This window comes from uncultured Shimia sp., from assembly GCF_947493595.1.
In the GTDB taxonomy this organism is placed as follows: Bacteria; Pseudomonadota; Alphaproteobacteria; order Rhodobacterales; family Rhodobacteraceae; genus Shimia.
The window spans coordinates 1-56,102 of record NZ_CANLRL010000010.1 but is presented as its reverse complement, the minus strand read 5'-3'; the positions used below and the strand labels follow the sequence as shown (position 1 = coordinate 56,102).

The window sequence follows — 56,102 nt, the reverse complement described above, 5'->3', positions numbered from 1 at the left end:
CATCGGAGGGAAGGCTCCTGCCGCGCCACCAATCACGATGTTCTGCGGCGTCCAGCGCTTGAGCCACATGGTGTAGATCACCACGTAGAAGAAAATGGTGAAGGCCAGCAGCGCCGCCGCGACCCAATTGGCCGCAAGGCCCAGCATCACCACCGCAAAACCGGACAGCGCCACGCCCACTGCCAGCGCCTCGCCTTCGGTGACCTTGCCAGCCGGAATCGGGCGACTTTGGGTGCGCTTCATCAAGCGGTCGATGTCCGCGTCATACCACATGTTCAATGCGCCGGAGGCACCGCCGCCCACTGCAATGAACAGAATGGCGCAGAACGCCACAAACGGATGCACAGAGCCCGGTGCCGCCAACAGGCCCACGGCAGCTGTGAACACCACAAGCGACATCACCCGTGGTTTCAGCAGGGCGAAATAGTCGCCAAATTCTGCGTCACCATGGCTGGCTCTGGCTTGCGTATTGATGCTTGCGTCGCTCATGTCTTCTCCAATTAAGGTGCGCGCACGGCGCACACCCTACAGGCGTTGTAGGATGCGCGGTCTCCGCGCACCCAAATTTGTCGCTTAGTCAGCGGAGGCCAGTGCCACACCTGGAAGGGTGGACATGTCGCCCGCATATTCTTCGATCGCGCCTTTCAACCACGCGTCATAGGCCTCTTGGGACACAACTTCGACGGTGATTGGCATATAAGCGTGGTCTTTGCCGCACAGCTCGGAACACTGACCAAAGAAGATGCCTTCTTTTTCGGCCTCAAACCAAAGCTGCGCGATACGGCCAGGTACGGCATCCTGCTTCACACCGAAGGAAGGGATGGTCCAGCTGTGGATCACGTCCGCGCCGGTCACGTCCATCACAACGGTCTTGCCAACGGGCACAACAACCTTGGTGTCAGTCGCCAGCAGATACTCATCGTCGTTGTAGCCGTTTGCCGCCAGCTCTTCTTTTGGCAGCAGGAAGCTGTCAAAGGCAAACTCGTGGTCGGTGTACTCATAGCCCCAGTACCACTGGTAGCCGGTGACTTTGATGTGCACTTCACCTTCTGGGATTTCTTGCTGGTTAAACAGCACTGGCAGCGAGAAGGAGCCAATCAGCACCAGGATCAGGATCGGACCAAGGGTCCAGGCAATTTCCAGCGGTGTGTTGTGGGTAAAGGTACCCGGCGTTGGGTTGGCACGACGGTTGAAGCGCACCATGCAGTAAATCAACAAACCGGTCACAAACAGCGTGATGATGGTGATGATTGCCAGGATCAGACCATCAAGGGACTGAATCTGACGGGCCAGTTCGGTGGCCGCTGGCTGAAAGCCAAGGCCTTTGGGCTCAGGCTTACCAATGATTTCGGCGGACTGCGCGATGGCAGGCGCCGCAAGTGTTGCTGCCATAAGGCCCAGGAATGTCGAGAGAATTCGCATATGTCACCCTGATCGGTTGCGGTGTTGTTCTTATCGGTGGAACAGAATCCCTGGTGCCTTTCGGCGGAATCCCGCTGTTGTTTCGCGCCTAAAAACCATATTCTCTCCCGTAGATAAAGATCGAAGCTTGCGTCAAACGGACGCTTTTTTGATTTAGATCAAATTTAGAGGCTAACCGCACATGACCCAATCCCGCTTCCAACCCTTTGAAAACACACTAGATGAGGGCACCGCGCTGCGGCATTTGCGCGCTGCGACCACGGGTGCAGATGATGGCGAGTTGTTTTTTGAACGCCGCAGTTCGGAAGCTTTGGTGTTTGATGACGGCCGGATCAAGACCGCAAGCTACGACGCCGCCGAAGGATTCGGCCTGCGCGCGGTCAATGGCGAGGTCGCCGGATACGCCCATTCTTCTGAGATCAGCGAAGCCGCCATCAAACGTGCGGTGGACACCGCCCGCCTTGCGGTTGGCAACGGCGGAGGCACACTTGCGGACGGCCCAAAGCCAACCAACCGCAAACTCTACACTGACGCGGACCCCATCGGAGGCATCGACTTCCCAGTAAAGATCGAAACCCTGCGCGACATCGACACCTTTGCCCGCGATATTGATCCACGCGTGGTGCAGGTCTCCGCCACATTGGCCGCTTCTCATCAAGAGGTGGTGATCCTGCGCCCCGATGGTCAGGTCATCACCGACACCCGTCCCATGACCCGCGTCAATGTCTCGGTGATTGTCGAAGAAAACGGCCGCCGTGAAAGCGGCTCGGCTGGCGGCGGTGGTCGTGTTGGTCTCGATGGGCTGCTTGATCCTGCTGACTGGCAAGCCAAGACCCGCGAAGCCCTGCGTGTCGCCACAGTGAACCTTTCCGCCGTGCCTGCCCCGGCTGGTCCGATGGAAGTGGTGCTTGGGCCTGGTTGGCCGGGTATTCTGCTGCACGAAGCGGTGGGCCACGGCCTCGAAGGCGACTTCAACCGCAAAGGCAGCTCCAAATTTGCAGGAATGATCGGGCAGCAAGTCGCCTCCAAAGGCGTGACCGTGATCGACGACGGCACCATTGCGGACCGTCGCGGGTCGATCACCGTGGACGACGAAGGCACGCCGTCCGGCAAAACCACCCTGATCGAAGACGGTGTATTGGTCGGCTACATGCAGGACCGGCAAAACGCCCGCCTGATGGGAGTCGCCCCTACCGGCAACGGCCGCCGTGAAAGCTACGCCCACGCCCCCATGCCGCGCATGACCAACACCTATATGGAAGGTGGTGACGCGAATCCCGCAGATCTGGTCGCCTCCCTCAAGGATGGCATCTACGCCGTGGGCTTTGGCGGCGGACAGGTCGATATTACTAACGGCAAGTTCGTGTTTTCCTGCACCGAGGCCTACCGAGTAGAGAACGGAAAGGTCGGCGCGCCCGTTAAAGGCGCCACATTAATAGGCGATGGCGCCACCGCCATGACCCAAATTAAAGGTCTGGGTAATGATATGGCGCTTGATCCGGGCATGGGAAACTGCGGCAAGGCAGGCCAATGGGTGCCGGTTGGCGTGGGCCAACCCACTGTTTTGATGGACGGATTGACGGTTGGCGGCGCGGCCACTTAAGGCAAAGCTACCTAAAATGTGAGGGGAATTCGTTTTATTTGGTCAATTCTCAATTTTTTCCTGTTTGGTTTACGTGCTGTTAACCACTGAAAGATTAATACTTGTCTTGCAAGCAGGCGGAGTTGCGGATGACCGAAGATCGAATTTCTTCCACTCACCCCCAAATCCCACCCACCACGGAGGAAGCGCGATTGACGCGGCTTCGCCTCTTGCGATCCCGACGTGTCGGGCCAACAACATATCATAAATTGATGCGGGAGCATGGATCGGCGGAGGCGGCCCTAAACGCCCTGCCCGAGATAGCAAGAACTGCTGGCGTGCCCCGGTACACCCCAACATCAATCGACGACGCAAAACGCGAACTGAATGACGGCCGTGCTCTTGGAGCACGGCCTCTTTTCTTTGAAGACGCGGACTATCCGGCGCTTCTCAAAGAAATTCCCGACGCACCGCCCATGCTGTGGTGCCTTGGAAACACCGATCTCTTCAACACACCAACAGTTGCCTTAATCGGCGCCCGCAATGCCTCCTCTTTGGGTATGCGCATGGCCAAACGCCTGGCATCCGATCTTGGCGACGCGGGGCTCACCGTGGTCTCTGGCCTCGCCCGTGGTATCGACGCCACCGCCCATGAGACCTCGTTGGACACCGGCACCATTGCTGTCTACGCCGGAGGTCTTGCCCGCCCCTACCCCTCCCAAAACATCGGTCTGGCAGAGCAGATCGCCGCCCAAGGCCTCTGCCTGTCTGAGCAACGCCCCAATATGGAACCCCGCGCCCGCCACTTCCCGGCCCGCAATCGGATTATCTCCGGCCTTGTGCGCGCTGTGGTGGTGGTCGAAGCCGCTTCCAAGTCCGGCAGCCTGCTCACCGCGCGCATTGCGTTGGATCAGGGCCGCGACGTGCTGGCGGTGCCCGGCCACCCGTTTGACGCCCGTGCCGCTGGCGCCAACATCCTGATCCGTGATGGGGCAAGCCTTGTGCGCGGCGCCGAAGATGTGCTGGAAGTGCTCAACACACTCCCCTTGCGCACGCTGCGCACAGATGAGCCTCCGGAAGAGCCTTTACCACGCCGCCCCAAGCGCAGCCTGCGCGACACCGCTGCCTTACACAGCGAGATCCTGCAGCGCCTCGGCCCCTCCCCCGTCAGCGAAGACCAGCTTGTGCGCGACATGGTGATGTCCTCATCTGAGGTCACTCCAGTGCTTCTGGACCTCGAAATGGACGGCAAGATCACCCGCCTGGCGGGCGGGCTGCTCTCAAAAACCTAAAATGCAGGAAATTTAGTGGCACCACTCCGTCAGAACAGGCCCATACGCGGCACAATACTCCGGCGCGGCCCACCAGGCCTCGCTGGACGACAGAGTATACTCCACCGCCACCCAGACGTTGCCGGACTTCTGATACATCACATCAATGTAAGGTTCTTCCCATTCTTCAAAGTAGTCGCCGCCCATGCGCATCGAAATCGGCGTCGCGTTCAGCTCAATCTTTGCGCCGCCTGGGCGTTGCGCATAAAGCCGACCATAGCCTACGTCCCCCGCAACCCGCAGGTCTTTGACCACAAATTGCACCGGCGCGCCCAGCCGCCATTCCACAATTGGGCGGATCGCACTCATCATATCTTTACGCACCTGCGTGCCCCGCGCCGGCTCTTTCCAGCTTTGCGCAATCGCGCCACTTGCCGCTGTCACCATCAAAACCCCGGCCAAAATTAAATGCTTCATTCGTTAAATACTCCCTCTGTGTCGCGCACTCTGACACGTGAAATTCCGCTATGCATTGACAATCCCCCCTTTCGCCCCACATTTTTCGCCGCCATAAGGCTCGCGCCGAGTCGAGAGGAAAATGAATGCCAGTAGTTGTCGTAGAATCCCCAGCCAAAGCCAAAACAATTAATAAATACCTTGGCTCGGACTACACGGTATTGGCCTCTTATGGCCACATCCGGGACCTGCCCGCCAAAAATGGCTCGGTGGATCCGGACGAAGATTTTGCGATGACCTGGGAGATCGGCAATTCCTCTCGCCCCCACGTCAAAGCCATTGCGGATGCACTCAAAACCGACAACGAACTGATCCTCGCGACCGACCCCGATCGTGAAGGCGAAGCGATCAGCTGGCACCTCGAAGAAGCCCTGCGCAAACGCCGCGCCATCAAGAAAGACACCAATGTGTCGCGTGTGGTGTTCAACGCCATCACCAAAGCCGCAATCACCGAGGCAATGCAGAACCCACGCCAGGTAGACCAACCTTTGGTCGACGCCTATTTGGCCCGCCGTGCGCTCGACTACCTCGTTGGCTTCAACCTGTCTCCCGTGCTGTGGCGCAAACTGCCCGGCGCGCGCTCTGCAGGACGTGTGCAATCTGTATGCCTGCGCCTGATCGTGGAACGCGAAACCGAGATCGAGGCGTTTAACGCCCGCGAATACTGGTCCGTGAAAGCCCAGCTCTCCACCCCGCGCAACCAACAGTTTGAGGCCCGCCTCACTGTGCTGGGCGGCGAAAAGCTCGACAAGTTTTCACTGGAGAACTCCACTGCTGCAGAACTGGCCGTCCAAGCCATCCAAAGCCGCGATTTGTCGGTCGCCCGCGTCGAGGCCAAACCCGCGTCGCGCAACCCGTCCGCGCCGTTCATGACCTCAACCCTGCAGCAAGAAGCCAGCCGCAAGTTTGGCATGGGCGCGAAACACTGCATGAGCACTGCGCAGCGTCTCTATGAGGCGGGTTACATCACCTATATGCGAACCGATGGCATCGACATGGCGCCGGAAGCCGTAGACAGTGCGCGCGACGCCATCGAGGCGCTTTACGGCAAGGACTACGTACCGACCAAACCGCGGATATATAAGAATAAAGCCAAGAACGCGCAGGAAGCGCACGAATGTATCCGCCCGACGGATATGATGCGCAAACCGGCCGACCTGAAGGTGTCTGAGGACGATCAACGCAAGCTTTATGATCTGATCTGGAAACGCACCCTGGCCTGTCAAATGGAAGGCGCCCGCATGGAGCGCACCACCGTAGACATCGCCTCCAGCGACCAGCAAATCGAGCTGCGCGCCACCGGTCAGGTGGTGATGTTTGACGGCTTTATGCGCGTCTACGAAGAGGGTCGCGACGATCAGGTTGTGGATGATGAGGACGGCAAGCGCCTGCCACAAATCATGCAGGGTGAGGCCATGGCCAAAAACGCCGTCTCGCCGGAACAACACTTCACCCAGCCGCCGCCCCGCTACACCGAGGCCACCTTGGTGAAACGTATGGAAGAGCTTGGCATCGGTCGCCCCTCCACCTACGCGTCGGTGATCACAACTATCCAAGACCGCGACTACGTCCGCAAAGAGAAAAACCGCCTGTTCCCAGAGGACAAAGGCCGGATCGTGACAATCTTCCTGGTGAACTTCTTCCGCAAATATGTCGGCTATGAGTTCACCGCCAACCTCGAAGAAGAACTCGATGACGTCTCCGCAGGCGACCGCAACTATAAAAACGTGCTGTCGCGCTTCTGGAAAGACTTCCACGCCGCAATTGCCGAAACCAGCGACCTGCGCATTTCCGAAGTGCTCGACATCCTTGATGACGCGCTGGCACCGCAGCTTTATCCAGCCCGTGAAGACGGCACAGATCCGCGCGTCTGCCCCAAATGCGGCGCAGGCCAGCTGCACCTCAAAACCTCCCGCACCGGCGGCTTTGTTGGCTGCGGCAACTATCCGGAATGCAATTACACCCGCCCGATCTCCGGCGAGGGCGCAGAAGGCTACGAGAAGGTCCTGGGCGAGGACGATGGCGACGAAATTCACCTGAAATCCGGCCGCTTTGGCCCATACGTCCAGCGCGGCGAAGCCACACCAGAGAACAAAAAACCGCCTCGCTCCTCCCTGCCCAAACAGGGCAAAGAGTTCCTGCCGGGCTGGGGCCCTGAAGAAGTGACTTTGGAGCAGGCTGTGACCCTGCTGACCCTGCCGCGCGAAATTGGCATACACCCCGAAGGCGGCGCGATTGCCTCCAACCTGGGACGGTTTGGCCCCTACATCATGCACCAGCTGCCGGATGAGGAAAAACCGGTCTACGCCAATCTCAAAGAGACCTTGGATGTCTTCGAAATCGGCATGAACCGCGCGATGGAGATGATCACCGAGAAGCGCAATAACCCGGGCCGTGGTCGCCGCGCCGCTGCCAAAGCGCTGCGAGAGCTGGGTGAACACCCCGACGCCGGCGGCCCGGTCAACATCATGGACGGCCGCTATGGGCCTTATGTGAAATGGGAAAAAGTCAACGCCACGATCCCGAAAGAGGTCGATGTGAAAGACGTGACCATGGAGCAAGCCATGGAGTGGATCACCGAAAAAGCTGGTAAGAAACCGGCCAAGAAGAAAGCCGCCGCCAAGAAAAAACCGGCCGCCAAAAAGAAGGCCCCCGCCAAAAAGGCCGCTGCCAAGAAACCCAAAGAAGACTAACGATCAGGCCCCTCAGCGGGGCCTTTTCTTTGCCCTGGCTTCATTTGCCCTCAAATATCCCGGGGGTTTGGGGGCTGGCCCCCAATCCTTCCCCCACCACTACCCACAAACAACCGTAGTAATACCGGGCACCCCCAGCTGGCGTTGACTCATCCCGGCCCCGCCGTCACTACTCTCCTCAATTTCCGGATAAGGGGAGACATCCATGAAAAAGGTATATGCAAATGCCGCTGAGGCGCTGGACGGCGTTTTGCGCGACGGCATGTTCATTGCCTCAGGCGGCTTTGGCCTCTGCGGCATTCCCGAGCTTCTGCTCGACGCAATCAAAGACAGCGGGGTCAAAGATCTGACGTTTGCCTCCAACAACGCGGGCGTCGATGACTTCGGCATCGGCATCCTGTTGCAGACCAAACAGGTCAAAAAAATGATCAGCTCCTACGTGGGTGAAAACGCAGAATTCATGCGCCAGTACCTCTCCGGGGAGCTGGAGCTGGAATTCAACCCACAGGGCACTCTGGCGGAGCGCATGCGCGCAGGTGGCGCGGGCATCCCGGGCTTCTTCACCAAAACCGGCGTGGGCACCGTGATTGCCGAAGGCAAGCTGGAAAAGCAGTTCCCCACCGGCCCGGATGGCGCCATGGAAGACTACATCATGGAAGAGGGCATGTTTGCCGATCTTGCCATTGTGAAAGCCTGGAAAGCGGATGAAACCGGCAACCTCGTGTTCCGCAAAACCGCCCGCAACTTCAACGCTCCTGCGGCCACCTGCGGCAAGATCTGCATTGTGGAAGTTGAAGAGATCGTGCCCACCGGCTCGCTTGATCCCGACAGCATCCACCTGCCCGGCATCTACGTGCACCGCATCATTCAGGGTGATCACGAAAAACGTATCGAACAGCGCACCGTGCGCCCGCGTGAGGAGGCATAATCATGGCTTGGGATCGCAATCAAATGGCGGCACGCGCCGCACAGGAACTGCAAGACGGCTGGTATGTGAACCTCGGCATCGGCATCCCGACGCTGGTCTCCAACCACATCCCCGAAGGCGTCGAAGTCACGCTGCAATCGGAAAACGGCATGCTCGGCATGGGCCCGTTCCCGATCGAGGGTGAAGAAGACGCCGACCTGATCAACGCTGGCAAGCAGACCATCACCGAGCTGCCACAGACCGCGTATTTTGACTCTGCACAGTCTTTCGCGATGATCCGCGGCGGCAAAATCGCCATGGCCATCTTGGGCGCCATGGAAGTGGCTGAGAACGGTGATCTGGCCAACTGGATGATCCCCGGCAAGCTTGTCAAAGGTATGGGCGGCGCGATGGATCTAGTGGCCGGTGTCGGCCGCGTGGTGGTTGTGATGGATCACGCCAACAAACACGGCGTCTCCAAAGTGCTGAAAGAATGCACCCTGCCCCTGACCGGCAAAGGTGTGGTTGACCGCATCATCACCAATCTGGGTGTGCTGGACGTGGTCGAGGGCGGCTTGCGAATCGTGGAATGTGCCGACGGCGTGAGCGAGGACGAACTGCGCGCCGCAACCGAGGCGACCATCGTCACCTAAGCGCGAAGTAAACGCGATATTGGAAAGCCCCGTCAAATTTGACGGGGCTTTTTCATTCTTAGACTAAAACCTCACTCCACCGGCGGCACATAAGGATCAGGCGTCCCCGGCGGGATCGGCGGATACGTCTGGAACGACGCCGCATGTTCATACAGCTGCGGGATCGCCTTCTCGGCCACCCAAGTATAGGGGAACAGCACGTTCTCCCGCTCATGCGGATCATTCAGCAGGTTATAGACCCGCGGCGTGTCATAGGTCTCTGTCGGTCCAAACACGCCGGAATTCTCCTTGAACATCACCTTCCAGTCGTTCCACTTCACGCCGAACACCTGCTCGCCCATGTAGACAATCACCCCTTCGCGGTTGGAGTTCTCCTGCTCACCAAGAAACAACTGAGACTGATCAATGCCATCAAAGGCGCGATCAGTCGGTACCTTGCCCCCAGCAAACGTCGCTAACGTCGGAAACAGGTCCATTGAATGCACCACACCATTGTTGACCGAGCCTGCCGGAATACGATCCGGCCAGCGCACCGCAAACGGAACCCGCAAACTGCCCTCTAGGCTGGTAAACAACGTCCCGCGCCAAGGACCGGCGCTGCCTTGAACCGCTGGCGTCGGCGAGACGTTTGAACTCCCGACCTGCAATGCCTCCGGGCCGTTATCCGCCGTGAAGATCACAATCGTGTTGTCGGCCACGCCAGCTTCTTCCAGCGCCTGCGTCACGCGCCCCAAATAAGTGTCTACCTGCAACAGAATATCCGCCCAGACACCGTTGCCAGTCGCGCCTGTGAACTCCGGATGCGCGATGTTGGGGTAATGCGTCTGCGTATAGGCAAGGTAGATGAAAAACGGGTTTTCCTCCCCCGATTTACGGTTGATGAAATCGATCGCCTTCTCGGTCAGGTCGCCGTCAATCAGCCCGCGGTATTCAAGGTCATAAGGCCGCGCAACGGTGGCAGCTTCTCCCGTTACCCCCTGCATCACCACATTGTCTTCCATATCGGCTTCGGCATACCCCGTGAGCGTCGGCCAAACCGTCACATCGGTGGTTTCAACGGCATAAAACTCATCAAAACCCTGACTTGACGGATAGCGCCCTTCGGACCAGCCAAGATGCCATTTGCCATACATCGCCGTGTCGTAACCCACGTCCTTCAGCATCTCCGCCATGGTCACTTCCCATTGGGTCAGCCCATAGACTCCGCCGCCAAGCGGAACAGTGTGATTGCCACTGCGGATACCATAGCGCCCCGTCATGGTCGCCGCGCGCGAGGGGGTACATTGTGCTTCCACATTAAAATTGGTCAGCCGCAACCCTTCCGCCGCCAAAGCGTCCATCTCCGGCGTTGGTGTGCCGCGAATGACGCCACCGCCATTAAAACCCGGCTCGCCCCAGCCAAAATTGTCGAGGAAAATGAACACGATATTGGGTTGTTCTTGTGCATGTCCGGTTGTGGTGCTCGCAAGAGAGAGAAAGGCCGCGCCCAGCAAAGAGGAAAATGTCTTCATGCCTAAGCTCCTAAAAAATGAAGCCCCATAGTAGCGGTAAGCAACCCCGTCCGGTCAACCCGAGGTTCGCCCGCGCTTCTCCGCAACCTCACCCCCGCTTGTCGCAAAACTGTTACAAGCGCCGTGCTATCCAGAAGTCAGACATGAGACAGATACGAATAAACAGGTTGATGTGATGCAGAGGGGTTGGACAGCTCTGACCCTGCATCGGCAACCGACACGTCTCCTGTCTGTTTTTCCCCAACACACGGATACAATTTATGCTGAGCTACAGCGCGGATACCGGTTGGGTATTCGAACCTTTTCAATGCGCCTTGATTGTCGCCTTCATCGCCTTTTCGGTGTATCGCAACCGCGTTCGCCGAAAATCCTTGCGCCAACGAGAAGACGGTCTCTACGTCTGGGTGGAATGGCACGGGGGCGAACGCAGTTCTGACACGGACCCATCCGAGCCTGGCGGGTTATGGGACAGCGAGGCAGATGGAGACGGCGACGGAGGCGATTGATCGGCCTCTTTTTTTGCCTGCTGCAAGGCGCCCAGCTTACTCCCCCAACATCCCGCGCAATTCTGTCTTCAACACCTTCCCATAGTTGTTCTTCGGCAGGCGCTCCACCTGCACATAGTCCTTTGGCCGCTTGAACCGCGCCATCTCCGCCAAACAATGCGCCTCCAACGCCGCCACATCCAGCGGACCGTCACAGACCACAAAGGCCACCACATCCTCGCCCCACTCCGGGTGCGGCCTGCCCACCACAGACACTTCCACCACTGACGGGTGCGTCAACAGCACCTCTTCCACCTCACGCGGATAAATATTGGTCCCCCCGGAAATGATCAGGTCTTTGCTGCGATCCTTCAGCGTTAGGTACCCCGCCGCATCCAACACGCCCATGTCGCCGGTGTGCAGCCACCGGTCTTTCAACGCCGCCGCAGAGGCCGCCGCGTTGCGCCAATACCCCGGCATCACCGCATCCCCACGCGCTAGGATTTCTCCAACCTCGCCTGCAGGCAATAGCCCCTCAGGTCCGCCAATCGCCAGTTCCACCACCGATTGCGCCCGACCAACCGAGGGCAACACAGCCTCGTCGCCTTTCGCCACCTCATCTTTGGTCAGCGCTGTGATGCACATCGGGCATTCGCCTTGTCCGTAAATTTGCGCAAACACCGGCCCAAAGTGCGCCACAGCCGCACGGATGTCCTCCACATACATCGGTCCGCCACCATATACGACGGTGCGCAGCCCAGCCCCATCGGCGCCCATCGCCTTGGCCACCTGCGTCATGCGTTTCACCATTGTGGGTGCGGCAAACATATGCACCCGCCCAAAATGCGCGGCGAGATCAAAAATCTCCGCCTCGTCAAAACCACCACTCTTCGGCACCACATGCCGTGCGCCCTTGAGCACATGCATGACGTTATAAAGCCCGGCTCCATGGCTCATCGGCGCCGCATAAAGCGCCGTATCCTCAGCGGTCACTTGATCCACATCGGCAAAATAGCTCATCGCCATGGCCACAATCATGCGATGGGTGATCATCACGCCTTTGGGTCGTCCCGTGGTGCCGGAGGTGTAAAACAGCCAACAAAGATCATCTGGGTCCCGAGCCACAATCTCTCTGTCATAACCGCGAGTATCCGGCACGGTGGCACAAACCACATCGCAGACCTCGGAGAGCACCGTCTCAAAACGCGCAGACACAAAACACAGCCGTGCCTCAGCATCCTGCAAAATCCACGCCGCCTCTTTGGGGTGCAGCTTGGCGTTGATCGGCACCGCCACCGCCCCGGCGGCCCAAATGCCGTATAGCGCAATCAGATACTCAGGGCCGTTTTTCATAAACACCCCAACCCGATCACCAGCTTGAACACCTTGTGTATCCAACCACTGCACCACCCCCAGCGCGCGGCTCAGAAACCCGCCATAGGTCTCTACACAGCGCTGCCCGTCAAAAATCGCCTCCCGCTCCGGCGCGCGCTGCTCCGCGCGCACCAACCATGTCGCAATATTCATCGCTGTCCTCCCTCTCCCAACCTCAGCAAGCCGCAAGACCGCCCACGCTGCAATCCCGTAAAACCACCAGTCCTTGCCCCACCCAAAAGGTAACGGCTTTTTAGCACTCTCATGCTCAGGTGACGCCAGAACTTAAATGCTCATTCAATTTTTGGAGTCACCATGCAAAAATCCACGCTTTTTGCCGCCGCCCTTGCGGCCCTCGCCACCACAGCATCGGCCGAAACTGTCAAACTGACCACGCTGGAATGGCCCCCATATGTGAACGCTGACGGCTCCGGCACGTCGACGGACGCGGTCACCGCCGCCTTTGCCGCCGCAGGGGAGGAGGTTGTAGCCGAAGTCTTCCCATGGAACCGCGCCGTCAACCTTGCCGCCAAAGATCCAAACTACCTTGGCCTTTACCCGGAATATTATGACGCCGGTGCCGACGTCGAAAAAGGTGGCGACCGCTGCGTTTACTCCGCCCCATTTGGCACCTCTCCAGTAGGATTCATCCACCGTAAAGACAACGCGTTCAGCTGGTCCTCCCATGACGATCTGGGCAACTACCGCATCGGCGTGGTCGAAGGCTACATCAACGAAGCCCGCTTTGACGCCATGGTCGCTGATGGCTCCCTCAAGGTGGACGCAGGCCCAACCGATGCCTCCAACGTGGAAAAAGTCGCCGCTGGCCGCATGGACGCCGCCGTGATTGACCGCAACGTGTTTGAGCACATGCTCGCCACCGAGCCACGGCTGGCAAAACACGCCGACGCACTGGTGTTCCACGAAACTCCTTTGGCAAACCACAACCTGCTGGTCTGCTTCGAAAACTCAGACGCAGGCCGCGCCGCCCGTGACCGCTTCAATTCCGGCCTTTAAGCCGCAGGAGAAGACTAAGAACGGCGCGTCCCAATGGCGCGCCGTTTACCTTTGCGCCTTCCCCTTTGGGCGTGCCTGTGCCATCACTGCGCCCCATGGAACTGAACGCTCTTGCCTTTGATCACGCCCCCGTCGGACTCTGCATCCTTGAAAACCGGATCATCCAACGGGTGAACCTGCGTTTTGGCGAAATGTTTTCTATCGCACCGGAAGAGTGCGCCAACCGCTCCATTGCCGACTTCTACGCCTCTGACGAAGATTTCCAGAAACTTGGCGAGAAAGTCTATTCCACACTTGGCGGCACCGGGCGGTATAGTGACGAACGAGTGATGCAACGCATGGATGGCACATTGTTCTGGTGTCGCGTCCGAGGCCAGTCGACCTCCCCCGAGAATCCATTTCAAAAAAGCGTCTGGTCTTTTGCCGACCTGTCTGAAGACCGGCCTGTGGTGGAACTCACACAACGCGAACGCGAAGTGGCAATCTTGACCTGTCGCGGCATGACCTCCAAAGAAATTGGTCTCGAGCTGGAGCTGTCTTACCGCACGGTCGAAGAATACCGCGCGCGGCTCTTGCGCAAGTTTGGCGCCCGCAAATTGGCGGAACTGGTTGCCAAATTGTCCGGAATGCCGCTCTAAGCCCGATTCAGGGCTGGAAACTGCGTCCATTTCCCCCCATCTGAACCCCAGTTCAGCTTTCCTAGGGGCAGCTTTTTCTCTATAAGCGCCGCAGGGGAAACCAATAAGACTCAACAGCGCATAAGCGCGTAGGGGATAGAAACGTAAAATGAGCAAACAAAATCACGATTCTGATGTGGCCTTCATCTCTGCTTTGGCAGAGCTGCTGCGGGAAAATGACCTGACCGAGCTGGAAGTGATGCGCGAGTATGGCGAAGACGACAGCCTGAACGTGCGTGTCAGCCGCCAGACACAAGTGGTTGCCGCAGCCGCACCGGTGGCCGTGGCTGCCCCCGCCGCCGCACCCGTCGCAGCCGCACCGGCCGCAGCTCCCGCTGCCGCGCCAGCCGCCTCTGAGGACGATCCTGCGAGCCACCCGGGCGCCGTCACCTCGCCAATGGTGGGCACCGTGTATCTCGCACCTGAGCCAGGCGCGCCAGCCTTTGCCGCCGTGGGCCAGACCGTGTCCGAAGGCGACACCCTGCTGATCGTGGAAGCCATGAAAACCATGAACCACATCCCGGCACCAAAATCCGGCACCGTGAAACGCATCCTGGTGGGTGACGGCGACACAGTAGAATACGGCGCACCGCTGGCAATCATCGAATAAGGCGTTCACATGTTTGATAAAATCCTGATCGCAAACCGCGGAGAGATCGCCCTGCGCGTGATCCGTGCGTGCCGCGAAATGGGCATCAAGTCGGTTGCGGTGCACTCCACCGCTGATGCTGACGCAATGCACGTTCGCATGGCAGATGAGGCCATCTGCATCGGCCCCGCTCCGGGCACCGAAAGCTATCTGAACATGGCGGCGATCATCGCCGCCTGCGAAGTCACCGGCGCTCAGGCGATCCATCCGGGCTATGGCTTCTTGTCGGAAAACGCCAACTTCGTACAGATCATCGAAGACCACGGTTTGACCTTCATCGGCCCAACTGCGGAACACATCCGCACGATGGGTGATAAGATCACGGCCAAAGACACCATGAAGGCGCTTGGCGTACCTTGCGTACCTGGCTCCGAAGGTGGTGTGCCAGATGTCGACGCTGCGCTGAAAATCGGCGAGGAATTTGGCTACCCGGTAATCATCAAAGCCACCGCAGGTGGCGGCGGCAAAGGCATGAAAGTTGCCAACAACGCCGAAGAGATGAAATCGGCGTTCCAGACCGCACGTGCGGAAGGCAAGGCCAACTTCGGCAACGATGAGGTCTACATCGAGAAGTACCTCACCACCCCACGCCACATCGAGATTCAGGTCTTTGGTGACGGCAAAGGCAAAGCGGTGCACCTTGGTGAACGTGATTGCTCCTTGCAGCGGCGTCACCAGAAGGTGTTTGAGGAGGCCCCCGGCCCCTGCATCACCCCTGAAGAGCGTGCGGCAATCGGCAAAACCTGTGCGGATGCGGTTGCCAAAATCAACTACATCGGCGCGGGCACCATCGAGTTCCTCTATGAAAACGGCGAGTTCTATTTCATCGAAATGAACACCCGTCTTCAGGTGGAACACCCTGTGACCGAAGCCATTTTTGGCGTCGATCTGGTGCGTGAGCAAATCCTTGTGGCGGCTGGCGAAGCCATGACCTTTGGTCAGGATGACCTGGAGATCAATGGCCACTCCATTGAGGTCCGTATCAACGCTGAGCGTCTGCCAAACTTTGCGCCATGCCCCGGCAAGATCACCGCGTATCACGCGCCTGGTGGCCTTGGGGTCCGGATGGATTCAGCGCTATATCAAGGCTATTCAATCCCGCCTTATTACGACAGCCTGATTGGCAAGCTGATCGTGCACGGTCGCGATCGCCCCGAAGCACTGGCGCGCCTGAACCGCGCTCTGGGAGAGATGATTGTGGATGGCATCGACACCACCACACCACTGTTCCACGCCCTGCTTCAGGAAAAAGACATCCACACCGGTGAGTACAATATTCACTGGCTGGAGAAATGGCTCGACGCCAATATGGCCGAAGGCTGATACCCTATGGGCGCGCATCATGAGTGAGGTCACACCAGACCTTTTGATGCGCGCCTATGGCATGGGTGTTTTCCCCATGTCCGAAAACCGCGATGATCCGGACATTTTCTGGGTCGACCCGATCCGCCGCGGCATCTTCCCCCTCGACAGTTTCCACATCTCCCGCAGCCTCGCCAAACGCATCCGGCGTGGTGGTTACACGGTCTCGCTCAACGCGAACTTCGAGGGTGTTTTAGAAGGCTGCGCGGACCGTGAGGAAACCTGGATCAACGCGCAGATTCATGCACTTTACATGGCGCTGCACGCGCGCGGAGAGGCCCACTCATTGGAAGTCTGGGATCGCGATGAATTGGTGGGGGGCGTCTACGGCGTGACCCTTGGCGGGGCCTTCTTTGGCGAGAGCATGTTCTCCCGCAGAACCGATGCGTCCAAAATGGCCCTGGCCTATCTGATCGAACATCTGCGCCGCTGTGGATTCACGTTATTTGACACACAGTTTGTGACCGATCACCTGATCTCACTAGGGGCGATCGAAATCCCCCGTGCGGATTATCACAAGATGCTGACATGGGCGCTTCGGCATGACGCCGACATCACGACTCACTCGTTGCCGTCGCCCTCAGAGGTGCTCTCTGCGTCTGCCTGAGCCAAGCCCGTGCAGCGCAGCACCCAAACGTCATAGCGGGCATGATCCAGCGCACTTAAGGCTGGCGAAGAGGCCACCATCCAGCCCTGGAAAACATTGGCGCCCGTGCCCTGATCTTCATAGACCGAAATAAACGCAAACGCGTCGCCATTTGGGTTTTCACTCGGATGACGGCATTGCGCCATATCCACACGCAGCGTGCCAAACTTCACTGAATAGCCGTTGTCGAGCTCAAAGTCCGCCACCTGCCCGGTCAGCTTGTCCAGCCCCCGCAACAATGCGCCCTTGCCCACCGTGGCAGCCACCACGCTCTCGCTTTTGACATCGCCTAGCGGAATATCCAGCGTCTCATATTTGAGCGGCTCAATCTCCAGCATCTCGATCTGAATCTCTTGCGCCTGCGCCATCACCGGCAGCAGCAGCGCCGCCGCTGTCACACCAAACTTATTCATCGTCACCACCGCTCACAAACTTCAGAAGCAGAGAAATCAGGCTCACAGAGCTTTGCGTGTCCTCGATCTCATCTCCGGCTTCAAAGTTAAACGGCGATCCACCCGGCAGAATTTCCACAAAGTTACCGCCCAGAAGACCTTCAGAAGACACCACCACAGCACTGTCATCCGGCAACGCAATGCCGTCCAGCACGCTGAACGTGGTCAAAGCACGAAAGGTCTGTGGATCAAGTTGGATGTCGGTCACGGTGCCAATTTTCACACCGGCCAACCGCACATCCGTGCCTACGCTCACCCCCTCAATCGAGCGGAAAGACGCATTTAACCCATAGCCGCCACTGCCCTGCCCAACACTGGCATACTGCGCGCTATAAAGCAGGAAACCGGCAGCTGCGGCAACCACAGCAGCGCCAACAAAAGTCTCTGTACGAACCGCAGACATCAGGTTTACTCGGGGCTCCAGGCCTCATAATCAGACCGTTCCACCGGCGCCTTACCATGGGCACGGATGGTGCCCGCAGGCGCATAGGCCAGCGCGGTCCCGGTCACGTTTTCCTGATGTGGAATTTCCCATTCCTTGTGCTTCAGCGGCTTCTGGCTCGGCACTTCGTCAAACGTCCGATGCAGCCAGCCATGCCAATCGGCACTCACGCGGCTTGCTTCCACTTCGCCGTTGAACATCACCCAACGCTTGGAATCATTTTCGGTGCGGTAGTAGACGTTGCCTTGCTCGTCTTCGCCCATTTTCACGCCTTTGCGCGCCGTAAACAGCTTGGTGTTCAGCGTACCGCCGTTCCACCAGGTCAAAACATTGTTGATTGTGCTCAAAATGCCCATGGGAGTCTCCGCAAATTCTTCCCTCATATGGACTATTTGACCACAAAGGTCCAGTGGCGGAACCGCGCACATAGGTTGAATGCTATCACCTTTTGGCAGCAGCCCGCCCACGCACCATGATCACAAGGCCTGAGAGTACAATCAAGGCGCTGCCAATCAGCATCCAGCTGTCCAACTGCTCGCCAAACACCACCACGCCAAGGGCCACGCCAAACAACAGGCGCGAGTAACGGAACGGCGTCACCGCTGACACCTCGCCCGTCCGCATCGCCCGCATCAACGCGCTATAGGCAAACACGCCACAGGCCACCGCCCCCACCACAGACAGCAGTGCCATCGGCGGCGGCGTGTGAAACGGCACCTGCTCCCAGATCGCGCCGTATGCCGCGCCCGCCACCACAATGGCCAGAAACCCATAAAGGCCCAAAACCGCCGTGCTCAGGCTCGCAGGCGCGGCCCGGCTCGCCAGATCGCGTCCGGCAAAACCCAACATGCCCGCAACGGCCAGAAGCGACAGCCAGCTAAAACTGTCCCCACCGGGTCGCACAATCAGCACCACGCCTGCCAGACCTATCACAATCGCCAACCAGCGCCGCCAGCCCACCTGCTCGCCGAGCACCAGCGCGGCAAAAGCCACCACCACCAAAGGTGTGGCCTGTAAGATCACGGTGGTCGAACTGAGCGGCGTAAGTGCCAGTGACAGCGTGAAGAACAACCGCCCCACAATCTCAAACACCACCCGCACCTGCATCGGGCGCGACACCACCTCTTTCGGTGCCAAAGGCTGCGATTTGGCGCGCAACCACAGCGCAAAAACCATCGCGCCGCCCGCGCCAAACAGCACCATCACCTGTGCAATCGGCAAGCTTTGCGCCGCCGCCTTGAGGAAAGCGTCCTCCACGGCAAACCCCGCCATGGCCGCAACCATGAACACAGCGCCAAGCCGATTGGCCGCGCGGTCGGTGGCAATATGTGCTGTCATTTTGGTGCCTTTACTTAGAAACCCGCGCGGTCACTTCGATCTCAATCTTCATCGCGTCTTCCATAAGATTGGCAATGATCATTGTCGCCGCCGGTTTGGCCTTGGCAAACACGTCACTGGTCACGGGCCAGCATTTCTCAAAGTCGTCGCCATTGGGCAGAATGTAGTTGACCCGCACCACATCATCGAGACTGCTGCCTGCTTCTTCCAGCGCCTTGCCAATGGTGGTGAGCGTGTTGCGACATTGCGCGGCCACATCCTCAGGCAGGGTCATGGTTGCGTAATCATAGCCCGTTGTTCCGGCCACAAAGACCCAGCCATCGGCTACAACCGCGCGGGAATACCCGATTTTTTCTTCAAACGGCGATCCGGTGGAGATGTGACGTACAGACATTGGCAGGCTCCTTGATGTGAGGTGCCCAAGACATCCTCCGGTGGTGCGGCGGTGTCAATGCGGCTTAGCGTTTCCAAAACCGTTTTGACGGTTTCTTCTGCCCCTTCAGATGCTTTCGCAGCTCAGTGAAGCCACCAATCTTTACGCCATCAATGAACACAAGCGGCGTGGTGGTCACGTGATGCTTGTCTTTGAAGACATCCGTCTCATGCCGCGTGCGCAGCACATGCTCGTCAATCTCAAACCCATGGCTCTGCAACAACTGCAGCGCAGCCGTGCCGTAGCCGCAGGTGTAGTTCGGCAAATCCATCCGATAGAGAGTCGCTTTGGGCATGACAGGCTTCCTTTTGATTTCAGAGGGATATGAAAGCCGCGCAGCGGAGCCGCAAGAGACGCCCGATCACATTGGCGTGGACTCCTCGAAATCGCCCTGCCGCAGCCACGCCTGTCCGCGCCATGCGGCGCTATCGACCACTTTTCAAGCCATCCGCCATCGACGCATAAGAGCGCCTAAGGTCGTCAACCGTCGGCACTGGCTGCATCACCCCGTCCGGCGTATTGATCCCGGCAGAAAGCACAATGGTGTTGATGAAATCAAAGATGCCGCAGACCTCCACAACTTCGTAGAGTGCGTTTGTGCTCCATCCTGCCTGCATGGCCGCTTCGTGAGCGCTCGCAATCTCTTCACGGTTCTTTTCGTGCAGGCTCCGCACATAGGTCAAGAGCGGCAGCAAACGTTTGTTTGTCTCTTCCAGCGGCCCAGAAAAGACCTCCGCGAACAGAGAATGATTAAACACGCAGTACGGCGTTGCGTTCAATTGTGAGACATAGGCGGCAATAGCCTCCCGCTCGCCCCGAGACAACTCTCCGACAGCGCACATAATGTCATCAAGTAGCCGAAGCAGCGCCTCTGAGTTGCGCGGGAACATCTTCAGCACGTCTGATAGACCCGCATCAGACTGGAGACCTGTAAAGTTCGGCATTTTCAATCACCCCGCCTGCGAAACGCCCGACTGTTCATCAGCGCGGACCTACACCCTGGCAGGGTAACGCCGGACAACGGTTTTGTCAGCTTTGACACACGGTCGCTCCATAAAGCTCCCCGACAAGGTCAAACAAAAAAGGCGCCCCACCGGGATGCCTTCCTAATCTCTCTCAGTCTGTCGCCAGACCTCAGCCCGCCTCAGCCGGCTCTTTCTCGGCTTCACCGTGGATCATCAACGGCGCCGCCTGACCGGTGGCCGCTTCCTCATTCACCACAACCTCGGTCACGCTGTCCTGACCCGGCAGCTCAAACATGGTGTTGAGCAGGATCTCTTCCAGAATGGAGCGCAGACCGCGGGCACCGGTTTTCCGTTCAATCGCACGGTTGGCAATCGCCTTCAGCGCGTCATCGGTAAACGTCAACTGCGTGTCTTCCAGCTCAAACAGACGCTGATACTGTTTCACCAGCGCGTTTTTCGGCTGTGTCAGGATGATCACCAAGGCATCCGCGTCTAGATCTTCCAGCGTTGCCAGAACCGGCAGACGGCCGACAAATTCCGGGATCAGACCAAATTTCAGCAGATCTTCCGGCTCCAGGTCCTGGAAGATCTCGCCCACGCCGCGCTCGTCATTGTCACGCACATCCGCGCCAAAGCCCATTGCAGAGCCTTTGCCGCGCTGCGCAATGATCTTATCCAGACCGGCAAACGCGCCGCCACAGACAAACAGGATGTTGGTGGTGTCGACCTGCAGGAATTCCTGCTGCGGATGTTTCCGGCCACCTTGCGGCGGCACGGAGGCCACGGTGCCTTCCATCAGCTTCAAGAGCGCTTGCTGCACACCTTCGCCCGACACGTCACGGGTGATGGACGGGTTCTCGGACTTGCGGGTGATCTTATCAACTTCGTCGATATAGACGATGCCACGCTGCGCGCGCTCTACGTTGTACTCAGACGCCTGCAGCAGCTTGAGGATGATGTTCTCCACATCCTCACCCACATAACCGGCCTCGGTCAGCGTGGTTGCATCCGCCATGGTGAACGGCACATCCAAAATCCGCGCCAGGGTTTGCGCCAACAAAGTCTTACCGCAACCGGTTGGGCCAATCAGCAGGATGTTGGATTTCGCCAGCTCAATATCGCCGGTTTTGGCCGCGTGGTTCAGACGTTTGTAGTGGTTGTGCACCGCCACAGACAGCACGCGTTTCGCGGTGGCCTGACCAATCACATAGTCGTCCAGCACGTCGCAAATTTCACGGGGTGTTGGCACGCCTTCAGAAGACTTCAGCCCGCTGGCCTTGGTCTCTTCGCGGATGATGTCCATGCACAACTCAACGCATTCATCACAGATAAATACCGTTGGGCCCGCAATCAGCTTGCGCACCTCGTGCTGGCTCTTTCCGCAGAAGCTGCAGTAAAGCGTGTTCTTGCTGTCACCACCGGACGTGTTCGACATGTCGTACCTTTCAGGCCAAATCTTGCCCCCATTTGGAGAGGGCTACCCACGTTTCATCCAGCTTAGGCCAGCGTCAAAGTGGGCACAATGCGAAAGTGCCCGACAGCGTCTTTGCGCCACCGGGCACCCAATAGTTAGCTTTCTTCGTCGTCACCTTTGGCGCGGTTTTCGACAATCTCGTCGATCAAACCCCACTCTTTGGCGTCTTCTGCGGACATAAAGTTGTCGCGCTCAAGCCCCTGCTCTACCTCTTCATAGGTGCGGCCGGTGTGCTTGACGTAAATCTCATTCAAACGCCGCTTCAGCTTCAGCGTTTCTTCGGCGTGGATCATGATGTCCGTCGCCTGCCCCTGATACCCACCGGACGGCTGGTGCACCATCACGCGGGAGTTAGGCAGGGAGAAGCGCATACCCGCCTCACCCGCTGTCAACAGCAACGAGCCCATCGAGGCCGCTTGACCAATCACCAGCGTGCTCACCTTCGGCTTGATGTACTGCATGGTGTCATAGATCGACAGACCGGATGTCACCACGCCACCAGGGCTGTTGATGTACATGCTGATCTCTTTGGACGGGTTTTCCGCCTCAAGGTGCAAAAGCTGCGCCACGATCAGACTGGACATGCCGTCATGCACCGGACCGTTGAGGAAAATGATGCGCTCTTTGAGCAGACGCGAGAAAATATCATACGCGCGTTCGCCGCGGCTGGTCTGTTCGACAACCATGGGCACAAGGGTATTCATATAGGTTTCAAAAGGGTCGTTCATATCGCCTGCCTGTTGATCGCTCTGCGGCCCGCCCGTCGGACCCTACCAAGAGAGTCTTAGTCATGGGTTTGAGGGGCTGCAAGGCCACCTAAGGTTTTTTGAGTTAAGGGGAGGTAAAGATGGGGGACTTGGGGGCGTAAATGTGCGTGGCTCCCCAATTGCCAAATCTCCGATTTGGCAGCGCCCCATTGGCCGACAGGGGCTTGCGCGACTGCACTATTTTCAACACAAGCAGCGCATTGTCAGTACGCGAAGTATTTACATGCACTTGTTGCAGGATCAAACGCGATCCAAACATAGTTTTGAGTGGCTTCCTCGGTCAGGATAACCGGCTTAGCCAAGGCCCGCCCAATTGCTCCCATCACATCCAGAACGACATCTAAATCCTGCTGCGACTTGATTTCCTTAGGATCCACATCGATTTCAATCTCGTCGACCGTAAAAAAGTGGCATTGAAAGGTAATGCCTTTTGCCAACATCTCGAGTCGATAGTGATGCTCATTGCATCTCTCAAATATCGCCGCAGGAACCTCTATTTCCGGAGAAGGGTCTCCGTCGCAAAAGAGCGTCATTTCATACTTCGAAAACGCTGCGAACAATCGGTTCCAATCATCCTCGGTAGTGTTGCGAACATAAATGTCCCGTAATGACCCGTCGGCACGAAACGCGTCTTTGCAATCGCTCCATTTCATATGGCCACGCCTTTCACGGGTCTCTTTGACTGGACAAAACCGGAGCAATTTGTGTTTTCCCAACATCTACGCGCTCTTCGTACGCAGAACATACGACCGTGGTGATTGACTTCCAATCACTGAGTTGACGGCATCCCAAACAGAAGGGTTTTCACTGCAAGCTCCCGGTAGGCGAACCGCCCCCAACGCCCTGCAAGACAGCCATCAAACCCGCTCTTCCGCAACCGCCTTCACAGCACCTTGCCTTGGTCGAACCAACGCCACACGAGCGTCATCCAACTCCACGCTGTTCATCTTTTCTACAAGTTGAATGCACGCGTCCTGAAAGGACAAAAATTCCAAGCGGCGTTCTTGCTGACTCTCGGCATTGGAAGCGCGTTCCAGTGCCCTTTGCGCAATTTCAGCCAACAAGAACGCCCGCTCCAGAAGCTGTTTTTTGGTTTCTCGCATCGCGATACTCGCTACTTGATCACAACCAATATGACCCAGTTCTCCATTAGGGAGAAAACCCACCAAACCACTCGCTTAACATTGGCCAATTCCGGCTTCGCTTCGCGCATTCTTAACGCCAAACACTCCGGTAAAATCGGGCGTAACTCATTGTATAACAACAAAATTACTCCAAACCAAACTCTTCTGAAGCACCTTTAAAACTAAATCGTCTTGCGCACTTCAACAACTTCAATAAATACTCAAAATATAAGCAAAAAAAGAACACGTTACATGAAGCGAAACCTTCCTCCGCTCAACGCACTAAAAGCCTTCGAAGCCACGGCACGGCATTCGAGCTTTTCCAAAGCTGGGGAAGAACTGAGCGTGACCCACACGTCGGTCGCACGCCATGTACGTAACTTGGAAGCCTGGCTGAAGGCGCCGCTGGTTCTCAAATCCGGACGCAACATCACGCTCACAGATTTGGGCAAAGCCTACCACGCCGAGGTTGAGCGTATCCTCAGCAACTTGGAGCAAGTAACCGATCGCCTTGTGGCCAGCGTTTCCAAGACTGTGAGACTGAGTGTAGAGCCGTTTTTTGCGCATCAGTGGTTGGATCAAAAGCTGGCTGAGATGTCAGACGCCACATCAAATGCACATTTCGAGCTCTCTGCCGAGCACAGTGCAGATGTGGTTGACCTGGACAACAGCGAGTTTGACTTGGCGGTGCGGTTTGTCTCCACTCCAAACCAAACCAAAGACATGCATATCTTTAGTCAGGAAACCATGTACCCCTATGTCTCCAGCTCCCTCGTGGCAGCAGACGACAGCCCGCAAAAGAAACTCGAGGCGCTCTTCGCATCAGATCTCATGTATTCCTATCGAAAGGAAAGATGGGCACAGTGGTTTGGAGCGGCAAAGATAACGCCACCGTCTCCGCCTAAGTACTACTGGCAAACAGACTTTCGGCTGGGCATGTTATCGGTGTTGACCGGCAAGGCTGCCATGATTGTCACACCGAGCATTGTTCAGGAGGAGCTAAAGGGTGGCCTGCTTTGCAAGGTGAGCGAGGTTGGCATTGACACCGGTGGCTTTGCTTTACTTGTATCAAAACGCTCAGAAAACCGACCTGCCGTGCAAAAAGCGCTGGCGTTTCTCAAACCACTGCTTGCATCTTACACTGTCAAATAACAGGACCCACCACCATGCGCCCCTTCGACGACCTCTTTGCCATTTCTGCCGAGCGCAAAGGCGGCTCCGACGCACTCGAAGCACAGCTCACCAAGCCCAAATCCGCCGAAGAACTCGCACAAATCCCCGAGGACCGCTGGCTGGCGCAATTCACCAAAGGTGTCTTTCAGGCAGGTTTCAATTGGCAGGTCATCGAAAACAAATGGGACGGCTTTGAGGCCGCTTTTCACGGTTTTGACGTGGACCGCTGTGCCTTCATGCATGACGAGGACATGGACCGCCTGATGTCCAACACCGACATCGTGCGCAACGGGCCGAAAATCCGCACCGTTCTGGAAAACGCCCACTTCATCCAATCCCTGCGTGAAGACGGCGGTGCAGGCAAAGTGCTTGGTGGTTGGGCCAGCACCGACTACGTCACCCAATTGGAATTCATGAAAAAAGGCGGCTCCCGCATTGGCGGTGCCACCGGTCAGTATGCCTTGCGGTTCTTGGGCAAAGACAGCTTTATCCTGTCTCGTGACGTGGTTGCCCGCCTGATCGCCGAAGGCATCATCGACAAGCAACCCACCTCCAAAGGCGCGATGAAAAAGGTGCAAGAGGCGTTTAACATCTGGATGGACCAATCCGGCCGCAGCCTGACCGAGATCAGCCGCGTGCTCGCCATGAGCCTCTAGGCGCTACTGCTGCACGCTCTGCAAAAAGGCCACCAACTCCACCACCGGCTGCGAGGTCATGATCGGCTGCCCGGTCGGCGTCTTGAGCGCCACATCCACACCTTCAAAGAAATCGCCATACACCGGCATCGGGCTGCCATGGCTCACCAGCGGATCCCGCCCATCAATGCGCTTGATCACCCGCACCAAGGGAAACTCCCCGCTATTGCCACTGCTCAAGGTCAACAGGTTGTCCGGTTTGATCATCAGGACCCCCGCCATCGGTCCGTTGCCATCCATATCAATGCCGTGGCAGGTCGCGCAGTGCGTCCGATACAGCGCCGCGCCCTCTTCCACATTCTCCGCAAATCCGGCGCCCGCCATCAAAGTGACCGCCAGCGCACACAGTTCCGTCTTCATCACACCGTCCTCCTCTGCTAAAGCGGACCTTCGGCCCGCTCTGCTCGCCCCCACACAGCTCAGTCTGCCACAGCACGCCCCGCCCCGCCTTGATCCCGATCATAGCGCGTGACACAACCGGTCCGTGCCGCCAGGAGAGCCCGCCATGATCTACGCCGAAGACCTCACGCCCAAAACTGAAGAGATCATCAAGCTCTTTGCCGACACTTTCACCGCCTCCGAGGGGGAGACCGAAGGCACGCTCATTGGCGCCATGGTGGATCAGATGCTGCAGGACCGCCAAACCGACGGCTCCCGCGTTTTTACCGCCACCGATAGCGGCACTCTTGTGGGATCGGTTCTGTTCTCGCCCCTGCGCTATGCAGAGGATGCGCGCACCGTGGTCCTGCTTTCCCCTATGGCGGTTGCCACGGATCGCCATGGCGAAGGCATTGGCCAAGCCCTGATCACCCACGCGCTGACCGTCCTGCGCGATGACGGCATAGATGTTGCCATAACCTACGGCAGCCCGGACTATTATGGCAAAACCGGTTTCTCACCGATCACGGAAGACATCGCCGCTGCACCGTTGCCGCTCAGCTTCCCGCACGGCTGGATTGCGCAATCCCTGACCTCAGCGGCCCTTACCCCACTGCAAGGGAACCCCACCTGTGTCGCGGCTCTGAACAATCCGGACCTCTGGTAGGCCTGCATTGGCAATCGCTTAGGCAAACCCAGGACACGCCGTTTTCCGCCGCCCGCCGGCCGCTTGGGCATCTTCCTGACAATTGTTTTGAAGCTTTCCCTTGTATCGCCGCACAAGCACTCCTATGTAGCGCTCGCAAACGTTTTTCTATTTCGACCACTGTCTCCCTTCAAACGGCGCTCAGTCTCTCGATACAGACCGACCTCGCCACACTGCCGCAATCATGCGGGCAGATTTTTTAAGGAGATTACGGCATGGCTACTGGCACCGTAAAATGGTTCAACACAACTAAAGGCTTCGGCTTCATCGCACCAGACGGCGGCAGCAAAGATGTGTTTGTACACATTTCCGCAGTTGAGCGTTCCGGCCTGACTGGCCTGGCTGACAACCAGAAAGTGACCTTCGACATCGAAGCAGGTCGCGACGGTCGTGAGTCCGCGATCAACCTCGCACTGGCATAAGCCAAGCGACTTAGACATTTGAAACGCGGCTCCTTTTGGGGCCGCGTTTTGCGTTGATAAGGCTGCCGATTGCCCGCGCCACCCTACGAAGGGCTTTGATCCGCCAGTTCCGGATGCAGATACGCCTCGGGATAGCCCATAGGCCGCAGTGGCCCCAAGGGCACAACCCCATTCCAGGACCGGCCAAAATACCCCTGCCGACAATGCAGCAACGACCCTGCCGCCGCCACGCCCTCCATCGCATAAACGCGACACAGCCAGCGCCACAGGTGCGGGTAGTCCAAAATCCGCGCACCATTCAACTTCATGCGCACATAGTACACCGGATCATGCCGGTAGAGCGTCGGGAACAACCGCAAGTCTGCCTCGCTAAACGCGGCGCCGCAGAGAAACGGCCGTCCGTCCGACAAAAGGGTCTCAAGGTCGTCCAATGCCCTGAAATAGACCTCAAAAGCCTGCGCATAGACGTTTTGGTCAGATGAAAACCCGGCCTTATAGGCGCCATTGTTGATCGCCACATAAACCCGCTCATTGAGCGCTTCTACGGTAGCCAACTCCTTGGTCGCCTCCGGCACCAACCGCACCCGCGATCCGTTTGGTATGGCGCTTCCAAGCGCTGCAGCGTGCCGGTCCAACATGCGCAGGATCTCGGCGCTCTCATTGTTCACAATCCGCCCAGCCACTTTGTCATACAGGATCGGCACCGACTGCTCCTCTGCCCCCTCCCGCTGATAAATCTCCTTGGCCAAACGCAGCCCCAACCCCGTCCCGGTCTCGCGCGTACACTCTGCCAAAGTCTCCCCCGTCAGCGTCGCAACCCGGCTTGGATCAAACTCCCAAAGGTTTGGCCCCGCCGGATCATCCTCTCCGGTGCGGTTGGGAAAGGCCACATCCAAGGTGATGCTGCTTTCAAGGCCAAGCACAGCCCGCGCCAAAGTCACCCGATGACACCACGGACAATTTAGCGCCACAAACAGATGATAGCGTCCCGGCTCCGGCGGAAAATCGGGATCGCCAATCGCTTGGCGAAACCCGCTCACACCGCGCACAAACTCTCCCTTGGCGCGGCGCTCTGCGGCCCGCGTTTGATCTTCTTGAACAGATGTCTCTTTTGTCATCGGGACAGCTTGCCGGACTGGGCGGTAGATGCAACCGCTTTGCCAACCCCGCAACGCCTGCGCACTTTGTTGTTACTTTTGGCCGCCCCACAAAAAGGTCACCTCCGCAAAACAGCCGCGATACCGATGTCATGCCGACGCGGATTTAAGGTGTTTTTGCTGCCTTAACCAATCGCGCAACGGCATGGCGTCAGCCGTCCACCAATACCCCGTTTTCGAGCCGCACCACACGGTCCATCCGCGCCGCCAGCTCCATATTGTGGGTCGCCACCAACGCCGCCAACCCGGTCTCCCGCACTAACGTCATGAGCGCGTCAAACACCTGATCGCTGGTTGCGGGATCAAGGTTGCCTGTCGGCTCATCTGCCAACAAAATCCGTGGCTTATTGGCCAGCGCCCGGCAAAACGCCACCCGCTGCTGCTCGCCGCCAGACAGTTCGGCTGGACGGTGTTTCGCACGATGCGCCACACCAACAGTTTCCAAAAGCTCTTTGCCGCGCTTTTCAGCATCGGATTTGCTCACGCCATTGGCCATTTGCGGCAAGGCAATATTCTCTAACGCACTGAATTCCGGCAACAAATGGTGGAATTGATAGACAAAGCCAATGTCCTCCCGCCGCGCTCTGGTGCGCCGCCGATCCGACTTTCCGCTCAAGGATTTGCCGTCGATTTCAACGGACCCGCTGTCCGCTTCATCCAACAATCCCGCGATGTGCAAAAGCGTCGATTTGCCTGCTCCCGATGGCGCCACAAGCGCCACCAGCTCGCCCGGCTTTAGGGCCAATTCCGCGCCACTCAGCACGCAGATCTCATTGGCTAAGCCTTTGTTATAAAACTTCTCTACGCCCTCAAGCGTCAACACAACATCATTCATAGCGCAGCGCCTCCACAGGGTTCATCCGTGCAGCCCGGCGCGCCGGAAAGATCGTCACCACAAAGGCCAGACCAAGCGACAGGCTCATTGCAGAGACCACATCGCCAACTTCCAACTTGGCGGGCAGACGATAAATCCCCCGGATCGAAGGGTCCCAGGCCTCACCGCCTAAGAGTACGTTTACAAAGGAAAAAATCGGATCGATATACAGCGCAAAAAGGCACCCCAGTGCCACACCAAACACCGTGCCCAACACGCCGGTAAACGCCCCGCAGATGAAAAACACCCGCAGCACCGAGCCCTCGGTCAGCCCCATGGTGCGTAGAATTCCAATGTCACGCCCCTTGTTTTTCACCAGCATAATCAATCCACTAACGATGTTCATCGTGGCGATCAGCACTAGAATGGAGAGGATCACAAACATCACATTGTCTTCCACCTCCAACGCGTTCAGAAATCCGCCCGACGCCTGCTTCCAGGTCCACACCAAGGCTCGGTCGCCAGCAGCCATCATCAACGGCACAGCCAGCGCCTCCACCTTCTCTGGCTCCGCGACCATCACCTCAATTTCATCGGCCACTCCATCGCGGTCAAAGAACAGCTGCGCTTCGGTGAACGGTAGATAAACCCGTGTGCGATCAATGTCATAGCGCCCAGCGCTGAAGATGTAGACCACCTCATAACTGCTGATCCGAGGCGAGGTGCCAAAGGCGGTTTTCACCCCATTGGGCGAGATCAATTTGATGCGATCCCCCACCCGTGCGCCCAACTCTCGCGCCACGCCAGAACCAATCGCAATGCCTTCGTTGTAGCGCGCGATGTCGCCATCACTGGTGGTCGGGTCGGCAATCCGAGGCAGCTCCGCCAAATCGTCCGCCCGCATGCCAAAGACTTCCACGCCCGCATTACGGTTGCGCAGGTTGCCCATGACCTGCCCTTTTACCAAGGGCGCCGCCCGTGTCACCCCCGGCACGTCACGCAGTTTTGCGGCCACGGTGTCAAAGTCCTTAATGGTCCGGTCAATTGCACCGGTTTCGGAAATTTCACCGCTTTGATAAACACTTACATGGGCATTGGCACCCAAGATGGTGCCAACAAATTCGGAGCGAAACCCGGCTCGCACGGCCAAGGTGGCGATTAAGGCAAACACCGCCAAGGTGATGCCAATCAGGCTGATCCAGGTCATCGTGCTGACCCCACCTTCGGCTTTGCGCGCGCGCAAATACCGCCAGGCGATCATCCATTCAAAACGGGAAAAAGGGGCTGTGCGACCTGCCATAACTGCTCCGGTTCTTGGTTGGCGCGACCCTATGAGGCCACCCGCTTAGGGTCAAGCGATCCCGACGCATCCAATCCCAACGGGCACGCCTCTGCCAGCCGCCGCGCCACCACTGCGCGCAGTTTGCCAAGCTCTTGCATCCGTGCGTCAATTTCCGCCAACTTGCCGCGTAGCAGCGTCTCCACTTCGGTCTGTGACAGCCCACCGCCAAGCCCCTGCACCAACGCACCAATTTCCTTAAGCGAAAACCCCAACGCCTGCCCCTGCCGTATCAAACGCACTATCTCAACCATACCTTCCGGGTAATCGCGATACCCATTCGGCCACCGGTCCGCACGGATAAGCCCTTGTTTCTCATAATATCGCAACGTGTCCCGGCTCACGCCACTTGCCGCAGCCAACGCCCCGATCCGCATGATTTTTTCTCCTTGACCCTGGACCTAACTCCAAGGTTTACACCTCCCCGCATCCAACGCAACTGACAAAGGATGCACCATGTCACCCACCACCTTTCACCGCCTCTACCGCGTCTCCGCCTGGTATGATTTGCTTATCACCTGGCCCTATATGACGCCGCTGACGCTTGGCCTGTTCTGGAGCGGCATGAACGGCGCCCACGCGGCCACCGGCCTGCCGCCCCTCCCGGACCTAAATGCCTATGCCGTGCTCTTCGCCAACTTCTTTGGCAGCGTCGTAATCATCTGGTCGGTGGTGCGCCTGCGCCTGAATGATCCCCAACTCGCCCGCTACGACGCCCTCGGCCGCTGGCTGTTCTCTGCCTGGATGCTCAACGCCGTCCTAAACGGCGCAAGCCCTCTGATCTGGGGCTTTATCATCATCGAATTGACCTTCGCGGTTTTGCAATCTCTTCCCGTCTGGGAACCGACACAAGTCCCTGCGACATAACCAAAAAGGCCCTCGCAAATCGCGAGGGCCTTCCAATGCTCAATGTTCAAAAAGCGTCTGGATCAGATACCGGTCACCCGGTGATCCGCATAGATCTCGATCAGCTTGGCCACCGCCGCTTCCGGTGCCAGCTCTTCGCTTTCCCCGGTCCGGCGCGAGGTCAGTTCTACAACGCCATTTTTCAAGCCACGCGGACCAACGGTGATGCGCCACGGCAGACCAATCAGATCCATGGTGGCAAACTTGCCGCCAGCTCGCTCTTTGCGGTCATCGTAAAGCGGCTCAAGACCGGCCGCTTCCAGTGCCTTCTCCAGCGCTTCACAGGCCGCATCCGCTTCTGCGTCACCTTGCTTCAGATTCACAATACCCGCGTGGAACGGAGTCACGCCTTCCGGCCAGATGATACCGTTGTCGTCGTGGCTGGCTTCGATGATTGCGCCCAGCAGACGGCTTACACCAATGCCGTGGCTGCCCATGTGCACAGAGACCTTCTCACCTTCCGCAGTCTGCACCTGCGCGCCCAGCGCGTCAGAATACTTGGTGCCAAAGTAGAAAATCTGCCCGACTTCAATACCACGCGCGGTGCGACGGCGCTCTTCTGGCACCTCGTTAAACAGCGCCTCGTCATGGGTTTCGTCAGTGCGCGCATATTTGGTGGTAAACTCCTCCAAAACGCCCTGACACTGCTCAACGCTGTCGTAATCAATCTCGCGATCACCAAAGGTCAGGTCAGTCACTGCGGAATCGTAGAACACTTCCGACTCACCGGTTTCAGCCAGCACTAGGAACTCATGGGTATAGTCGCCACCAATCGGCCCGCCATCAGCACGCATCGGGATCGCCTGAAGCCCCATACGCTCATAGGTGCGCAAGTAGCTCACCAGGTGGCGGTTGTAAGCATGCAGTGCGTCTTCTTTGCTCAGGTCAAAGTTATAGCCGTCTTTCATGTAGAATTCACGGCCCCGCATCACGCCGAAACGCGGACGAATCTCGTCGCGGAACTTCCACTGGATCTGATACATGGTCAGCGGCAAATCTTTGTAAGAGCTGACATTGCTGCGGAAAATATCGGTGATCAGCTCTTCCGCTGTCGGCGTATAAAGCATGTCACGGTCATGGCGATCTGTGATGCGTAGCATCTCTTCGCCATAGGCATCGTAACGCCCGCTCTCTCTCCAAAGGTCCGCCGACTGCAAGGTGGGCATCTGCATCGGAATGTGGCCCGCACGCACCTGCTCTTCGTGCACAATATTCTCGATCTTGCGCAGCACTTTGAAGCCCAGCGGCAGCCAGGAATAAATCCCCGCACTGGACTGTTTGATCATGCCAGCACGCAACATCAAACGGTGGCTGACAATCTGTGCCTCAGAAGGGGTTTCCTTCAGCACAGGCAGAAAATAGCGGGACAGGCGCATTGGCACTCACTCTCTCGGCTTGGGCCGGACACAAATGGAGCGGCCATCTCAAAACATTTGCCTTGGGCTAGCCCAATCAGACAGTCGAGGCAAGCCATGCGACGGCACGGATGCACCCCGGACAAAGAAGCGCCCCCCTTTACAACACCACATCCGGATCGAAAATAAATTTACAATTATCCCCTAGATTTTAGGCAACTATTAACGCTTTTCGCTTTTGATCAAACACGGGAGGGGCACTTCATGCGTTCGTTTGGGTCATTTGCTCAGCACGGACCGGTCAGGAAGCAGACCGATGCGCAAACGCTCAGGTGATTTCAACACCCCTCCGCTGATATGTTAATAAGTGAGCCAGATAATGAACACCTCGGTGGCATCAAGAATTGATCCCAAACCTGTAAGCGACACACTGTTGGCGGACCTCGATCTTGTCGACGCGGAAATGGAATCCGCTTTTGACAATTTGACATCCCTCACCCGCACCGTTCTCGATGTGCCCGTTGCCTTGATCTCTATTGTGCAACCAGGGCTGGACCGCCAGTATTTCAAAAGCCACGTCGGCCTGCCAGCGTACTGGGCTCTGGCTCGCCAAACACCGCTCAGCCATTCTTTTTGCCAACACGTTCGTGCCAAAGGTGGCCCGCTGATCGTGCCGGATGCCCGCAAACACCCTATGCTCAAACACAACCGTGCAATTGAGGCACTTAATGTGGTCGCCTACCTTGGCATGCCAATCACTTTACCAGACGGCACATGCGTTGGTGCCTTATGCGCCAATGATGACGCCCCGCGCGACTGGACCAACGAGGAGCAGCAAAAACTGCACCAACTGGCGCTTTGTGTGAATGAACAAATTGCCTTGAAATTTGCGCTGCGCACTGCCGAAGCCGCCAAAACCGAAGCAGAAGACGCCGCCCAGGCCCGCGAAGACTTCTTGGCGCATATGGCCCATGAAATCCGCACGCCGCTCAATGGCATTATTGGATCAATGGACCTTTTGTCGGACGAGCTGGACAAAAGTGATCAGAGCACCTTGGTACCAGAATTGCTGCGCACCATGGACAGCTCAACCCAAGGCCTGCTGCGCACGCTCAACGATTCCCTCGACCTCAGCAAAATCGACGCCGGCAAGCTGGACCTGGAAAACCGCCCCTTTGACCTGCGCGCCGCAGTGGTGGACGTGATTGCCCTGCATCGGGCCTCCGCTGAATGCAAAGGCGTAAAACTGATAGTTGAAGCCAGCGACACAGAAAATGGTGCACTACGACTGGGCGATGAGTACCGCTTACGCCAGGTTCTTGGCAATCTGCTCAGCAATGCGGTGAAATTCACCGACGAAGGCACCATCCACGTGCGCCTGGAAGCCAAGCCCAATACCATCAGCGCTACGGTCACTGATTCCGGGTGCGGAATGCTTCCTGAACAATTGACAGAAGTGTTCTCGGCCTATTCTCAGGCGGATCACTCGGTTGCACGTCGCAAAGGTGGCACCGGTCTGGGGCTGCCCATTGTGAAACGCCTGATCGCCTTAATGAAAGGCCAAATCACGGTCCACAGCGCCCCCGGCAAAGGCAGCACCTTCACAACCAAGGTGCCTATGCCTGTCGCAAAAGACCTCGACACCCAAGACCTGCAAAGAGCCAAAATAGCCACCGCTTTCGCCGGCAAGCGGGCGCTCGTTGCGGATGACAGCCCGGTGAATCGCATGGTGTTGATCCGCATGCTCGAAAGCATGGGAGCTGAAGTTGTCAGCGCACACAACGGCAAAACCGCACTCAGCCATGCCCTCTCAGACACCTTTGACGCGCTTTTTGTCGACATCCGGATGCCAGACATGACCGGCGATCAGATCGCGCGCACTCTTAGATCTCGCGAAAAAAGTGGCAGTCTCACGACAGCTCCAAAACTGGTTGCTGTCACCGCCAATGTCTTCCCAGAGCACATTGCCACCTACCTAGATGCCGGATTTGACCATTGCCTCGCCAAACCGATCCGGCGGGCGGATCTTTGCGCGTTGACCGAGCGCTAACCGAGCTTTTCCCTCAAAGACTTGCAACCCCAGCCGGCATGCGCAATCACTGTGACCAACGCGACAGACCGGAGTTCAGTGCTTATGGCCCTTCCCGCCCACAAACAGTTTCAGTTCTGGGGAATCTTTGTAGTTGTCTTTGCCGTGGTGCTTTGGGCGCTTGGCGATGTCTTACTGCCTTTTGTCCTGGGCGGTGCAATCGCTTACTTCCTCGACCCGCTGGCAGACAAGCTTGAGGCCAAAGGCCTGTCTCGCGCGGCCTCGACAACTGTTATCACGCTATTTGGCGTGTTGATTTTTGTGGTTGGTATTTTGGCGATTATCCCGTCACTGATCCAGCAGACTGAAGAACTTGTAAAAACACTGCCTGAGGCATTTGCTCAGTTGCGGGTCTTTGTGGCTGAGCGTTTCCCAAGCCTGTTGCAGCCAGACTCGATGATGCATCAGTCACTGCAGAAAGTCGGCGACTTCCTTCAAGACCGTGGCGGGGATTTCTTGCAATCTGCTCTGAGTTCTGCAGCCTCGCTCATCAATGTGGTGGTCCTGCTGGTGATCGTGCCGGTTGTGGCTTTCTACCTCCTGTTGGATTGGGATCGCATGGTGGCCGAGGTTGACTCGCTCCTCCCCCGCGACCACGCCCCCACCATTCGCCGTCTGGCGAAAGACATCGACAAAACTCTGGCCAGCTTTGTGCGCGGCATGGGCACAGTTTGTTTGATTCTTGGCACCTACTACGCCGTGGCGTTGATCGTTGTGGGCCTCAACTTCGGCCTTGTTGTTGGCTTTATTGCCGGTCTTGTCACCTTTATCCCTTACCTTGGCGCCCTCATCGGCGGCGCCCTTGCAATAGGCTTAGCACTTTTCCAGTTCTGGGGAGATTGGCTTCAGATTGGGCTCGTCGCCGTAATCTTTGCCACCGGTCAAATGATCGAAGGTAATGTCCTGACTCCCAAGCTGGTTGGCAAATCCGTTGGCCTGCATCCAGTCTGGTTGCTTTTGGCTCTGTCTGTCTTCGGCGCTCTGTTTGGCTTCGTTGGCATGTTGGTTGCCGTCCCAGTGGCCGCAGCACTTGGAGTGCTTGCACGTTTTGTCACTGGCCAATACATGTCCTCCACGCTCTACAAAGGGCGCAGCGAGACAGATCAAGCAAGCGCACAGGACACCGACTAAATCCAAATGGCTGAGCAGCTAAACTTCGACCTGCCCGTCCGGGCAGCCCTGGGGCGTGATGATTTTTTTGTCAGCCCGGCCAACGCCATGGCGCTTGGCCTTGTCGATCTATGGCCCAACTGGGCGGGCGGTAAACTGGTGCTCGCCGGGCCAGCAGGTGCCGGCAAAACCCATCTGACCCACGTTTGGGCCGCACTGTCTGGCGCACAGATTGTGGCCGCAACCACACTCACCAAAGACGCAGTCCCCGCATTGGCCAAGACCCCGGTTGCGGTGGAAGACGTGCACCTGATCGCCGAGAATCCGGACGCTCAAACCGCGCTCTTTCACTTGCACAACCTGACCTTGGCCGAAGGCAACACGCTTCTGCTCACCGGCAACGGCGCCCCCCTGCAATGGGGCTTGACCCTGCCCGACCTGCTGTCGCGCATGCAAGGCACCACTGTGGCCACGCTGGACCAGCCTGACGATATGCTGCTGATGGCCGTAATGGCCAAACAATTTGGTGACCGTCAGCTGATGCCCACCCCGGATGTGCTTAGCTACATTGCCAAACACATGGATCGCAGCTTTGCCAACGTCGCCCTTATCGTAGAGGCGTTGGACCAGCTGTCTCTCAGCGAAAAACGCCCGATCACCAAGGCGCTGGCCAAGCGGGTACTTGAGCAACAATAAGTCCCCGCGACACCCTGCCCTGCGCAGCTCTCTGGACCCTTTACACTTTCCCGCCTAAAGTCATCTTCTCGTTACCTGCCAATGGCATGAGAGTGACATGACCCAAGCTGACTTTCTAAAATCCGACTTCCCCGCCCCTGTTGCCTTGCCTGATTTGGACCGCAACGGACCGGACCGCTTCTTCAACCGTGAATTAAGCTGGCTCAGCTTCAACTGGCGTGTGCTCGAAGAAAGCGAAAACCCACGGGTGCCGCTGTTGGAACGCCTGCGTTTTCTGTCGATCTCCGCCACCAACCTGGATGAGTTTTACACCGTCCGCGTCGCGGGCCTGCGGGAACTTGTGCGCGAAGGCCACAACAACCCGGCGCAAGACGGCCTGTCGCCCGCAGAACAGCTTGTGCTGATCAACGCAGACGCCCGCAACCTGCTGCAAGAGCAACAACGTATGTTCAACAGCCTGCGCGACGAGTTGGAAACGCAAAACATCCACATCCTGCAACGAGATGCCCTCACCAACGAGGATCGCACGTTCCTCGCGGACGTTTTTATGAACCGCGTGTTCCCGATGCTATCGCCGCTGGCCATCGACCCGGCGCACCCGTTCCCGTTTATCCCGAACACCGGCTTCTCCCTGGCGCTGCAACTGGAACGCAAAAAAAACAAACGCAGCCTCAAGGCGTTGCTGCCAATCCCTAATCAGATTGACCGGTTTGTTTTCCTACCCTCCGCCGAAGGCACCATCCGCGCCTTGCCGCTTGAGGAGCTTCTGATCCTGCATCTGGACAGTGTTTTTCCCGGCTACAAAGCCAAAGGCCACTGCGCATTCCGCGTCTTGCGCGACAGCGACCTCGAAGTTGAAGATGAAGCCGAAGATCTGGTGCGCGAATTTGAAGTGGCGCTCAAACGCCGTCGTCGCGGCGAAGTTGTACGTCTGAAGATCACATCCGACGCCCCTGCCGGTCTCAGAAAGCTCATCATGCAAGAGCTTGAAGTCACCGGCGACGAGGTCGTCGACATCGACGGTATGATTGGCCTCGCGGACCTCAAGGAAATGGTGATTGATGATCGCCCGGACCTTCTCTGGCCATCTTTCACACCCCGCGTGCCGGAACGGGTCCAGGACTTTGACGGCAATATGTTTGCCGCTATTCAGCAAAAAGACATGCTGCTTCACCACCCTTATGAGACCTTCGACATGGTGGTGCGCTTCTTGCAACAGGCCGCGCGTGACCCCAATGTGGTGGCCATCAAACAAACGCTGTACCGCACCTCCAAGGACTCTCCGATCGTCGAGGCACTTTGTGAGGCCGCCGAAGACGGCAAGTCTGTCACCGCGCTGGTGGAGCTCAAAGCCCGCTTTGACGAGGCCGCCAACATCCGCCAATCCCGCCGTCTGGAACGGGCGGGCGCCCATGTGGTGTATGGCTTTCTGGATCTAAAAACCCACGCTAAGATCTCCACAGTGGTGCGCCGCGAAGGTGACAAGCTGGTGACCTACACCCACTACGGCACCGGCAACTATCACCCGATCACCGCAAAAATTTACACCGATGTGAGCTTGTTCACTTGTGACGCCGCATTGGGGCGCGATGCCAATCGCGTCTTCAACTACCTCTCCGGTTACGTCGAGCCTGACACCTTGGAGAACCTCGCCATCTCCCCGATTAGCCTGAAGCCCAAGTTGCTAGAGCTGATCGCGCAGGAGGCAGAAAACGCCCGCGCCGGTAAACCAGCGGCGATCTGGGCCAAAATGAACTCTTTGGTCGAGGCGGAAGTCATCGACGCGCTTTATGCAGCGTCTCAGGCAGGGGTAAAAATCTCTCTGATTGTGCGTGGTATCTGTTGCCTGCGCCCCGGCATCGAAGGTCTTTCAGACAACATCCGCGTCAAGTCTGTGGTTGGCCGTTTCCTGGAACATTCCCGCATTGTCTGCTTTGCCAATGGTCATGAGCTGCCCGCCAAAAAAGCGCGGGTGTTCATGTCCTCAGCCGATTGGATGGGCCGTAACCTCAATCGCCGCGTCGAAACCCTTGTCGAAGTCAAAAACGCAACGGTAAAGGCCCAAATGATGTCCCAGGTCATGGCGGCCAACATGGCTGACGTGGCCCAAAGTTGGGTGATGAAGCCTGACGGTAGCTTCGACCGCACCCCGGTTCCGGAAGGCGAGTTTGCCTTCAATTGCCACCGGTTTTTCATGGAAAACCCGTCGCTCTCTGGACGGGGCTCTGCGGGGGCATCTGATGTGCCTCAATTGACCCATACGGATGATTGACCCCACCTCAAGGGTGGCGCAATGTTGCGCTACCAAACAACTCTGTACCTGACGTAAGACGACCGCCATGCCCCACGATCCGCAGCAGGACCACAGCCTGTTTGAACGCCCGATTTTTGAAGACCTCGAAGCCCGCGCCCTGTCGCGTGTAGGCGTGGTGGATGTTGGCTCCAACTCGGTGCGCCTTGTGGTGTTTGACGGCGCCGCGCGCAGCCCCGCGTATTTCTACAACGAAAAAATAATGTGTGCTCTGGGTGCCGGCATCGCTGACACAGGCAAACTCAACCCCAAGGGGCGTGAGCGGGCATTGGCAGCTATCGCCCGCTTTGCCCGTTTGGCGGATTCCATGCGCCTCAATGGTTTAACTGCTGTGGCCACCGCCGCCGTGCGCGAAGCCTCTGATGGCCCAGATTTTTGCGCCGAAGTGCTCGCCACGACCGGCGTACACATCCACGTGATTGACGGCGCCGAAGAGGCGCGTCTCTCCGCCCAAGGCGTGCTCACTGGCTGGCCCGGTGCTTATGGTCTGATCTGTGACATCGGCGGTGCCTCCATGGAGCTGGCCGAAATCAACGACGGACAGGTTGGAAAACGTGTCACCTCCTCCCTCGGCCCTCTGAAACTGCGCGATGTGAAAGGCGGCAAAAAAGGCCGCCGCGACTTCATCAACAGCACATTGGATGACCTCTACCAACAGATGGGCAATCAGCGAAACCGCCTGTTTCTTGTGGGCGGCTCCTGGCGCGCCATTGCCCGCATCGACATGGAGCGACGTGGCTATCCGCTTAAGGTGCTGCACGAATACCGGATGACCGCGACCTCGGTGCGCGACACCGCCCGCTACATTCAAGAACACGACCCGGACGAGCTACGCGGCCGCTGCGGCGTCTCCAGCTCCCGTATGGCACTGGTGCCGCTGGCCATCGAGGTGCTCAAAGGTGTGTTACGCCGCTTCAAACCCCACGACATCGCGATCAGCTCCTACGGCATTCGTGAAGGCGTGCTTTATGAGCAAATGCCCGACCGCATCCGCGAACGTGACCCGTTGATCGAAGCCTGTCGCTTTATGGAGGCGAAAGACGCCCGCATTCCGGGATTTGGCAAATCACTCTACAAATTCATCTTCCCAATCTTCAAATCAGCCAAGCCGGAACAGCTGCGCCTGATCAAAGCCGCCTGTTACCTGCACGACGTCAGCTGGCGCGCACATCCAGATTACCGTGCCGAAACCGTGTTTGACAGCACCACCCGCGCCAATCTCGGCGGCCTAAAACATGAAGAACGTGTGTTTCTGGGCCTGTCCTTACTGCACCGCTATCGCAACAAATCCGAAGGCACCCGCTTTGAAGATCTTGCTCCGCTACTGAGTGACAAAGAACAACATCAGGCAGAGGTCATCGGCAAAGCCATGCGCTTTGGTGCCATGCTGTGGCAGCAGGACCGTGACAATATGGGCACACTCAAATACCATCCTAAGAAAGCTGAGCTTCACCTCAAACTGCCGGTCAGCACAGGCCCGTTGTATGGCGAAGTTGCCGAAGCCCGCTTCAATGCCTTGGCCAGCGCCCTCGGCGCCGCACCAAACGTCCGCCTAAAAGACTGACATTTTGCTCACAACATCAGCCGATCTAGAGGTCCACACCGCCTGACGAGTCCTGTTCTTCAGGGGTGTCCATCTCCTGCGGAGTCTTTTTGCGCATGATGATATCCCCATTGGGTAGCATTTCTGGCGCGTGGTAGCTGCTCCAATCTTCCACCTTGGAAAACACTGCACCAAGCTTTGGCCCCATCTCCTCTAAGAACCCCTGCAGCCCTGGCCCAATCTCTTCCATCAGGGCGGAAAACCCATCAAGGGTTGGCGCAATTTCGTCCTGCAAGCCTTTGAGAAACAGCTCCATACCCTGTTCCATCAGGCTGCGACCATTGTCTGTCTCCTCTGCCATCGCAAGCCCCGCAGGAACACAGAGGCCAACACTCACCACACAGGCTTTCAAGGTTTTCATGACAGCTTTTCCCAACTCAAATATCGATATCCAAAACCACCGGAAAATGGTCCGATGCCATCAGCAGCGCATTGCGCAGCTCTGGCATGTCCCAGCATGTATGATCTTCAAACGGATGCCAAATCCGCCAGCGTGGGTTCGCCGATCGCAGCGCCTCTGACACCATGACGTAATCCAACAGCGCATTAAGATAACGCCCCTCACGCTCGAGATGAAACCGCGCCGTTGTTGGCTGCGCCGCCAACTTATGACGCAACGCCATCGCCGCATGTGGATCATACATGCGCGCACCGCCGTTGCTGCCCAACAAAATCTCTACCGACGACCTCCCAAACAGGTCTTCAAACGCATCCAGCCCTGGACCATCATTGAGATCCCCCAAAAGGATCACATCCTCCCCCGCCGCCAGTTCTTCCTCAATCCGGCGCCGCAGCCAGATCGCCTGCGCCAATTGTTTGCGCCGGTTGGCGATGGATATTTTCATCACCTCATCGCGATTGCGCGCGCCATGGGGCGCTTTGGATTTCAGATGTGCCCCAATCACACGCAGCTCGCGCCCTGCCGCAGTTGTCACGTCCAATTCCAGTGGTGGCTTGGAAAACACCACCAAATCCTCTTTGGCATCCACATCCAGATCCAGCCGCAACACACCGTCAAACCGTGGTGCGCCTGTGGCCCCGTGCTTCCCCGTGATCTCCCCGCGCGGATCATGCGTAGGCGTCAACACCGTGGGGTCATACAATAGCGCAATCTCTTGCTGTGTCGTGTTGGCAAATCCCAAAACCGCCTTGTTCGCCCGCAGTTCAAACGCCGCCGCAAACCGCTCCAGCGCTATAACCGTATCGCGCTTGCTGCCCTGGTCCGGCGCTTCAACCACCATCACCGCATCCGCATCCAACGCAGTGAACACAGTTCCCACGGCCTCAATCTGCTGCGCCCGTGTGACTCCATTACGACCAGACCAGCCGTCATCCATAAGCAACTGATTTTGATCATCAAACAGGCTTGAGAACCACTCCACGTTATACGTGGCAATTCGCATCACGCCGCCTCGTTGATCTGGTCCCAGGCACGGTTGATATCAATCATGCGCTTCTCGGCAATCTTGACCGCTTCTTCCGGCACACCGCGCGCAATCATGGCGTCTGGATGCGTTTCCCTCACCAATTTGCGCCACTCTTTGCGGATCTCGTCCATCGACATCTCCGGCGTCACGCCCAATACCGTGTAAGGATCCGCCTCCGCATCCGGCACAAATCGCGCCCGCATGGCTTTGAACGCATGGTCTTCAACCCCAAGGATTTCCGCCACCCTCGCAAGAAAGGCATCTTCGTTTGGATGATACTCCCCATCCGCCACCGCGATGTGAAACAACCCTTCCATCAAGTCGTCAGGTCGCCCATGCACCGCCCCAAACATGCCTTTGATGCGCGTGGCGTATTCTTCAAAACCCGCCACATCCTGACGCGCCATATTAAATACCTTGGCCGCGTTGGCCTCGTCTTTCTGTGCAATCTGGAAAACTTCGCGAAAGGCCGTAACCTCATCTCGGGTCACCAACCCATCAGCCTTGGCCATCTTCGCGCCCAGAGCAATCACTGCGATGGTGAACGCCACCGACCGCTCCGGCGGTGCGCGCAGATGATCAAACACAGAGGAGAGCGACTCCCCCTGACTCAGAGCAGACAACGCCTGCGATATGCGGGACCAAATTGACATGCCGCCACCTTAGCGCTTCTTAACCAAATGGCCAGTGCTGCGTCACAGCATTTTTTGCAACAGCACCAAGTCCATCCAGCGATCAAATTTTTGCCCAACCTGAGGCATCCGCCCGACCTCAACAAACCCAAGCTGTTTATGGAACGCAATGCCACCGGCATTCTCTCCGCCTACGCCTGCCACCAAAACATGAACACCGCGCGCTTTGGCCTCGGCCTCCAAGGTATCCACCAGAACACGCCCCAGACCTTTGCCACGCGCACGCTCTGCCAGATAGATTGTGTGTTCCATTGTCCGCATATAGCCGGGGCCGCTTCGAAACGGACCAAAGGTGGCAAAGCCCAAGACCATACCGTCACTCTCGGCAACCTTGAACACGGCCTCTGACGCAATCAAAGCCTTCAACGCTCCCAACTCTTTTTCGACGGTGTTAAACGTGCTGACCCCTTCGCGGATTTCGCGGTTCCAGATGTCGGCAATCGCCGCGGCATCCGCGCCTGTTGCATCACGTAGGATCACCGCAACACCCGCGTGCCATGTGGGGTGTCAAAGGTGGCCTGCAATGCGGCCTCGCCAGGCACAAAAGCCACGCGAGGATCGGCCAGTCCAACACAGGCTCTCAACGCCTCCGCGTCAGGGTGCGCCACTTCCAGCCGCGTGAGTGCCACACCTGAAGGTGTCAGAATTTCTGCCGGTGTCACCACCACATCCCACTGAATAAGAGCGGGAAAGCGGTTGTCAAACGGCAGTACACCGCTGTTCGGCACGGCCATTCGCCAGCGCAGGTCCCCGCGCGTCAGATGCACCACCTTGCCTGCGTCCACATCAAAGCGCGCCAGTTCTTTGTCCATATCGTCCGTGCGGCAAATCCAGTTCCCCAGACGCGGCGCACCCTGCAACCGATCCAAGTCAAACCAACGCGGATAAGGCAGAGCCCCGGCCGACGGATTGGCGGCAATCGCCTCCAGATACAGCCCGTCCGCAAGGCCAATCAGCTGATTGTGTGTGCCAAAATGGTCATGTTCCCCACCGGGACCCATCTTTACGCCCAGCGCCACTTCTACATGCGCCACAGCTGCCTCAAGCGTTTCGCCTGCTACAGCCAAATGATCCAACGTCAGCATCAAAGCTCCCTCCTTGTTTGCCGCCATCAAAGCGCAAAGGCCAGAACACCACAACGCAAAGCATCAGGTGGCACAATCCTACAAGCCTTTGGGGTCGTTTAAGGTTTGAGATAAAACACAGTCGCACACCAAAATCTTTGGAACTGTGATGGCGGAGGAGATGTCCGCCTCTTAAGTCCCGTAAGTTACTACCACAAAAAGTAAAAAAGTATAACTCATGAGTTTGTACCACAAAAAATACCCCACCCAATTGTGAAAACCCGATAAGCCCTAAGACACCCCTAAAGCGAGCCGTCATATTCCTGGTCAATTTTATCTCTGCCTTGCAGAACACCATGTGAGCCTACAACATCAATAATCTCAATGAGGATGTTACCCGGGAACCCTGGATGACCTGCGCGCTGCGCGCCACCGATCCTCGCACGGGCAGAAGGGGGCGGAAAGCAGACGTTTGCTGCCTATGTCACGAAAGGCCGCTATGCGCGATTACCGTTGTCGGAAACCACCCTAACGTCTTCTGCCAGTCATAAGCGGACATACCTGATTGGAACATGGGCAGAGAGCCGACACTTGCTGCGAGTCTTTTTGTAGCCAGATTTGCGCGATTAACCAAATATCGGGATGATACTGCCGTTTCCTTGATTAAAGCGTGCATGCGCAATGGCAAGCTTTAATCGGTAACTTCATGTACGTAGATCGCGTGTAAGGCATTAAGTTTAATGAAAAAAACAAGTCGCAGTTTTTCCGTCGGAAAAATATGTTTTTTAAATAAAAAAAACATTTGACCGACTCATCATGTGTTTTTTATAGATAGAAAACCAAAGCTTTCGAAAAATGCTTTGCAGGGAGAACTAAAAATGGCCAGCCAAGTCGGCGACAAAACTATTCTGCACGCTCGAGGCGTTAGCAAGCACTACGGTGGAGTGGTCGCACTCGAAGACGTGGATCTTGATTTGCGCGAGGGAGAAGTATTGGCGGTTGTTGGAGACAACGGCGCCGGTAAATCAACGTTGATCAAAGCTTTGACCGGGGCAATTTCCAAGACCTCCGGAACCATTGAAATGGACGGCCGGGTGGTGCAGATCAATTCGCCAACGGAAGCAAAAGCCGCAGGCATCGAAACGGTCTATCAGGATTTGGCCTTGGTCAACGAGCTGTCCATCACCAAGAACATGTTTCTCGGGCGAGAAATTGTCAGAGATGATATTTTAGGGCGCCTTTTTGGCACTCTCGACTTTGGCAAAATGGACGCTGAAATCCGCGCGCTGTTTCAAAAACTCGATATTCGCATCGCTGACATTTATCGCGAGGCTGAAGCCTTCTCGGGTGGCCAGCGACAGGCGGTGGCCTTGGCCAAAACCGTGATGTTTGGCAAGCGCATTGCCATTTTGGACGAGCCAACCGCTGCGCTGGGTGTCCGAGAAAGCAAAATGGCGATGGATCTGGTGCGCTCCCTGAAAGACCACGGGCTGTCTGTGATTATGATCACGCACAACATGCAGCATGTCATGAATTATTGTGATCGCGTCATGGTTTTACGTCTTGGCCGTCTGGCGGCAGTTCGCGACGTGAAAGACGTGGATGGCGATGCGCTTGTTGGCTTGATCACCGGCGCCACCGAAGACAAGGCCGCTTGAGATGACAGACATGACTCAAAACTCTTCAACCCAGATTTCCACACCCGCCGCGGACGGTTCCAGCTTTGCAATCCTGAGACATCAGTTCCTGCAGATTTGGCAAGTTTTGGCGGCGCTTGTTTTGATTTACTTGGTGTTTTTCGTCTTGTCTGAGCCGTTCCGAAGTCTCGACACACTGTTGTCGATTTTTGGCCAGGCCTCCATTCTTGCCATCCTCGCCTGCGGCACCACGGTTGTGCTGATATCCGGCGGGTTGGACCTTTCTGTCGGCTCAATCTTTGCGGTTGTGGGCGTCATCGTGGGCATTGCTTTGGCTGAATATCAACTGCCAGTGCTGGTTGCGGTCCTCATTGGGCTGATGGCTGGCGCCGCAATGGGCGCACTCAATGGCACCATTCAGGTATTCACCAAAGTGCCAGCCTTCATCGTCACGCTGGGTGGGCTTACAGCCTATAAAGGGATCGCCGAAATCCTTGCGAGTGGGCGGGATCTGTCGCGGTTTCCCGAGAGCTTTCAAATGTTGGGCTCGGGCTACCTGGTGCCAATGCTCATCATGTTTGGCGTGGCGCTTCTGACCGGTCTGTTCCTCACAAAGACACGCTTGGGCAACCATGCTTTTGCCATCGGAGGCAACGAAGAGGTGGCCCGCCTGTCAGGTGTCAACGTGCGTAAGAGCCGGATCTACTACTACATGTTGGGCGGGGTTCTCGCTGCGACTGCAGCCATCCTTGAAGTCTCCAAGCTGAACTTCGCAATGCCAGCGCGCGGTCAGAGCTATGAGCTGTTTGCAATCGCTGCTGTGGTGATTGGTGGCACAAGCCTGTTTGGCGGCCGCGGCGGAGTTGGGAAAACCCTGATCGGCATGCTGATCATGCAGACCATCATCGTGGGGCTGTCCTATCTCGGCGTCGGAACCTCGGTTCAGCGCATCGCCATCGGCATCATCATCATTGTCGCCGTCTACTGGGACGTTTGGCGCCGACCAAGCCGCTAGCGCACATCAAATTTGAGAATTCTGACGGGCGTGGAGGAGCGCCCGCGGGAAAAGACCGCCCGAACCTCGGGCACTTTAAAAAGCCAAAGGGAGGAAGACCAATGAAAATCAAAGCACTCAAGGGGATGGTGGCATCTGTCGCGGTATCCGCATTGACCGCAGGAGCCGCCTTCGCAGATGATCTGCGCATCGCGTATACCGGTTATTCAACAGACAACACTTTTTGGATTGGCGTGGCGAAGTCTGCGGCAGCTCAGGCGGAAGAAATGGGTGTCGAACTCATTGATCTGACAGCGTCTTCTGCGGACGCTGCAGCGCAAAAAGATGCTGTGGATCGTGCGATTAATATGGGTGTTGATGGCATCATTATTGGGTCTGTGGACAACCGCGCCTTTGATGCGTCGCTGGACAACGCCAAGCGCAAAGGCATTCCCGTTGTTGCCGTCGACACTGGCATCGAACATGAGCATGTCGCCAGCCTGGTTCAGACCGACAACCTCGCGGCGGCCTCGATTGCTGGCAGCTATATTGTCGACAAACTGGACAGCGGTTCTGTCCTCATTCTTGGCGGATCTGCGGGTCACCAGACCGGCAATGCGCGCCGTGACGGCGTGAAAAACGCAGCGGAAGCTGCCGGCCACGAAGTGATTTTCCAGATCTGTGACTGGCAAGACGCCTGCGCCTATGAGACCACAGTGAACTTCTTGCAGTCCAACTCGGACATCAAAGCCATCTTCTCGGCCTGGGATCCGGGCGCTCTTGCTGCCGTATCGGCGGCCACTGAGCTTGGCAAAATTGATGACCTGGTCATCGTTGGCTTTGACGGCAACCCCGCCAACCTTGTCTCCATCGAAGCGGGCGAGCAAGCTGCGACGATCAAGCAGGACAACGCGCGTATGGGTGCCGAAGCTGTGTCAAACCTCATTGGCCTAATCAAAGGCGAAGAGGTCCCGAGCTTCACACCTATTGATGGCATTTTGATCACGTCCGACAACGTCGGCGAGTTCAAGTAAGCCCTGTCACTCTGGCCGCCTGCCATGTGGCAGGCGGCTGTTCCCAATCCAATTCGAAAGACGCTAAAACCCATGCAAGCAATGGCCATCACCTCTATTGGCGAAACTGCCTTCACCACGGTGGAGACGCCAAACCTGGGTCCGCAAGACGTCCTCTTAGAGGTTGGGTGTGTTGGTCTGTGTGGCAGCGATCTCAATACATATCGGGGCCTGAATCCGCTGGCGACGTTGCCTCGTATTCCGGGCCATGAAATTGGTGGAACCATTGTGCAATACGGGCAGGATGTACCAGTCAAATGCGCACCTGGCGCCAAGGCAATTGTGATCCCCTATACCGCTTGCAAACAATGCTCAGCCTGCCGTACAGGACGTCCAAACGCTTGTAAATTCAACGAAACACTTGGCGTGCAACGTGACGGTGGCATGGCGTCCCAATTGGTTGTTCCCTATGATCGCTTGATCCTGAACGACCAGCTTTCCCTGCATGAACAAGCCTTAGTGGAGCCTTTGTCCGTTGGGTTTCACGCGGTTCAACGCGGCACGGTCACCCAACACGACACCGTGGTTGTCCTCGGCGCAGGTATGATTGGCGTCGGTGCCGTTGTTGGCGCACTGGCGCGCGGCGCACGGGTGATTGTGGTTGAAATCAGTGACGCCAAGAAGGCAACGCTGCGCAATCTCGGCGTGCAAGACATTATCAACCCGCTCACGGAGTCTTTGTCCGATCGCGTGGCCGCACTCACCGATGGACATGGCGCAGATGTTGTCATCGAAGCTGTTGGCTTGCCCGAAACCTTTCGCAGCGCGGTGGATCTGGCCTGTTTTGGCGGGCGCGTGGTTTATGTCGGCTACGCAAAATCTGAAGTGAGCTACAACACATCACTGTTCAATCTCAAGGAGCTCGACATCATGGGCTCTCGAAATGCGACACGCACCGATTTTGAGGCGGTTATCGACCATCTCCAAGCGACGCCCGGATTGTCTCAAAAAATCATTTCGCGCGTCTTCTCTTGGGATGACGCCGCGAAGGCCTTCCCCTTCTGGGAAGCCAATCGCCAAGACATTTTTAAGGTAATGATCGACATGCAAGGCAACGGCCATGACTGACGCAACCTGCCTCACAGAACAATACGGCTTGAGCGGACAAACCGCGCTGGTGACCGGTGGCGGCACTGGATTGGGAAAAGCCATCGCAACAAGCCTTGCGCAAAGTGGTGCCAAGGTGGTGATTGCCGGTCGGCGCGAAGACGTGCTGCGGGACGCTTGTGCTGAGATTGGCATGGGCACGCGGTATCAGGTGCTGGATTTGACGGATATTACGGCCATTCCTGCCGCTGCAGCCCAATTGCACGCTGATCACGGGTCTTTTGATATTTTGGTGAATAATGCAGGCAACACTATCAAAAAGCCGTTCATAGAGTCTGATCTCGGCGACTTTGACAGTGTGTTTGATGTGCATGTACGCGGTGCCTTGGAATTGAGCCGTGCCATCATGGACAGCATGTTGAAAGCGGGAACCAAAGGGTCTGTTCTCTTCATTTCCTCGATGACCGCCTACATTGGACAGCCCAATGTGTCCGGCTACACAATCTCCAAAACTGCAATCAACGGCGTGATCCGCGCTCTGTCCGCAGAATTTGCCCAAAGCGGTATTCGTGTGAACGGGGTCGCGCCGGGTTGGATCGACACCGACGTTTTCCGCACCGCCACCAAAGGCGACCCGGAGCGTAAGGCAAAGATCATGGGGCGCATTCCCATGGGCACACTGGGCGATCCGGAAGATATCGGATGGGCCTGCGCCTTTCTGTGCGCGCCCGCTGCGAAGTATGTGACCGGGCAGGTGCTGCTTGTGGACGGCGGCGGAGCAACTGGGTTTTGAGGAGGGCAAAATGACCGACAAAGAGCTGTTTTCTATAATGAAAGAAAAGCTGTTCACTGCGGTGATTGGCGACGTTCTGGACGTGTTGGGGTATCGTAAGCAGTTTCTGCCGCAACCCATCAAACCGCTGGTCAGTGGCACCAAACTCACCGGACGCGCCATGACGGTCTTGGAGGCGGATTACCTCGAGGGCCACGGTCATGGGCCGCTGACAGCAAAACCATTTGGCCTTATGTTCGAAGCCTTGGATGACCTCAAAGAAGATGAGATCTACATCGCTTCTGGTGCTTCTTTTGAATACGCGCTTTGGGGAGGGTTGATGTCTACTCGTGCTCTGCAGTTGAAAGCAGCCGGCGCAATACTGGACGGATTTATCCGCGATACCGATGAAATAAGACGCCTTGGTTTTCCAACATTCTCACGCGGCGCGTATGCGCAGGATCAAGGGGTACGCGGCAAGGTTCTGGACTATCGAGTGCCGATTTCCGTTGAGGGTGTCGATGTGCAATCCGGTGATCTGATCTTTGCCGATGACGAGGGGGTTCTAATCATCCCGCAAGAGGTTGAAAGCCAAGCCATCGAGGATGCGTTGATTAAAGTCGCCACCGAGAACGACGTCTCCAAAGCGATAAAGAACGGCATGTCGACACAAGACGCCTTTGCAACATTCGGCGTGATGTAAGACAGTTACTTAATCTTTTAAAAACAAACAGAGCCATTTCATGTCACGTGACAATTCGACTTACAAAGACAGCCTCAACCGCAGCTTGGATTTTGTGGCGGCGTTGCCAATCGAGGATACATTGCCGTCCGAAGTTGAATTGACTCAGCGCCTCGGCATCAGTCGGACCACGGTGCGTGCTGTGCTGGCGCAATTGAATGAAAGCGGCATCATTCAATGGTCTGGGCGCACCAAAACCGTTCTGCGAAAACCGGTTGCGGCAGATTATTTTGCCAAAGAAGAGACGCTTTCGACCAGCGAGCGCGTTGAAACTCAATTCATGGAATACATCCTTGGGGGGGATCTAAAGCCGGGGACAATTTTGCATGAGAGCGAGATGGTGAGGGAATTTGGCGCAAGTGCGTCGGTGCTCCGGGAGTGCCTGATTAAGTTTTCTCGTTTTGGATTGATTGAGAAAGAACCCAACCGGCATTGGGTGCTGAGAGGCTTTACACAGGATTTTGCCATCGAACTTTTTGATGTGCGGGAGATGTTTGAGCAGCGCGCCTTTCAGGCCTTGCTTGATGCTGGACCGGACTCGACAAGGTTTGCGCAGCTGGTTGCGCTCGATAAGGCTCACGAGAGTATCATTCGCAATATCGACGCCGAATTTTTGAACTTCCCGCGTCTGGACGAGCAGTTTCATAGGATTCTGCTCGACGGTCTTGGGAACAGGTTTATCGACGACTTCTTTGAGCTGGTTTCCGTGATTTTCCACTACCACTACCGGTGGAACAAACAAGACGAACACGAGCGCAACCTTGTTGCCGCTCAACAGCACCTAGCGGTGATACGTGCGTTGGAGGCCGGCGACAAACAAAGTGCCTTGGATCTCTTTCAGACGCACTTGAATGCCGCACGAACAACACTTCTGCGCAGTGTGACATGGGACAACGAAACATGACTCGACAGCCATCAAACGATCCCCGTGTTATGACGCTTGCCGAAGGTGACAATATCGTCGTGCTAAAATCGACCATTCAGGCTGGCGAACACATTCGTCTGTCCGGGCTGGAGGTCTTTGTACCCCAGACCCTGGGTCTTGGTCACAAGCTGGCCGCAGAGGACATCCCCGCAGGGCGAGATATCGTGAAGTACGGCTTTCCCATTGGGTTTGCAGCGGCGGACATTCCGCTCGGCGCACATGTGCATGTTCACAACCTGACCAGCCGATACACCCAAGTTGAGGTGATGGAGTAACCGATGACCGCTATGATGGCTTGGCCGCGCAAAGACGGCAGGAAGGGTATTCGCAACGTTGTGTTGGTTGCGTATCTGGTGGAATGCGCGCACCACGTCTGCAAGCAGATCGCCCGACCTTTTCCGGATGGGGACGTGCAGGTTGTGGGATTTTCCGGCTGTTTTCCATCAGACTACGGTCAGGACATGATGGCCGCCCTGTGTACGCACCCAAATGTTGGGGCTGTTCAGCTCGTGTCGCTCGGATGTGAAAATTTCAAAAAGACCCAATTGGCAGAGGTCATCCGTGCCTCAGGTCGCCCAGTGGATATCATCACCATTCAAGACGTAGGAGGGACCGGTCCCGCAGTTAAGGCTGGACAGGACTGGATCAAACTGACCCATGCTCAAATCATGGCTCAACCAAAGGTCGAGATGGCGGTGTCTGAGCTGGTGATTGGCACCATTTGTGGGGGCTCTGACGCCACATCTGGCATCACCGGAAACCCAGCTGCTGGCGTGGCTTTTGATATGTTAGTCCAAGCGGGCGCAACCTGCATTTTCGAGGAAACCGGTGAGCTGATCGGCTGTGAACATGTCATGGCGGATCGGGTTGCCGATGAGGCGCTGCGCCCTGCGATCATCGCTTCGGTAGACAAAGCGGCCAAGTATTATGAAGCAATGGGCTACGGGTCTTTTTCCAACGGCAATGCCACCGGCGGACTATCGACCATCGAGGAAAAATCACTTGGCGCCTATGCCAAGTCGGGTCAAAGCAAAATAGCGGGTATCCTCCGCCCCGCCCAAACTGCCCCCGCGGGCGGGCTGTACCTTTTGGATGTCGTGCCGGACGGACCACCGAAGTATGGCTATCCAAACATCAATGACAACGCTGAAATCATTGAACTGATCTCTTGCGGCGCACACGTTGTGATCTTTGTCACCGGGCGGGGGTCGGTGGTCGGGTCGGCCATTTCACCGGTCCTCAAAGTTTGCGCCAACCCCGAAACCTATGACCGCATGTCCGGCGATATGGACGTAAATGCGGGTCGGATATTGGACGGTGGAACGACGTTGCAAGATGTCGGTGCGGAGATTGTCCAAAAGCTGGTGGCGCTTGGTCAGGGCCAAACCACCGCATCCGAAGACCTGGGCCATGTTGAATTTGTCCTGACCTATAAAACCGCGGCTCCGGCGGAGCCCGGATGTCATCCCAACTAAGGCCATTTCAATGCTCAATGACACTCATCGCCTGGCTCTTGGCACAGCCGCTCTCGCAGGCCTCTACCGCCCCGTCAGCCATTCCGCTGTTCAGGATGTTCTCACCAGCGCGTGGGACAACGGCATTCGGTACTATGACACCGCGCCCCACTATGGAAATGGCGCGTCTGAAGGTCTGCTTGGGAATTTCTTGCGCGATCGAGACGGTTGGGTGCTTTCCACCAAAGTTGGGCGTGTTCTGACACCCGACAGCGATCCGCCAGAGGTCATCAATGGCTTTCACAACGCTTGGCCGCTCAAGCAACACTTCGATTTCACGTATGACGGCATTATGCGGTCGGTCGAGGACAGTTTTCAGCGGCTTGGGTTGAACCGCATCGATATCCTGTTTGTGCATGACATTGGGGACCCCGACGCGGGCACAGACACAAATCATCACCGTGCGCAGTTGCTTGAGTCTGGTGTAAAGGCGCTGGAAGAACTCAAAGCTGATGGCACCGTGAAGGCCGTTGGTCTCGGCGTCAATACGGTGGAAATCTGCGAGGAGTTGCTGGGGCAGTTCGAGATGGACCTGATCTTACTGGCCGGACGGTACACCTTGTTGGACCAGTCGGCACGTATTCGGCTCTTTCCACTACTGCGTCAACACAACGTGCGGCTGGTGATTGGTGGGGTCTTTAACTCTGGAATTTTGGCCACAGGCCCCCGTTCCGGAGCGCATTACAACTATGCGCCTGCGTCCCCTGAAATCTTGGAAAAAGTCGCCAACATTGAGGCTGTGTGCGCGCAGCATGACACCGCGTTGCCCGCCGCGGCCCTTCAATATCCGGACCAGCATCCGCTTGTGGCGTCTACGTTGATCGGAACAAGCAAAGCGACCTCGCTGAAGCGCAACATCGCCCAGTTCAATGCGCCTGTGCCAGCCGCGCTGTGGGACGACCTCATCACCCATGGCATGATTGCAGCTGACCAATGATCATTGACGCCCATCAGCATTTCTGGAAGCTCAAACGGGGCGACTACCCGTGGCCGAATGAAACCGTCGCAGACATTTTCCGCGATTTTGAACCAGCCGACCTGGCACCGCTTCTTGCGGCTGCCGGCGTTGATCGCACGGTGCTTGTGCAAGCTACGGACACTGTCGCTGAGACCGAGTTCCTTTTGCAAATTGCCAGCGAAGTGGATTGGGTGGCTGGTGTGGTCGGGTGGGTCGATCTCGCTGTGCCAGATGCTCCGAAAGTGATTGATCGGCTGCAACAGAATTCCACCCTCAAGGGCCTTCGCCCGATGCTGCAAAACATAGAAGAAACGGGATGGATTTTGAGTGACACGGTTGCCCCCGCCTTGTCTCACATGGCTGATCTGGGGCTGTGTTTTGACGCGCTGATCCAACCACGTCATCTGGAACCCATCAGTCAAATTGCAAGATTGCACCCAAGTTTGCCTATTGTGATAGATCACATTGCCAAACCGAAGATGGGTGGCGCGCGGACGCCGGATACAGAATGGATGCAGGGCATGCGCCGCTTGGCTGAATTGCCAAATGTGCATTGCAAACTGTCCGGACTGGTCACCGAAATTGGACCGGCTTGGACGATGTCCGACCTGGCACCATTTGCAGCACATGTTTTGCAGTTTTTTGGCCCTGACAAAACTCTGTTTGGAAGCGATTGGCCTGTGGTCAATCTCGCCAGCACTTACACGGACTGGCGTGGCACCGTCGACACGCTATTGAGCAAGGTCTCCGCAGTGGATCGTGCCAAGATCATGGGTGGCAACGCCCAGGCTTTTTACGGCCTGAAAGGCCCCCGCAAGGATTAGGATTAAAATGGTACAACGCATGGGAATGGTGATTGGGATCGCTCCAGAAAATATCGCAGAATACAAACAGCTTCATGCGGAGGTTTGGCCTGATGTTTTGGCTCGTCTAAAGCAGTCCAACATCTCCAATTATTCAATTTTCCTGCGTGAACCTGAGAACCTGATGTTCAGTTACTGGGAATACACCGGCTCTGATTTTGAAGCGGATATGGCGGCTATTTCGGAGCATGAGGCCACTCAAGATTGGTGGCAAGTTTGCGGTCCGATGCAGCGACCTCTGGACACGCGCAAAGACGAAGAGTGGTGGGCAGGAATGGAGCAGGTTTTCTTTTTGCCATAAACAAAAAAATCCGCCCCTCAATTGAACAGCGCTACATGCCTGCGCAAATTTGACTTGCAGGATGAAACTGAGCGGTTTTGCCAGACAGACGTGTAACGTATCCTGCAACCAATCAGAAGCGTGATCGCCATTCGTGTTCTGCGCAGCATCGGTCATTGTGTGCTCAAAGCCGATATCCGCCGCAACAAGCTCGAATGTCCGCTCAGGGCCGTCAGTGAAGACGGCCCTGATTACTTAGATTTCTATGGCCTCTGCAATCGCAAGGGCATCCTCAAGCTCGACGCCGAGGTATCGAACAGTGCTGTCCATCTTCGTATGGCCCAACAGCAGCTGCACTGCGCGAAGGTTGCCCGTCTTTTTGTAGATTTGCGTTACCTTGGTCCTTCGCATCGAATGCGTGCCGTATGCGCTCGCCTCAAGGCCAATCGACGTCACCCAGTCACGGACGATCCGCGCATATTGGCGGGTGGAGATATGAAGGCGTTCGTGAAACCGGCCAGGCCAGAGGTGTGCGGATCCAACCATCAGCGGGTCTTGCATCCACTTTTCGAGTGAGGCGCGGGTGCCTTCGGAGATTTCGAAGCGGACAGGTTTTTGCGTTTTGCTTTGCAGAACCGATGCGCGCTCCTTGATCTGACCTGATGCCATGACATCGACAACCTTCATTTTGACCAGATCACAGCCGCGCAACTTGCTGTCGATGGCCAAATTAAAGAGCGCCAAGTCGCGATGGTTCTCAGCCAACTCTAGTCGCACCCTGATCGCCCAAACGTGTTTGGGCTTGAGCGGTCGCTTCTGACCAACGATCCGCCCTTTGTTCTTGGCAGGGCGTAGCGCGCGAATGGCAGGTAAATTTGGTGTTTCCATGACGGATCCTCCGACCCACCACTCCCTCCACAACGACAACCCGATGTTGACCGGGCAACTTATCACCGAATTGCGGCACCACCTCTGAGGTCCGGAAGAACTCGATTGAACGTTGCTGCGCCAAAGTCATATGGCGGCAATGCGCAGAAAGCGGGTTTTGCAAAGTCTTTCAGACGGCCCATTCCTGCCTTTGGAGACAAAGCCTGTCGCTGCAGCGCAGCGTCACCGAACCGGTCGTTCGCGCACGGCTGCAGCATTTTGGCGGGTTGGAGGTCAACAGTGCGGGACGGAGCTGTCGTTTGCCGAAAGGGCTTCAATGGCTGTTTCCAGCCCAAAGCGAAAATTGGACTTTGGCAACGAGGGCGGGAAGCGGCCGTTCGCTGCTTCGGATGCCGAATGGCTCCAATGCGGGCAAAGCTGCCTTTGATCGCAACTAGTGCCATGCCCGCTTTTTGGCCCAAAGCGGACATGATCATCAATCACATTGGAAGGGATTGCAGACTTTCGCTGCAAGTGCATCCTCGAAGCAGTCATAGGGACGATACCAAGTTGAAGACGTGGGGGCAACCACCAAGACCCGAGCAACAACTGCTAAAAAGTTATTCCGAAAAGGTTCCTGAAGTTCGACTTACGTGTGTGCGTCGTCAGAGTTTTTGGAACCAAGGGCGGCCTAAACTAAGAGAGAGTTCGGCTCATCTGGTTGGTTTGATTA

Annotated in this window: 61 protein-coding genes (1 of these 61 running past the window's edge); 33 read left to right on the top strand and 28 right to left on the bottom strand. The window is 57.0% G+C overall.

The window, feature by feature from the left end; all coding sequences use genetic code 11:
- Positions 1–489 carry the 5' portion of a heme o synthase gene (cyoE, locus tag Q0955_RS18980; protein ID WP_299427794.1) on the bottom strand. Its footprint begins 456 nt before the window's first position, so only the first 489 of its 945 coding nucleotides appear in the window; it begins with the start codon at positions 487–489; the stop codon falls past the left edge of the window.
- A gap of 84 nt (positions 490–573) precedes the next feature.
- On the bottom strand, positions 574–1,422 hold the full coding sequence (gene coxB / locus Q0955_RS18975) for a cytochrome c oxidase subunit II (protein WP_299427791.1): 849 nt from the start codon (positions 1,420–1,422) through the stop codon (positions 574–576).
- A gap of 181 nt (positions 1,423–1,603) precedes the next feature.
- Here coxB and tldD point away from each other — a divergent pair, with 181 nt between their 5' ends.
- Positions 1,604–3,025 carry a metalloprotease TldD gene (gene tldD, locus Q0955_RS18970; protein WP_299427788.1) on the top strand — a complete coding sequence of 474 codons (1,422 nt, stop codon included), beginning with the start codon at positions 1,604–1,606 and terminating at the stop codon, positions 3,023–3,025.
- A 128-nt stretch (positions 3,026–3,153) separates the two neighbouring features.
- A complete protein-coding gene (gene dprA, locus Q0955_RS18965; protein ID WP_299427786.1) occupies positions 3,154–4,296 on the top strand; it encodes a DNA-processing protein DprA in 1,143 nt (380 codons plus the stop codon).
- Positions 4,297–4,308: 12 nt separating this feature from the next.
- Here dprA and Q0955_RS18960 read toward each other — a convergent pair whose 3' ends face one another.
- Positions 4,309–4,752 (bottom strand): hypothetical protein, encoded by a 444-nt coding sequence (locus Q0955_RS18960; protein ID WP_299427783.1) that lies wholly within the window; start codon positions 4,750–4,752, stop codon positions 4,309–4,311.
- 125 nt (positions 4,753–4,877) lie between these two features.
- Here Q0955_RS18960 and topA point away from each other — a divergent pair, with 125 nt between their 5' ends.
- From topA to Q0955_RS18945, 3 genes are all read left to right on the top strand, one after another.
- The gene (gene topA / locus Q0955_RS18955) at positions 4,878–7,484 is read left to right on the top strand and encodes a type I DNA topoisomerase (RefSeq protein WP_299427780.1); all 2,607 of its coding nucleotides are present in this window, start codon (positions 4,878–4,880) and stop codon (positions 7,482–7,484) included.
- 205 nt (positions 7,485–7,689) lie between these two features.
- Positions 7,690–8,412, top strand: coding sequence for a CoA transferase subunit A (locus Q0955_RS18950; protein ID WP_299427777.1), 723 nt, complete (start codon positions 7,690–7,692; stop codon positions 8,410–8,412).
- 2 nt (positions 8,413–8,414) lie between these two features.
- Complete coding sequence (locus Q0955_RS18945) at positions 8,415–9,044, top strand: 3-oxoacid CoA-transferase subunit B (protein WP_299427774.1); 630 nt, start codon at positions 8,415–8,417, stop codon at positions 9,042–9,044.
- A 71-nt stretch (positions 9,045–9,115) separates the two neighbouring features.
- On the opposite strand, the gene Q0955_RS18940 is transcribed toward Q0955_RS18945, so the two are convergent.
- Entirely contained in the window at positions 9,116–10,555 is a 1,440-nt protein-coding gene (locus tag Q0955_RS18940) for an arylsulfatase (protein ID WP_299427771.1), read from the bottom strand.
- Positions 10,556–10,815: 260 nt separating this feature from the next.
- Between Q0955_RS18940 and Q0955_RS18935 the strand changes: the two genes are divergently transcribed.
- The gene (locus Q0955_RS18935) at positions 10,816–11,061 is read left to right on the top strand and encodes a hypothetical protein (protein ID WP_299427768.1); all 246 of its coding nucleotides are present in this window, start codon (positions 10,816–10,818) and stop codon (positions 11,059–11,061) included.
- A gap of 36 nt (positions 11,062–11,097) precedes the next feature.
- On the opposite strand, the gene Q0955_RS18930 is transcribed toward Q0955_RS18935, so the two are convergent.
- Positions 11,098–12,567: an AMP-binding protein gene (locus Q0955_RS18930; RefSeq protein ID WP_299427765.1), complete on the bottom strand. Its 1,470-nt coding sequence runs from the start codon at positions 12,565–12,567 to the stop codon at positions 11,098–11,100.
- 162 nt (positions 12,568–12,729) lie between these two features.
- Between Q0955_RS18930 and Q0955_RS18925 the strand changes: the two genes are divergently transcribed.
- From Q0955_RS18925 to aat, 5 genes are all read left to right on the top strand, one after another.
- Positions 12,730–13,431 (top strand): ABC transporter substrate-binding protein, encoded by a 702-nt coding sequence (locus Q0955_RS18925; protein WP_299427762.1) that lies wholly within the window; start codon positions 12,730–12,732, stop codon positions 13,429–13,431.
- A gap of 95 nt (positions 13,432–13,526) precedes the next feature.
- Positions 13,527–14,069, top strand: coding sequence for a LuxR C-terminal-related transcriptional regulator (locus Q0955_RS18920; RefSeq protein WP_299427759.1), 543 nt, complete (start codon positions 13,527–13,529; stop codon positions 14,067–14,069).
- Between the two features lie 148 nt (positions 14,070–14,217).
- Positions 14,218–14,718, top strand: a complete 501-nt coding sequence (gene accB, locus Q0955_RS18915; RefSeq protein ID WP_299427757.1) for an acetyl-CoA carboxylase biotin carboxyl carrier protein — start codon at positions 14,218–14,220, stop codon at positions 14,716–14,718.
- A 9-nt stretch (positions 14,719–14,727) separates the two neighbouring features.
- The gene (gene accC, locus Q0955_RS18910; protein WP_299427755.1) at positions 14,728–16,080 is read left to right on the top strand and encodes an acetyl-CoA carboxylase biotin carboxylase subunit; all 1,353 of its coding nucleotides are present in this window, start codon (positions 14,728–14,730) and stop codon (positions 16,078–16,080) included.
- A gap of 19 nt (positions 16,081–16,099) precedes the next feature.
- Positions 16,100–16,726, top strand: coding sequence for a leucyl/phenylalanyl-tRNA--protein transferase (gene aat / locus Q0955_RS18905; protein ID WP_299427752.1), 627 nt, complete (start codon positions 16,100–16,102; stop codon positions 16,724–16,726).
- Here aat and Q0955_RS18900 read toward each other — a convergent pair.
- The 11 genes from Q0955_RS18900 to Q0955_RS18850 form a co-directional block, all read right to left on the bottom strand.
- Positions 16,681–17,178, bottom strand: a complete 498-nt coding sequence (locus tag Q0955_RS18900) for a DUF2155 domain-containing protein (RefSeq protein ID WP_299427749.1) — start codon at positions 17,176–17,178, stop codon at positions 16,681–16,683. The two genes, aat and Q0955_RS18900, sit on opposite strands and share 46 nt — an antisense overlap.
- Positions 17,171–17,620 (bottom strand): outer membrane lipid asymmetry maintenance protein MlaD, encoded by a 450-nt coding sequence (mlaD, locus tag Q0955_RS18895; RefSeq protein ID WP_299427746.1) that lies wholly within the window; start codon positions 17,618–17,620, stop codon positions 17,171–17,173. The genes Q0955_RS18900 and mlaD overlap by 8 nt, the downstream gene beginning before the upstream one ends.
- A 5-nt stretch (positions 17,621–17,625) precedes the next feature.
- The gene (locus Q0955_RS18890) at positions 17,626–18,015 is read right to left on the bottom strand and encodes an NADH:ubiquinone oxidoreductase subunit NDUFA12 (RefSeq protein ID WP_299427743.1); all 390 of its coding nucleotides are present in this window, start codon (positions 18,013–18,015) and stop codon (positions 17,626–17,628) included.
- 85 nt (positions 18,016–18,100) lie between these two features.
- Entirely contained in the window at positions 18,101–18,997 is an 897-nt protein-coding gene (locus Q0955_RS18885) for a DMT family transporter (protein WP_299427740.1), read from the bottom strand.
- Between the two features lie 10 nt (positions 18,998–19,007).
- Positions 19,008–19,391 (bottom strand): RidA family protein, encoded by a 384-nt coding sequence (locus Q0955_RS18880; protein WP_299427737.1) that lies wholly within the window; start codon positions 19,389–19,391, stop codon positions 19,008–19,010.
- A gap of 64 nt (positions 19,392–19,455) precedes the next feature.
- On the bottom strand, positions 19,456–19,725 hold the full coding sequence (locus Q0955_RS18875) for a glutaredoxin (protein ID WP_299427734.1): 270 nt from the start codon (positions 19,723–19,725) through the stop codon (positions 19,456–19,458).
- Between the two features lie 130 nt (positions 19,726–19,855).
- On the bottom strand, positions 19,856–20,374 hold the full coding sequence (locus Q0955_RS18870) for a hypothetical protein (protein WP_299427731.1): 519 nt from the start codon (positions 20,372–20,374) through the stop codon (positions 19,856–19,858).
- A 190-nt stretch (positions 20,375–20,564) separates the two neighbouring features.
- Positions 20,565–21,830 (bottom strand): ATP-dependent Clp protease ATP-binding subunit ClpX, encoded by a 1,266-nt coding sequence (gene clpX, locus Q0955_RS18865; protein ID WP_299427728.1) that lies wholly within the window; start codon positions 21,828–21,830, stop codon positions 20,565–20,567.
- Between the two features lie 134 nt (positions 21,831–21,964).
- Positions 21,965–22,597, bottom strand: coding sequence for an ATP-dependent Clp protease proteolytic subunit (locus tag Q0955_RS18860; RefSeq protein ID WP_283426032.1), 633 nt, complete (start codon positions 22,595–22,597; stop codon positions 21,965–21,967).
- 242 nt (positions 22,598–22,839) lie between these two features.
- Positions 22,840–23,289: a hypothetical protein gene (locus Q0955_RS18855; RefSeq protein ID WP_299427721.1), complete on the bottom strand. Its 450-nt coding sequence runs from the start codon at positions 23,287–23,289 to the stop codon at positions 22,840–22,842.
- A 204-nt stretch (positions 23,290–23,493) separates the two neighbouring features.
- Positions 23,494–23,802 (bottom strand): hypothetical protein, encoded by a 309-nt coding sequence (locus Q0955_RS18850; RefSeq protein ID WP_299427718.1) that lies wholly within the window; start codon positions 23,800–23,802, stop codon positions 23,494–23,496.
- Between the two features lie 150 nt (positions 23,803–23,952).
- Between Q0955_RS18850 and Q0955_RS18845 the strand changes: the two genes are divergently transcribed.
- Together Q0955_RS18845 and Q0955_RS18840 are read left to right on the top strand one after the other, a co-directional pair.
- Complete coding sequence (locus tag Q0955_RS18845; protein ID WP_299427716.1) at positions 23,953–24,912, top strand: LysR family transcriptional regulator; 960 nt, start codon at positions 23,953–23,955, stop codon at positions 24,910–24,912.
- Between the two features lie 14 nt (positions 24,913–24,926).
- The gene (locus Q0955_RS18840; protein ID WP_299427713.1) at positions 24,927–25,589 is read left to right on the top strand and encodes a DNA-3-methyladenine glycosylase I; all 663 of its coding nucleotides are present in this window, start codon (positions 24,927–24,929) and stop codon (positions 25,587–25,589) included.
- Positions 25,590–25,592: 3 nt separating this feature from the next.
- Here the strand turns inward: Q0955_RS18840 and Q0955_RS18835 are convergent, their stop codons facing one another.
- A complete protein-coding gene (locus Q0955_RS18835; RefSeq protein WP_299427710.1) occupies positions 25,593–25,988 on the bottom strand; it encodes a cytochrome c in 396 nt (131 codons plus the stop codon).
- A 145-nt stretch (positions 25,989–26,133) separates the two neighbouring features.
- On the opposite strand from Q0955_RS18835, the gene Q0955_RS18830 reads away from it, so the two are divergent.
- On the top strand, positions 26,134–26,673 hold the full coding sequence (locus Q0955_RS18830; RefSeq protein ID WP_299427707.1) for an N-acetyltransferase: 540 nt from the start codon (positions 26,134–26,136) through the stop codon (positions 26,671–26,673).
- A 254-nt stretch (positions 26,674–26,927) separates the two neighbouring features.
- On the top strand, positions 26,928–27,134 hold the full coding sequence (locus Q0955_RS18825) for a cold-shock protein (RefSeq protein ID WP_299427704.1): 207 nt from the start codon (positions 26,928–26,930) through the stop codon (positions 27,132–27,134).
- Positions 27,135–27,217: 83 nt separating this feature from the next.
- On the opposite strand, the gene Q0955_RS18820 is transcribed toward Q0955_RS18825, so the two are convergent.
- From Q0955_RS18820 to Q0955_RS18805, 4 genes are all read right to left on the bottom strand, one after another.
- Positions 27,218–28,252, bottom strand: a complete 1,035-nt coding sequence (locus Q0955_RS18820) for a glutathione S-transferase C-terminal domain-containing protein (RefSeq protein WP_299427701.1) — start codon at positions 28,250–28,252, stop codon at positions 27,218–27,220.
- Between the two features lie 190 nt (positions 28,253–28,442).
- Complete coding sequence (locus tag Q0955_RS18815) at positions 28,443–29,126, bottom strand: ABC transporter ATP-binding protein (RefSeq protein WP_299427697.1); 684 nt, start codon at positions 29,124–29,126, stop codon at positions 28,443–28,445.
- A complete protein-coding gene (locus Q0955_RS18810; protein WP_299427694.1) occupies positions 29,119–30,405 on the bottom strand; it encodes a lipoprotein-releasing ABC transporter permease subunit in 1,287 nt (428 codons plus the stop codon). The genes Q0955_RS18815 and Q0955_RS18810 overlap by 8 nt, the downstream gene beginning before the upstream one ends.
- Before the next feature lie 29 nt (positions 30,406–30,434).
- Positions 30,435–30,821 (bottom strand): MerR family transcriptional regulator, encoded by a 387-nt coding sequence (locus Q0955_RS18805; RefSeq protein ID WP_299427691.1) that lies wholly within the window; start codon positions 30,819–30,821, stop codon positions 30,435–30,437.
- A 79-nt stretch (positions 30,822–30,900) separates the two neighbouring features.
- Between Q0955_RS18805 and Q0955_RS18800 the strand changes: the two genes are divergently transcribed.
- Entirely contained in the window at positions 30,901–31,311 is a 411-nt protein-coding gene (locus Q0955_RS18800) for a hypothetical protein (protein ID WP_299427688.1), read from the top strand.
- A gap of 62 nt (positions 31,312–31,373) precedes the next feature.
- Here the strand turns inward: Q0955_RS18800 and proS are convergent, their stop codons facing one another.
- Positions 31,374–32,726, bottom strand: a complete 1,353-nt coding sequence (gene proS, locus Q0955_RS18795; protein WP_299427685.1) for a proline--tRNA ligase — start codon at positions 32,724–32,726, stop codon at positions 31,374–31,376.
- Between the two features lie 346 nt (positions 32,727–33,072).
- On the opposite strand from proS, the gene Q0955_RS18790 reads away from it, so the two are divergent.
- The 5 genes from Q0955_RS18790 to Q0955_RS18770 all read left to right on the top strand — a co-directional run bounded on the left by Q0955_RS18790 (position 33,073) and on the right by Q0955_RS18770 (position 40,475).
- Complete coding sequence (locus Q0955_RS18790) at positions 33,073–34,755, top strand: ATP-binding protein (RefSeq protein ID WP_299427682.1); 1,683 nt, start codon at positions 33,073–33,075, stop codon at positions 34,753–34,755.
- 84 nt (positions 34,756–34,839) lie between these two features.
- Positions 34,840–35,925, top strand: a complete 1,086-nt coding sequence (locus Q0955_RS18785) for an AI-2E family transporter (protein WP_299427981.1) — start codon at positions 34,840–34,842, stop codon at positions 35,923–35,925.
- A gap of 6 nt (positions 35,926–35,931) precedes the next feature.
- Positions 35,932–36,600, top strand: coding sequence for a DnaA/Hda family protein (locus Q0955_RS18780; protein ID WP_299427679.1), 669 nt, complete (start codon positions 35,932–35,934; stop codon positions 36,598–36,600).
- Positions 36,601–36,697: 97 nt separating this feature from the next.
- Complete coding sequence (locus tag Q0955_RS18775; protein WP_299427675.1) at positions 36,698–38,872, top strand: RNA degradosome polyphosphate kinase; 2,175 nt, start codon at positions 36,698–36,700, stop codon at positions 38,870–38,872.
- 67 nt (positions 38,873–38,939) lie between these two features.
- Complete coding sequence (locus tag Q0955_RS18770; RefSeq protein ID WP_299427672.1) at positions 38,940–40,475, top strand: Ppx/GppA family phosphatase; 1,536 nt, start codon at positions 38,940–38,942, stop codon at positions 40,473–40,475.
- Between the two features lie 25 nt (positions 40,476–40,500).
- On the opposite strand, the gene Q0955_RS18765 is transcribed toward Q0955_RS18770, so the two are convergent.
- Genes Q0955_RS18765 through Q0955_RS18745 form a run of 5 tightly spaced genes read right to left on the bottom strand, consistent with a single transcriptional unit; the run spans position 40,501 to position 43,715 of the window.
- Positions 40,501–40,875 carry a hypothetical protein gene (locus tag Q0955_RS18765; protein WP_299427669.1) on the bottom strand — a complete coding sequence of 125 codons (375 nt, stop codon included), beginning with the start codon at positions 40,873–40,875 and terminating at the stop codon, positions 40,501–40,503.
- 16 nt (positions 40,876–40,891) lie between these two features.
- Positions 40,892–41,917 (bottom strand): endonuclease/exonuclease/phosphatase family protein, encoded by a 1,026-nt coding sequence (locus tag Q0955_RS18760; protein ID WP_299427666.1) that lies wholly within the window; start codon positions 41,915–41,917, stop codon positions 40,892–40,894.
- A complete protein-coding gene (locus Q0955_RS18755; RefSeq protein WP_299427664.1) occupies positions 41,917–42,594 on the bottom strand; it encodes a molecular chaperone DjiA in 678 nt (225 codons plus the stop codon). The genes Q0955_RS18760 and Q0955_RS18755 overlap by 1 nt, the downstream gene beginning before the upstream one ends.
- A 42-nt stretch (positions 42,595–42,636) precedes the next feature.
- Positions 42,637–43,113: a GNAT family N-acetyltransferase gene (locus Q0955_RS18750; RefSeq protein WP_299427661.1), complete on the bottom strand. Its 477-nt coding sequence runs from the start codon at positions 43,111–43,113 to the stop codon at positions 42,637–42,639.
- Positions 43,110–43,715 carry a VOC family protein gene (locus Q0955_RS18745; RefSeq protein WP_299427978.1) on the bottom strand — a complete coding sequence of 202 codons (606 nt, stop codon included), beginning with the start codon at positions 43,713–43,715 and terminating at the stop codon, positions 43,110–43,112. The genes Q0955_RS18750 and Q0955_RS18745 overlap by 4 nt, the downstream gene beginning before the upstream one ends.
- Before the next feature lie 860 nt (positions 43,716–44,575).
- Between Q0955_RS18745 and Q0955_RS18740 the strand changes: the two genes are divergently transcribed.
- The 12 genes from Q0955_RS18740 (at position 44,576) to Q0955_RS18685 (ending at position 54,523) form a co-directional block, all read left to right on the top strand.
- Positions 44,576–45,355 (top strand): ATP-binding cassette domain-containing protein, encoded by a 780-nt coding sequence (locus tag Q0955_RS18740; RefSeq protein ID WP_299427658.1) that lies wholly within the window; start codon positions 44,576–44,578, stop codon positions 45,353–45,355.
- A gap of 1 nt (position 45,356) precedes the next feature.
- Positions 45,357–46,349: an ABC transporter permease gene (locus Q0955_RS18735; RefSeq protein ID WP_299427655.1), complete on the top strand. Its 993-nt coding sequence runs from the start codon at positions 45,357–45,359 to the stop codon at positions 46,347–46,349.
- A 101-nt stretch (positions 46,350–46,450) separates the two neighbouring features.
- Positions 46,451–47,362: a sugar ABC transporter substrate-binding protein gene (locus Q0955_RS18730; RefSeq protein ID WP_299427652.1), complete on the top strand. Its 912-nt coding sequence runs from the start codon at positions 46,451–46,453 to the stop codon at positions 47,360–47,362.
- A gap of 81 nt (positions 47,363–47,443) precedes the next feature.
- Entirely contained in the window at positions 47,444–48,469 is a 1,026-nt protein-coding gene (locus Q0955_RS18725) for a zinc-binding alcohol dehydrogenase family protein (RefSeq protein ID WP_299427650.1), read from the top strand.
- A complete protein-coding gene (locus Q0955_RS18720; protein ID WP_299427647.1) occupies positions 48,462–49,241 on the top strand; it encodes an SDR family oxidoreductase in 780 nt (259 codons plus the stop codon). The genes Q0955_RS18725 and Q0955_RS18720 overlap by 8 nt, the downstream gene beginning before the upstream one ends.
- Positions 49,242–49,251: 10 nt before the next feature.
- On the top strand, positions 49,252–49,923 hold the full coding sequence (locus Q0955_RS18715) for an RraA family protein (RefSeq protein WP_299427644.1): 672 nt from the start codon (positions 49,252–49,254) through the stop codon (positions 49,921–49,923).
- A 94-nt stretch (positions 49,924–50,017) separates the two neighbouring features.
- Positions 50,018–50,866 carry a GntR family transcriptional regulator gene (locus tag Q0955_RS18710; protein WP_299427975.1) on the top strand — a complete coding sequence of 283 codons (849 nt, stop codon included), beginning with the start codon at positions 50,018–50,020 and terminating at the stop codon, positions 50,864–50,866.
- Positions 50,863–51,162 (top strand): UxaA family hydrolase, encoded by a 300-nt coding sequence (locus Q0955_RS18705; protein ID WP_299427641.1) that lies wholly within the window; start codon positions 50,863–50,865, stop codon positions 51,160–51,162. Before Q0955_RS18710 ends, Q0955_RS18705 begins: the two co-directional genes overlap by 4 nt.
- 3 nt (positions 51,163–51,165) lie before the next feature.
- Entirely contained in the window at positions 51,166–52,362 is a 1,197-nt protein-coding gene (locus tag Q0955_RS18700; RefSeq protein ID WP_299427638.1) for a UxaA family hydrolase, read from the top strand.
- A 10-nt stretch (positions 52,363–52,372) separates the two neighbouring features.
- Positions 52,373–53,338, top strand: coding sequence for an aldo/keto reductase (locus tag Q0955_RS18695; protein ID WP_299427635.1), 966 nt, complete (start codon positions 52,373–52,375; stop codon positions 53,336–53,338).
- Complete coding sequence (locus Q0955_RS18690; RefSeq protein WP_299427631.1) at positions 53,335–54,183, top strand: amidohydrolase family protein; 849 nt, start codon at positions 53,335–53,337, stop codon at positions 54,181–54,183. The genes Q0955_RS18695 and Q0955_RS18690 overlap by 4 nt, the downstream gene beginning before the upstream one ends.
- Positions 54,184–54,202: 19 nt before the next feature.
- Positions 54,203–54,523 carry an L-rhamnose mutarotase gene (locus tag Q0955_RS18685; protein ID WP_299427628.1) on the top strand — a complete coding sequence of 107 codons (321 nt, stop codon included), beginning with the start codon at positions 54,203–54,205 and terminating at the stop codon, positions 54,521–54,523.
- A 234-nt stretch (positions 54,524–54,757) separates the two neighbouring features.
- Here the strand turns inward: Q0955_RS18685 and Q0955_RS18680 are convergent, their stop codons facing one another.
- Positions 54,758–55,390, bottom strand: a complete 633-nt coding sequence (locus tag Q0955_RS18680; protein ID WP_299427625.1) for a tyrosine-type recombinase/integrase — start codon at positions 55,388–55,390, stop codon at positions 54,758–54,760.
- Between the last annotated feature and the right edge of the window lie 712 nt (positions 55,391–56,102).

Coding starts and splice junctions, on each gene's coding strand:
- accB (WP_299427757.1), top strand. CDS start 14,218: ATGAGCAAACAAAATCACGATTCTGATGTGGCCTTCATCTCTGCTTTG.
- Q0955_RS18690 (WP_299427631.1), top strand. CDS start 53,335: ATGATCATTGACGCCCATCAGCATTTCTGGAAGCTCAAACGGGGCGAC.
- Q0955_RS18930 (WP_299427765.1), bottom strand. CDS start 12,567: ATGAATATTGCGACATGGTTGGTGCGCGCGGAGCAGCGCGCGCCGGAG.
- Q0955_RS18775 (WP_299427675.1), top strand. CDS start 36,698: ATGACCCAAGCTGACTTTCTAAAATCCGACTTCCCCGCCCCTGTTGCC.
- Q0955_RS18800 (WP_299427688.1), top strand. CDS start 30,901: ATGTCACCCACCACCTTTCACCGCCTCTACCGCGTCTCCGCCTGGTAT.
- Q0955_RS18755 (WP_299427664.1), bottom strand. CDS start 42,594: ATGTCAATTTGGTCCCGCATATCGCAGGCGTTGTCTGCTCTGAGTCAG.
- Q0955_RS18950 (WP_299427777.1), top strand. CDS start 7,690: ATGAAAAAGGTATATGCAAATGCCGCTGAGGCGCTGGACGGCGTTTTG.
- Q0955_RS18940 (WP_299427771.1), bottom strand. CDS start 10,555: ATGAAGACATTTTCCTCTTTGCTGGGCGCGGCCTTTCTCTCTCTTGCG.
- Q0955_RS18945 (WP_299427774.1), top strand. CDS start 8,415: ATGGCTTGGGATCGCAATCAAATGGCGGCACGCGCCGCACAGGAACTG.
- Q0955_RS18900 (WP_299427749.1), bottom strand. CDS start 17,178: ATGAATAAGTTTGGTGTGACAGCGGCGGCGCTGCTGCTGCCGGTGATG.
- Q0955_RS18840 (WP_299427713.1), top strand. CDS start 24,927: ATGCGCCCCTTCGACGACCTCTTTGCCATTTCTGCCGAGCGCAAAGGC.
- Q0955_RS18770 (WP_299427672.1), top strand. CDS start 38,940: ATGCCCCACGATCCGCAGCAGGACCACAGCCTGTTTGAACGCCCGATT.
- Q0955_RS18695 (WP_299427635.1), top strand. CDS start 52,373: ATGCTCAATGACACTCATCGCCTGGCTCTTGGCACAGCCGCTCTCGCA.
- dprA (WP_299427786.1), top strand. CDS start 3,154: ATGACCGAAGATCGAATTTCTTCCACTCACCCCCAAATCCCACCCACC.
- Q0955_RS18815 (WP_299427697.1), bottom strand. CDS start 29,126: ATGAATGATGTTGTGTTGACGCTTGAGGGCGTAGAGAAGTTTTATAAC.
- Q0955_RS18830 (WP_299427707.1), top strand. CDS start 26,134: ATGATCTACGCCGAAGACCTCACGCCCAAAACTGAAGAGATCATCAAG.
- Q0955_RS18870 (WP_299427731.1), bottom strand. CDS start 20,374: ATGCCGAACTTTACAGGTCTCCAGTCTGATGCGGGTCTATCAGACGTG.
- Q0955_RS18735 (WP_299427655.1), top strand. CDS start 45,357: ATGACAGACATGACTCAAAACTCTTCAACCCAGATTTCCACACCCGCC.
- Q0955_RS18890 (WP_299427743.1), bottom strand. CDS start 18,015: ATGGGCATTTTGAGCACAATCAACAATGTTTTGACCTGGTGGAACGGC.
- Q0955_RS18785 (WP_299427981.1), top strand. CDS start 34,840: ATGGCCCTTCCCGCCCACAAACAGTTTCAGTTCTGGGGAATCTTTGTA.
- Q0955_RS18805 (WP_299427691.1), bottom strand. CDS start 30,821: ATGCGGATCGGGGCGTTGGCTGCGGCAAGTGGCGTGAGCCGGGACACG.
- Q0955_RS18765 (WP_299427669.1), bottom strand. CDS start 40,875: ATGAAAACCTTGAAAGCCTGTGTGGTGAGTGTTGGCCTCTGTGTTCCT.
- Q0955_RS18680 (WP_299427625.1), bottom strand. CDS start 55,390: ATGGAAACACCAAATTTACCTGCCATTCGCGCGCTACGCCCTGCCAAG.
- aat (WP_299427752.1), top strand. CDS start 16,100: ATGAGTGAGGTCACACCAGACCTTTTGATGCGCGCCTATGGCATGGGT.
- topA (WP_299427780.1), top strand. CDS start 4,878: ATGCCAGTAGTTGTCGTAGAATCCCCAGCCAAAGCCAAAACAATTAAT.
- Q0955_RS18725 (WP_299427650.1), top strand. CDS start 47,444: ATGGCCATCACCTCTATTGGCGAAACTGCCTTCACCACGGTGGAGACG.
- Q0955_RS18715 (WP_299427644.1), top strand. CDS start 49,252: ATGACCGACAAAGAGCTGTTTTCTATAATGAAAGAAAAGCTGTTCACT.
- Q0955_RS18705 (WP_299427641.1), top strand. CDS start 50,863: ATGACTCGACAGCCATCAAACGATCCCCGTGTTATGACGCTTGCCGAA.
- Q0955_RS18920 (WP_299427759.1), top strand. CDS start 13,527: ATGGAACTGAACGCTCTTGCCTTTGATCACGCCCCCGTCGGACTCTGC.
- mlaD (WP_299427746.1), bottom strand. CDS start 17,620: ATGTCTGCGGTTCGTACAGAGACTTTTGTTGGCGCTGCTGTGGTTGCC.
- Q0955_RS18825 (WP_299427704.1), top strand. CDS start 26,928: ATGGCTACTGGCACCGTAAAATGGTTCAACACAACTAAAGGCTTCGGC.
- proS (WP_299427685.1), bottom strand. CDS start 32,726: ATGCGCCTGTCCCGCTATTTTCTGCCTGTGCTGAAGGAAACCCCTTCT.
- Q0955_RS18960 (WP_299427783.1), bottom strand. CDS start 4,752: ATGAAGCATTTAATTTTGGCCGGGGTTTTGATGGTGACAGCGGCAAGT.
- Q0955_RS18740 (WP_299427658.1), top strand. CDS start 44,576: ATGGCCAGCCAAGTCGGCGACAAAACTATTCTGCACGCTCGAGGCGTT.
- tldD (WP_299427788.1), top strand. CDS start 1,604: ATGACCCAATCCCGCTTCCAACCCTTTGAAAACACACTAGATGAGGGC.
- Q0955_RS18925 (WP_299427762.1), top strand. CDS start 12,730: ATGCAAAAATCCACGCTTTTTGCCGCCGCCCTTGCGGCCCTCGCCACC.
- coxB (WP_299427791.1), bottom strand. CDS start 1,422: ATGCGAATTCTCTCGACATTCCTGGGCCTTATGGCAGCAACACTTGCG.
- Q0955_RS18885 (WP_299427740.1), bottom strand. CDS start 18,997: ATGACAGCACATATTGCCACCGACCGCGCGGCCAATCGGCTTGGCGCT.
- clpX (WP_299427728.1), bottom strand. CDS start 21,830: ATGTCGAACACGTCCGGTGGTGACAGCAAGAACACGCTTTACTGCAGC.
- Q0955_RS18685 (WP_299427628.1), top strand. CDS start 54,203: ATGGGAATGGTGATTGGGATCGCTCCAGAAAATATCGCAGAATACAAA.
- accC (WP_299427755.1), top strand. CDS start 14,728: ATGTTTGATAAAATCCTGATCGCAAACCGCGGAGAGATCGCCCTGCGC.
- Q0955_RS18760 (WP_299427666.1), bottom strand. CDS start 41,917: ATGCGAATTGCCACGTATAACGTGGAGTGGTTCTCAAGCCTGTTTGAT.
- Q0955_RS18835 (WP_299427710.1), bottom strand. CDS start 25,988: ATGAAGACGGAACTGTGTGCGCTGGCGGTCACTTTGATGGCGGGCGCC.
- Q0955_RS18855 (WP_299427721.1), bottom strand. CDS start 23,289: ATGAAATGGAGCGATTGCAAAGACGCGTTTCGTGCCGACGGGTCATTA.
- Q0955_RS18730 (WP_299427652.1), top strand. CDS start 46,451: ATGAAAATCAAAGCACTCAAGGGGATGGTGGCATCTGTCGCGGTATCC.
- Q0955_RS18700 (WP_299427638.1), top strand. CDS start 51,166: ATGACCGCTATGATGGCTTGGCCGCGCAAAGACGGCAGGAAGGGTATT.
- Q0955_RS18860 (WP_283426032.1), bottom strand. CDS start 22,597: ATGAACGACCCTTTTGAAACCTATATGAATACCCTTGTGCCCATGGTT.
- Q0955_RS18875 (WP_299427734.1), bottom strand. CDS start 19,725: ATGCCCAAAGCGACTCTCTATCGGATGGATTTGCCGAACTACACCTGC.
- Q0955_RS18720 (WP_299427647.1), top strand. CDS start 48,462: ATGACTGACGCAACCTGCCTCACAGAACAATACGGCTTGAGCGGACAA.
- Q0955_RS18810 (WP_299427694.1), bottom strand. CDS start 30,405: ATGGCAGGTCGCACAGCCCCTTTTTCCCGTTTTGAATGGATGATCGCC.
- Q0955_RS18820 (WP_299427701.1), bottom strand. CDS start 28,252: ATGACAAAAGAGACATCTGTTCAAGAAGATCAAACGCGGGCCGCAGAG.
- Q0955_RS18780 (WP_299427679.1), top strand. CDS start 35,932: ATGGCTGAGCAGCTAAACTTCGACCTGCCCGTCCGGGCAGCCCTGGGG.
- Q0955_RS18880 (WP_299427737.1), bottom strand. CDS start 19,391: ATGTCTGTACGTCACATCTCCACCGGATCGCCGTTTGAAGAAAAAATC.
- Q0955_RS18935 (WP_299427768.1), top strand. CDS start 10,816: ATGCTGAGCTACAGCGCGGATACCGGTTGGGTATTCGAACCTTTTCAA.